This is a genomic window from Gracilimonas sp. (genome assembly GCF_017641085.1).
Classification (GTDB): Bacteria; Bacteroidota; Rhodothermia; order Balneolales; family Balneolaceae; genus Gracilimonas.
This window is the reverse complement of sequence record NZ_JAEPPI010000003.1, coordinates 856,922-908,621: the sequence shown is the minus strand read 5'-3', so window position 1 is coordinate 908,621 and position 51,700 is coordinate 856,922. Positions and strand designations below refer to the sequence as shown.

Genomic DNA, 51,700 nt, shown 5'->3' with positions numbered 1-51,700 from the left:
TAACCGGCCTTAGAAAAAAGAGCGTAAAGAAAGGGACGAAATGAAGCGTTAAGAAATAAATCACTCCGCTGAGCACCAAAGAAGCCATCTCGAAGAGTAATGGAGCTTTGATTTATTTTAGCGTAATGCAGTCACTTTTAGCTCTTTTTTCGCCCGCCTTGATCTTTTGGTTCGTTTTGGATCAAGCCAAAATGAACATGAGACCAGCGGGTTATTAAATAAGGGAAATAATAAATTGAAGAACCCTTCACGCGTAAATCAACCATTCGATGCCGTAAACGACTCGCTTACTTACCGGAATACACCCAACCCCCCCCTCTTTACACAGGCAACCAAACCTTCCGGTACACAAGCGAAGGGGTTCAGCCCTTCGCACTTACACCAACTAATAAAACAACCTTTTTTGAAAAGAACCCGCAGTAATACTTTCTTAACATTCGGGAATGAATTTAGCGCTAACTTTCTTTGCAATAGTTCGTGTAAGTAGCTCAAAATTTCAGACGACTCAAACTTCATGTATCGCACACTCTTACTGGCATTTATTTTTATCATCGGGGGATTTACATCTGTTAACGCTCAGCAAGCCGCTTCTTTAAATGGATACATCACTGATTCTGAAACCGGGGAAACGCTCATCAGTGCAAATATAGGCTTCCAGGAAATCAACAAAGGTACGGCTTCCAATACATTAGGGTATTATTCGCTGCCCAATATTCAGCCTGGCACCTACACCCTTTTTTGCAGTTACATAGGGTACAAACCATATCGACAACAAATTACGCTTGAACCGGGGGAGAACCTGAGATTGGATGTTGAGCTGGTTCCCGAAAGTGTGGAACTGGATGAAATAGTGGTACGCTCCAGCCGGGAGGAAGAAGAACAGAAGAACATCGGAACTGTGCAGGTTGATGCCCAGCTGATTCAGGAGCTTCCGTCTGTTTTCGAAGCCGACGTATTTCGCTCCATCCAGCTGCTGCCCGGCGTTAAAGCCGCCTCAGATTTTTCAAGCGGTTTATATATCCGTGGGGGAAGTCCGGATCAAACCCTGATCCTTTTAGACCGGACCACTGTGTACAACCCCAGTCACTTTTTTGGCTTCTTCTCTACCTTCAATCCCGATGCCATTAAAGACGTGCGATTATATAAAGGCGGATACCCGGCTGAATATGGCGGCCGATTGGGTTCGGTCCTGACAATCTACAACAAAGACGGAAACCGGAATGAAATGGACGGTACCGCAACCGTTGGATTACTGGCTTCCCGGGCTTCGATTGAAGGGCCGTACAGCAAAGGGTCCTGGATGTTTTCAGCACGGCGCTCTACCCTTGAGCCCCTGCTGGCCGGTCTTCGCCAAACTACGGATAACGTACCCAGTCAATTCTATTTCTACGATTTTAACGGAAAAGTGAATTTCGATGCCACCCAAAACGATAAATTATCCCTCGCCTTTTATGCCGGACAGGATCAGGTAACTTTCCCTTTTGCGGAAGATGCTGAGTTTGACCTGAATTATGGAAATCAGACATTAAGCGGCAATTGGACACACATCTTCTCAGAAAAACTGTTCTCTAACTTTGTTCTTACCGGCTCCCGGTACTTCAATTTCCCGGGGTTTGATTTTGCCGGGACAAAGTTCACCCGCTCCAATAACATCTATGATTTTTCCCTGAAAGCCGATCTTGAATATTTGCCCGGCAACAACCACACTATCGAAACCGGGATTTGGTCCGGAATCTTCACCTTCAAACTGCAGGATACTTTTGATGGCCAGGACACCTTTGGGAGCCGCATTCAGAATCAATATGCGTCTTTTTATATACAGGATGAATGGCGACCCAACGACCAATGGATTTTCACCCCGGGGGTACGTATGAACTATTTTTCAGATGGAGATTACGTGCGTATTGAACCCCGTTTCTCCATGGAATACAGGCCCGGAAGCCGGGTACGCCTTCAGGCTGCCTATGGTCGGTACAATCAGTTCCTCACCCTTGTAACCAACGAAGCCTTTTCCGGCTTTGATGTGTGGCTGACTTCCGCCGAAGGCGTCTCCCCTGCTTACGGAGATCAGTTCGTACTCGGAGCTAAAACCATTCCTTTTGAAGGGTATGGACTTGATGTTGAAGTCTATTACCGAACCATGGAAGACCTGTTCGAGCTTGATCCCTTTCTTCCCGACGTTGCCGGACTTTTATATGAAGATTTATTTCGTGTGGGAGACGGAAGTGCATACGGAGTAGAAGTGTTTTTTGAAAAAAGAGCCGGGGATTTCACCGGGTTTATCGGTTATACACTGGGCTACACCTGGAGGCGATACCCGGGTTACAATTCTGAGATTACCGAACAGGGGCAAACCGCTCGTTTCTACCCTCCAAAATACGATCGCCGGCATGATATCAACCTCGTTGGAAATTATCAGTTCAATGAACGCTGGAAAGTTACCGCTTCATTTAACTTTGCCACCGGGCAATCTTACACCAAGGTACTGGGCCGATATGTACAGCTCGACTTACCATGGACCTTTGACGACCGTAACACCTTTACCGTTGGGCGGGTTAATGCCTCCAGGCTCCCAAGTTATCACCGAATGGATGTATCGTTCTCACGAAAAGGCAAGTTCTTTGACCTGGGCGATTCAGAGCTACAGCTGCAACTCATCAACGTGTATTCCCGCCGTAATGTATGGTTCTACAGCTTCGACTTTGATGAAAACCCGGTGGAGCGTAATCCTGTTTACCTGCTGCCCATTCTGCCTTCAATTTCCTACACCGTCAACTTTTAGTAACATGAAGAAACTAACGCTATTAATATTTTTTGCTTCGGCTCTTATCACTTCGTGTAATGTCTATCCGCAAGATGACTATGAGGAATTATATGTGGTTGAATCATACCTGGTTGCCAATCGTCAGTTACCACAGGTTCGGCTTTCTACCACCATTCCGGCTGATGAAGTATACGATTTTGAGGAAGCCGCAGTAAATGATGCAATTATAGAAGTTCGCCTGCTGGCAAACGGACCCGAAAGCTCCGTAGAGCAATCATTTACCTACTCAAATGCTGAAACCGGTATCTATCAACCCGACCAAAATCATGCGGTCATTCCGGAACGAACGTATCAGTTGCACATTTCTTTCCCCGGTTCCAACGATGTTATCACTGCCCATACCATCATTCCGGGAAGCTTTGAGATTTTAGGTGGTGTTGCAGAGTCTGTGGTCTATCAATCTACCAAACAGCTTGAAATTACACTGAGTGAAAGCTCATATCCCGGCCGGCAGAACATTTTTGTATTTAATGCCATCAGCTTTGAACCTGATGCTGAAGACCTCACTCCCTTTTATGCAGACGTGTTTCGGGACAGTGATGACCCTGAAGAAGACCTAACGCTGCTGTCTAATAACAGTTCCGGCATCATCAACGAGGGTAATTTTGAGGTCAACCCGGATGGCTCGGTTACAGTTAAGTATCCCTGGATCGGTATCGCATTTTATGGGGTGAATGATATTGTGGCTAACACCTTAGACGATAACGTATATGACTTCGTGCGATCCCAACAAGTACAGCTGGGCGGTTCCACCCTTTCTCCCGGTGAAATCCAAAATGTCATTTATCATGTAGATGGTGGTATTGGCGTGTTCGGTTCCCTTGCTTCAGATACGGTAACCACGAATGTGGAGCGAAATCCCAATCTGTAACAATAAAAAGCATACCTGCACGGTATTATCTTAGATGTGATCGACTCTGTGATAATGAATATCAATATGCTATATTTTATTCAGTTCACTGCGCTCTAAAATTCAATTCGTTACAGATCAGTTTATGCGCTTAACCTTTCTCTATGTTTTATTACCGTTCCTGGCTTTTACAGGAAATCCCGTTATCTATGCCCAAAGCTCCGGGGAGTTCGAAATTGCCCGGGCTAAATATCGCGGAGGCGGAGACTGGTATAATGACCCTTCTGCTTTGGAGAATCTTATCTCCTTCACCAAGAGTAATGTCCCAATCCAGATAGCAGATTCCTACACGGATGTATCTCTCGGAAGCGCCGACCTCCATTCCTACCCTTTTGTTTTCCTGACCGGCCACGGAAACATTGCTCTCACTTCAACGGAAGCCCGAAACGTGCGCGAGTACCTGCAGAATGGTGGTTTTTTGTACATAGATGACGATTACGGACTGGATGAGTACATCCGTCCGGCCATGAAAGAAGTCTTTCCGGATGAAGAGTTTATCGAGATTCCCTTCAATCATCCTATCTACGATCAGATTTATACTTTTGAGAATGGACTGCCCAAAATCCACGAACACGATGGTAAACCGCCACAGGGATTTGGGATATTTCATGAAGGGCGGCTTGTGGTGTTTTTCAGTTATGAATCTAATCTCAGTGATGGCTGGGCGGATGCTGATGTACACAATACCCCGCAATCACTCCGACAAAAAGCTTTGCAAATGGGCACAAATATTTTAGTATATGCCCTAACATCTAACTAACATACTTCTATCATGAAAACGCTTGTTCCATATTTATTTTTTCGGGGAAACTGCGAAGAGGCCATGAATTACTACAAAGAGTGCCTGGATGGTGAGATCACCGCTTTGCAGCGCTTTGGAGATACTGAAATGCCGGTGGATGACGAGCACAAACAAAAGATCATGCACGGCGAACTGAAAGCGGACGGTATCCATATGATGTTTTCGGACGGCGCACCTCATAAGGATATAACAGAAGGTGATAACGTGCAGCTGAACATAAATATAGATTCTGAAGAAGAGCAGGATAGGCTGTTTGAACTGCTTTCAGAAGGTGGTGAAGTGACTATGCCGTTGGAAACAACCTTTTGGGGCGCCCGCTATGGTATGCTCAAAGACAAATTCGGAATCCGCTGGATGCTAAATTGTGAGTTGGGTTAGTGAAGAGTGATAGGGTGATAAAGTGATGAGGTGATGTGGCTGATTCAGTTAATCGAGGTAAAGTCAAAAAAATAATGGCCAACCCACCCAATCACCCAATCACCCAATCACCCAATCACTTATTCACCCTATCACCCAATCACCCAATCACTCCTCCCCCTTCATCTTGTACTGAAACACCTTGTCGTTAACCTGGTGGTCTATATCAGAATCCGGATCGGGGTATAAGTCATCAGGATCGGTTGTTTCCCGGCGGGTAAGTTTTGATTTAATATCTTTCTGACGCTCCATCAGTTCCAGCTTTTCCTCGCCCTTAGCGGCTGCAATTTTATCAGCCAGCTCATTTTGTTTATGCCGGTAAAAGTTTATCTGTGACGCTCTGATAGAGCTTTTAGCCGTTTTATAAGGATTCTTATCCTTTTCATACTTCAGTCCCACTTTTTCCTCGTGGCGATCACTGGCCGTGTGCTGCTCCAATAGAACATCTCCAACCAAACGCGGAAAAGGGTCGTCCATGCCGGAATACACATTCACAGAAATCTCTTTTTCCTCTTTATATCGCTCGATGATATCCTCATAAAACATCCGCAGTTCATCATCCTCAAAGAGTTTGGAATTGGTGAACGAACAAATGTATTCCACCATACTGCGACCATAGGTAATCATCAGACGAATGAGCTCTTTCTCAAAGTGAGGTTTTTTCCTGGAGCGAGGTTGAGGCCTTTCCGAAACTGCTGCGCCGGATGGATGCGGAGGTTCATCCATTGGCCCACCTTCCATTCCCGGATCCTGGGTTGCACGATCCTCCTGAAAACGCTGCCGGGCTTCTTCCCTTCGCTGCGAGCGTTTTTCTTCCCAGCGCCTGTCGTTCATAACCCGCTCCAGCTGCTCATATAAATCGCTTTCCTTCACCTTCTGGAACTTTTGCATCTTCTGATGCAGGTACTGTACATAAACCTGTCGCTGAATGGAGTCTTTGATGTTGGCAATCGACTCCAGGATCTCGGTGATCACCTTGGGTATTTCAGTAGGCTTTTCGAGCCGGCCTTCTTCACCGGCCTTCAGTAGCAGAAAATCCACAAAATCGCCGGCTTCCTCTTTCTTCAGTTCTTCAAATGATTCCTTGCCGAACTGCTTCACAAAAGAATCAGGGTCCTGATCTTCAGGCAGCTCCAGCAGTTGCACTTCCATCCCCTCGGCCAGCGCGATATTGATACCCCGCTTCATCGCCGTTTGCCCCGCATCATCGGAGTCATAGATCATGACAATGCGTTCACCATAGCGATGCAAAATCTTCATTTGTCCGGCTGTGAGCGACGTCCCACTGCTGGCCACCACATTCTTGATGCCCTGTTCATGAAGAGTGATTACATCCGTGTAGCCTTCCACCAGAATCACTTCCTTGTTCTTTCGAATCTCATTCCTCGCAAAATTGACTCCGTAAACAACCTCGCTCTTGTTATAGACTTTGGTTTGGGATGAGTTGATGTATTTCGCCGTCTTTTCATTACCCAAAACACGTCCCGCAAAGGCAATTACTTTTCCGGTAGGATTGAAAATGGGAAACATCAGTCTTCCCCGAAAAGTATCGTAAAAGCCACTGCCGCGGTTACTTGGCTTGATAAGGTCTGCCTCAACTAAGTAATTTTCATCAATGCCGGCATTCTTTGCAGCCTTCCATAGCTCCTCTCCTCCCGATGGAGAAAAACCCAGTCCGAACTTTTTATACACTTCCCGGTTATATCCCCGGTTCTCGAGGTACTTGATAGCCTTTTCAGCTTCCGGGTTTTCAATCAGGTTTCGGTAATAAAATACACCCGCGAATTTGAGTGCATGGTAAATACCTTCCCGAAGCTGGGTATTCTCGCTCGGCTCTTCATTATCCTCTTCCGGGATGAAGACTCCGTACCGCTCGGCGAGTTGACGAACGGCCTCATTGAAGCCCACCCCTTCCTGATCCATCACAAACTTAAATACATCCCCTGATTCACCACAACCAAAGCATTTAAAAATCTCAAGACGGGGAGTAACGTTAAAGGAAGGTGTTTTTTCATCATGATAAGGACAGAGCCCCACAAATCCACTGCCCGACCGCTTCAGCTTTACGTAGTCTGAAACCACCTCCACGATATCTGCGGCTGCCCGTACTTCTTCTTTTTTCTCGTCACTTATCATAGTCAATGATGAGCATTTTCAAGCTGTAAATAAAGTGAAAATGTGTATTCATAAAGAAAATTTATTCCCGTGGAATTTAAGTGAACCGAAATTCAGTTTAGAAGTGGTAACAGCACAGTCTTCGCGAAGTTTTTCCCAGAAAAGCTAAAAAATAAAGCGTTGGCGTAGTCTGTTACTAACACGTACATTTAGAGCGTAATTAGGTCAAAAATCATCTACACTTCTTTTATGAAAAGCAGATTTTCCACGGCTTTTTTTATCGTGATCGGTTTTCTTCTGATAGATACTACAGCAGGGAATACCCAAAGTCTGTCCGAGTTTCTTTTTGGGCAAACCGTTCAAAACTTCCCCGAAAAAACGATCGATAAATCTTCAGAAGAGTATCTCGACTCCCTGATTGTACATACCACTTTGAAAGAAAAAATCGGGCAGCTCTTTTTTATTCCGGCCGAAGGCGAGTTCACCAACCGGGAAGACCGTAATTACAAACTGCTGGAAGAGATGGTGCAAAAACATCATGTGGGTGGCATCATTTTTATGCGTGGGGATATTTACGGGCAGGCCATCATGACCAATAAATTACAGCGGATGGCCAAATTCCCCCTTTGGGTATCGCAAGACATGGAATTCGGAGCCGCGATGCGGGTGTCGGGTACAACCCGGTTCACCCCTGCCATGGGCGTTGCTGCCACCGGCGACAAGCGCAATGCCTTTATGATGGGAAAGATAACCGCTATTGAAGCCAAGGCATTGGGTGTTCACCAGATTTATGCTCCTGTTCTGGATGTAAACAACAATCCGGATAACCCGGTCATCAATGTGCGCTCTTTTTCAGGAGATCCTCAGATTGTATCTGAATTCGGTACTGCGTTTATGCAAGGCGTGCAAAGTGAGCGCTTGGTTGCCACCGCCAAACATTTTCCCGGCCATGGAGATACCGATGTTGATTCGCACAGCGACCTTCCCGTTGTCAATTATGACTACAACCGGCTTGATTCCCTGGAATTGATCCCCTTCCGCGCCGCTATTGATGGTGGTATCGGAAGCGTGATGAGTGCTCATATCGCCTTTCCGAACATGAACCCAACTGAATTCCTCCCTGCCACTCTCGATTCGGTAATCCTGGGAAGTTTGCTCATGGATTCTCTTAAGTTTGACGGCATGGTGGTGACCGATGGACTGGAAATGAAAGGCATCAGTTCCAAATTTTCACCCGGGCGGGCTGTAGTACAGGCTTTGAATGCCGGTGCCGACATTATGCTCATCAGCCCGGATGTTTATACTGCCATCAACGAAGTGCAGCAAGCCGTTGAGGATGGGGAAATTACCGAAGAGCGAATTAACAAATCGTTTGCCAAGCTGATGCTCTGGAAGCAGCAATACGGACTATTTGATTCGGAGAACCAGGCAGACATCAATGAGCTGGATACCAAGATAAACACGGCTTTTCATGAAGCTGAAGCCCGCCGCATAGCCCGGGAGTCTATCACGCTGCTGAAAAATGAGAATAATATCTTGCCTCTGCTCCCGTCTGAATATCCGGAGATCATGGTGGTTTCGGTTGCCGATGACCGGTCCGGCCGAACGGGATCTGACTTTGTGAAAGAACTCCGCGATTATCACCCCGATGTTACTTTCCATATCTATGATGAAAGAACGAGTGAGCAGGATAAAAGAAGGATATTGAATAAAGCCGGTGAGGTGGACCTGATCATCATCGGTTCATTTCTGCACCTTCGGAACGGACAAACCGTTCACCTGAATTCCGAGCAGCAGTATTTCCTGAATAACCTGGTGAAGAGCCGGAAACCCACCGTGCTGGTTTCATTCGGGAACCCGTATGTACTTTCAGATTTAAAGGATACCGATGCTCATGTATTGGGCTGGTACCATTCATCCCAACAGGTTCACGGTGTGGTTCCTGCCCTGTTTGGAGCCAGTAAAATCAGTGCCAGGCTCCCCATCGAAATACCCGGGCTTTACCCGTTAGGGGCCGGACTGGAAATGGAGCATACCACCCTGCGATTTGGGGAACCGGAAGAAGTAAACCTGGATCATGAAAAGCTGTTTGAAGTGGACCGAATTATTAGCGAAGCCATTCGGGATTCTGTTTTTCCTGGAGCAGTAGTCGGTATCGTAAAAGATGGCGTACTGGCTTACAACCGCGGATATGGGTACCAGGATTACGAGAAAACAGAGGCCGTAAGAGATACGGATGTATTTGATTTGGCATCCATCACAAAAGTAATGGCCACCACAACCGCTATTATGAAACTGGTTGATGAAGGTGAACTTACCCTCGATGACCCTGTTGCCAACTACATTGAAAAATTCAAAACAGACAAGAAGAAAGACATTACCATCCGCGACCTCCTGCTTCATCAAAGCGGACTCCCGGCTTTCCGCGTGTATGTGGATTCACTTACGGAAAGAAATCAAATTGTGGAGGCAATTAAGAATGAGCCTTTGATTTACGAAACCGGCTCTGATTATGTGTACAGTGATTTAGGGATGATTCTTCTGGGTGAAATTGTTCATGAAGTGAGCGGCAGCCGGCTGGACCGGTTCATGAGAAATGAATTTTACTTCCCTATGAATATGTACAGCACCTTTTTTAACCCGGCTTCAACCAGTCGCTGGCTGGTACCCAGAATATCCCCCACTGAAATTGATACCGTTTTCGACCGGGGAAAAGTACGAGGCCGGGTGCATGACGAACGCGCCTACTTTATGGATGGTGTGGCCGGGCATGCCGGGTTGTTTTCATCTTCCATCGATATGGCCAAATACAGCACCATGCTGCTGAATGAAGGAGTTTATTCCGGCAAAAGATATCTGAAAGCTGAAACTATCCGTGAGTTTACCTCCAAACAATCGGAGCACAGTGGTCGCGGTTTAGGTTTTGACCGAAAAAGTCCGGGCGGTTTTTCAACTGCGGGGATGCTTGCCGGTGAGGATACTTTTGGTCACTTAGGCTTTACAGGCACCAGCCTTTGGATTGACAGAGAGAAGAATATGGCCGTTATTCTGTTAACCAATCGAACATTTCCGTACCGGTCGTATGGAAAGCGAATCAGTGAAATCAGGGCTAAAGTTGCAGATGCAGCCTTTTCCGCAATAACCAATTAGTATGAGCTGGAAACCACTTTACGAACAATCTTATGTACCCTACTCTTCGAACAAACACGCGTGTGTGGTAGAAAGTAAATCCGGGAAATGTTACGCCGGGGTGAGGATTGAAAATATTTCATACCCACTCACTATTCCGGCAGCCCAGGCTGCTTGTGCCATCTGCCTGAGTGAAGGTGAAATTCCCGCTAAAATTTACACGCAAGATCCTGCATCCGAACAGCTGGATTACTGGGCCAAAGAGTTTGAGCTGGAAGTCATAGAAACCAACAACCCTCCACAGGATAAACTGGAAGATCTCTTCCATCCTTCAGAAAAAGAATTTGAAGTACTGCCCAGATTAAAAACACTGCTGGACAAAGCCGTTACTCCCAACTCCGACTTCCCGGTTTCTGCCATTCTATTTACAGAAGATGGATATTTCGAAGGCGTAAACGTGGAAGTAAGTGCATGGACGCACGGCATCTGCGCAGAGAGAGTAGCAATATCAAAAGCTTTTGCTGCAGGACATACCGAGTTTACCCGTCTGGAAGTGCACACCCGAAAGGGAGAAATCAGCAGTCCATGCGGAGCCTGCCGCCAGGTAATCTCAGAGCTGCTTCCCTATCATGACATTGTGCTTCATCATTCTGATGGAACACAGTCGGAGCACCTTTCCCTCGACCTTCTACCCTTTAGCTTCAAGTCTTCTGCTCTCAAGAAATAACGGCAGTCCGTAAATGGAAATCAGATGAAATAGGTTAGTCATCAACAGAATGAATGGCTAATTTCAAGCTTTTATAATCAACCGTATATATGCCCATAAACTTTATCGCTGTACTTGACCACGAACATCTGGAGAATTCTGTTTTCCTGACCGCCTTTGCCAAGTCGCTGGCAAAGCTTGGTGACCGCAAGGGGCTCGTAGTTCATGGTGACAGCCCCTACACCGACCGGCTCATACAAACAGGCATGATGAGAGAGGACGCCCGGCTCAGAGCCATTAAGGACCTCAACAAACGGCTGGTGGGATTATTTGCAGACCAGGGAATTCCCACTATAGGTATTCATGGATTTCAAAAGGGATTGATCACCAAACGGGAAGATGCAATCAGCCTGAACAAAAAAGCATTAGACGCTCATCATGCAGCTCCTAATTTATTAATTTCAAGTCTTGTGGAGCAAAACGGAGCTCCTCAGCATGTTCCATTACCTGAATTCAGCCGGTCTTTATCCATTGAACTGGATAATGCAGATATCCTTTTGTTCTCAAAAAACGAGAAAGATGAAATCCTGATTTCAGAATCCAAAGAAAAGCTCTCATGGGGCAATTTACCGGCCGGATTTGCAGAAACCACCATTCCCGATGAGTTTAGAAATTTTGATCATCCCTTAAAACTGACTACCGCTACTGATTTTGCCAACTGGCCATCGCTGAAAAAAGTGACAAAAATCGAGTGACCCGAAAAAAAGTTTAAAATTTATGCTAAAAAAGCACTTTTTAATTTGACTCAATATCCCCGATTGAATAGCTTCAACGCACTTTCTGAAAACAGAAAATTTTAACTAATAAATAATTTAACGGAGCTACTAATGAGTAGAGTTGAAGAAATCAAAAACCTCGTAGAAGAAACCACAGTAGAAATGGAAAAATTCTACGACAAGGGCAACAAAGCAGCGGGTACACGTGCGCGTAAAGGCCTTCAGGAATTAAAAAAATTAGCTCAGGAGATCCGTCTTGAGATTCAGGACATCAAAAACAAAGACTGATTTTTACAGCTCTAAGTTTTTACAAAAGCCGCTTAATCAAGCGGCTTTTTTTATATCCGAACATTCTGTATCTACCTCCTGATCATTAAAAATAAACGCCTAAAATGCGATCTCTGTCTTTCCTTCTGCTTTTTTGTTTCCTCATTTCCTGTTCCTCCCCCCAACATCCTGAAACCCTCCCCGAACTGGAAAATCTCATCAACACCAGAGTTTCTGAACTTGAAGGTACCTTCGGGATATCCTTTAAAAGTCTTCAGGATCCTGATTTGGTGATTAGCATCAATGAAGATGAACGCTTTCACGCCGCAAGCACTATGAAAACACCGGTTATCATGGAGCTGTACCGGCAGGCTGAGCAAGGAAGATTCTCGGTTCAGGATTCAATAACCGTACAAAATGAATTTGTCAGCATTGTTGACAGTTCCACTTTCAAAATGTCTGTTTCGGAAGACAGCGAGCAGGATTTGTACTCCCTTTTGGGCAAAAAAACCTCCCTTTACCACCTCGCATACGAAATGATTACCCGAAGCAGTAACCTTGCCACCAACATTTTAATCGATTTTCTGGATGCCAAAAAGGTGACCACCACCATGCGTGAAATCGGGGCCGATAGTATTGAAGTGCTTCGAGGGGTTGAAGATATCAAAGCCTATGAGGCTGGCTTGAGCAACACGACCACCCCAAAAGATCTTCGAATTATGTATGAGGAGCTCGCTAAGGGAGACTTACTGACGGAAGAATCTAAACAAGAGATACTTTCCATACTGAAGCAGCAAAAGTATAACGACATGTTCCCCGTAAAGCTTCCTGAAGATACGCCGATAGCGCATAAAACCGGATGGATTACCAATGTTCATCACGATTCCGGAATAATCTACATGCCGGATGGAGATGCATTCGTTCTCGTTTTCCTCTCAAAAAATGCCCCTAATCGTGAGGCCGTCCTCGAAGCCTCCGCTGATATTGCCCGTTACTGCTACGATTTTATGAGCAATCGTTGAGTATGAGTTCGATTAATAATGAGTCGAAAAGTAACCTACTTATGCTTTGCTTGAGTTCTTCAACAGAATAATTCTATTTAGCAAGCTTTGAGTTCGGTCTGACGGCTTAAAGTCCGTCTAACCGTTGTGATTTAGATTATCAGGCTCATTCGAGCCATCCATCAGACGGGCAACCCGTCAGAAGGATCTCATAACCTGGTGAGTTTACGGTTTGAGGCTTTCCTTATCTCGATATCAGGTTAATTAAGATTTCTACTTCGAAACATTCTTTGGGTTAAGCTTGTTGAATGAATGAATGTGAACAACTAATCTGGATATGTATAACGACTTAGCCGACGCGGTAGAATCACTTAAAGAAAAAGGATTTGATTATACCTTTGAACTTGGTAATGACTGCATTACCTGTAAAGAACTGGATGTAGAGTACTCCACGGATGATCTCACTATCTTAGAAACCCACAAATTTGATCAGGGAACCGACCCCGGCAGCGAGTCTACCGTTTATGCTATCGAAGCTGACAGCGGCGTTAAGGGTACGCTTATCATGTCGTACGGTAAATATGTGGACCCGGAGAAAGCCGAACTTATCGACCGGCTCCTCGAATCTCATGAAGCCTGATTACATCCCGCTGTACTTTTCGGGGATGGGGTTGAACTCTGATTCGTGCGCCCAATAAATGGTAACCACCCACCAGCGATCTCCATCATCAAAAAGCTGAATGCTGTTTATACCTTTGTTGAAAGGTTCGGCGTCCGATTTACTGCGCTTAGATCCGTAGGTGCTAAACAGGTGCACCACTCTTCCATAATGGTGTTCTTCCCGATGGATTTCGTATTCATAAAATCCATTCTCCACAAAATAAGGATCCGTGTTTTCGATGAATTCCCCGGGGGTCATTATCTGGTACACGTTTTTTCCCTGCTGATTTCTTCCGGTGGGAATAAGTCTGGCTTCCGGAATCACTAAATTCCTGAAACGCTCCCAGTCTCTGGGTTCCCCCTTCTCCCCGGAAATAGATGCGTACAGAGCTTCCATGAGGTTGTCGATGCTTTCCACATCTTTGGCGCGCTGCTCTTCACTAACCTGGGCAACAGCAAATTGCGCTCCAAAAAGTATTATAAGTAGGATGGTATATAGTTTTTTCATGATGTTTTTTTAAGTGTTCAGGCGTCAGCTTTCAGATCTTAGAATCTGACCGCTATTATGATTCTACACAATTTGACTGACGGCTGGTATCAACAATAAAGAATATTTTCCAGTCCCCATCTTTCTTCACAAGCTGAAATGAATTCACCCCGCAGTGCGAGAACTTGTCTCCTATATAAAATTCGAAAGGCGTCCATACGGTAGCAAGGTTGCCATCAATATTAATATCGTAGCTGCCAATGCGTTCGTCCCATACCTGTTCTTTTGGGGAACCGATAGCATTTAGGAATGAGGCGAGATTACCGGTATTAACCATCACTTCTCCTTGCTGATTAGTCGCCACCCTTTTCATAATAGCATCTTTGGTGAAAGCATCGGCCACCATGGCGCTGTCACTTGCTCTCATTCCATCAAAAAGTTGTTCAATGGTCGCTTGTACATCTTTCACATCCCGGGTTTGGGCATTCACTGAATCAGGGACAGTAAACAGAAGGGCTGCAGCTATTAAAAGTAAAAAGTGCTTCATCGTAAATCGGTTTGGTTAAGGGTTGAACCGAATTACGGAATAAATTCTGACAAGTTTGTATAAAAATGTAATACCCGGATTGAGCGAAAACAAAAAAGCCTTGATCTCACGACCAAGGCTTTCTCTTCTAAATATAGAATTTAAAACTTGCTTACAGCAGCATGGAGAGCGGATTCTCCAACAGATTCTTCACGGTATTGAGAAACTCAGCTGCTTTAGCTCCATCCACAATGCGGTGATCACTGGAAAGGGTAACTTTCATACGCTTACCGGGAACTACTTCTCCGTTTTCAACCACAGGCACGTCGCGGATAGCACCCACAGCTAAAATACAAGCATTTGGCGGATTGATGATTGCGGTGAATTCCTCAATCCCAAACATGCCCAAATTACTGATGGTGAAGGTGCTGCCTTCCATTTGCTCGGGCTGCAGCTTACGATCGCGTGCCAGTCCGGCCAGTTCTTTGGTTTCTGATGAAATTTGTGCCAGACCTTTTTGATCGGTATGACGGATAACCGGAGTCATCAATCCTTCATCGATGGCTACGGCAACGGCTACATGAACGTCTCCGTGCTCTTTGATTACATCGCCATGCCATGAGCTGTTTACCGCCTGATGACGTGTAAGAGCAATTGAGCAAGCTTTAACCACAATATCATTGAAGCTGATTTTAACTTCATTTGCTTCATTCATGGATGAACGAGCAGCCATTGCTGCCTTCATATCAATGTCGATAGTCTCGTAGAAATGCGGGTTGCTGAACTTGCTTTCGGACAAGCGTCGGGCAATGGTTTTTCTCATTTGAGATACCTTGACTTCGCGGCTTTCCAGGCTCTTGAATGATGGAGCGGATGCAGCAGCAGGCTGTGCAGATTCTTTGTAGTTCTCAATATCGGCCTTGATAATTCTGCCACCGGGACCGGAACCATCCACTCTGCCTAAATCAATTCCCCGGTCTTCAGCCATATTGCGGGCCAAAGGAGAGGCCTTAATTCTTCCATTATCGGAAGTTGAGTCCGTTGACGGTTCAGATTTAGGTGAAGTCAAACCGGATGAACTTTCTGAAGTAGTTTCTTCTTTCTCGGAAGAGGCTGTTTCTTTTACTTCTTCTTTTGAAGATGAAGAATCACTACCTGCACCGTCAAGGATGTCTGAAATGTCTTCTCCTTCCTCACCCAGAACAGCCATCAATCCGCCCAGCGGAACGGCATCGCCTTCACCAACCAGAATTTTGAGAACGGTACCTTCATCAAAGGCTTCCACTTCCATGGTGGCTTTGTCAGTTTCTACTTCAGCAATAATATCGCCGGCCTGTACTTTATCTCCTTCGCTTACATTCCACGAGGCGATCACCCCTTCTTCCATGGTATCGCTGAGCTTCGGCATTTCAATCTTAATCGCCATAATTCTTCTAATCTAAACTGTTGAGTGAGTTGTAATTCGTATTTAAGCTTAATTCAATGTAATGGGTGTAAAAGTAAAAAGGCAAAAGGGAAAGGTGAAAAGTAAGTTTGTACCCACTTTTCACCTTTCACTTTTCACTTTTGCCTAATTCCTGTAAGTAACCTGATTCACTGCCTCAATAACCTGCTTAGCATCCGGCAGCCAGGCATCAAACAAAGGCTTGGAGAACGGAGCATTCACGTCCGGCAGGGTAACGCGCTGAACCGGAGCGTCTAAATAATCAAATGCCTCGCGCTGAATCAAGAAGCCGATTTCTGCTGCAAATCCGGCAAACGGATGGGCTTCATCCACAACCACACATCGGTTGGTTTTTTTAATGGATTCAATAATCAAAGGCAAATCAAGAGGCTTAACCGTACGCGGATCAATGATTTCTACTTCCAATCCGTCTTTCTCAAGCTGTGCAGCTGCCTGTTTGGCTACGTGATACATCTTTCCGTGAGCAACAACCGTCACATCGCTTCCTTCTCGCTTAATTTTTCCTTTTCCAATGGGAATGGTGAAGTCGTCTTCATCAGAAACTTCTCCTTTCATGCCGTACATCTGCTCTGATTCCATGAACAATACCGGATTGTCATCACGGATCGCAGATTTAAGCAGCCCCTTGGCATCACCAGGCTCGGAGGTATAAATAACTTTCAATCCAGGAAAGTGGGCATACATTGAATCGTAAGCCACAGAGTGTGTTGCACCTAACTGGCCGGCAGAGGCGTTGGGTCCACGGAATACAATCGGCATGGAAATCTGTCCACCCGTCATATACCCAGCTTTGGAGGCATGGTTAATGATCTGATCGGCAGCAAGCACTGCGAAGTTAAAGGTCATGAACTCCACAATAGGGCGAAGGCCGTTCATTGCCGCGCCCACTCCAATCCCCGCAAAACCAAGCTCTGAGATGGGAGTATCGATAACCCGTTTGTAGCCGTATTTATCTAAAAGTCCTTCGGTAGCCTTGTAGGCTCCGTTGTATTCAGCAACTTCCTCACCCATAATGAAGACTTTCTCTTCACGGGCCATTTCCTCGTCAATTGCCTCTTTTATTGCTTCTCTAAATTGTAATTCAGCCATTACTTTATGTAGTCAGTTTTTAAAATTATTTGTGGAAATAAGGATCGTCTTCAGCAAACATGTCATCGTAGAGTTCAGACTCTTCCGGGAAATCAGCATTGTCCGCAAAATCAACGGCTTCCAATACCTCGTCTTCCACTTTGTCCTCTATTTCCTGAATCTCATCATCACTCAGAATTTTTTCATCCTTCAGGTACGTCTTCAAACGCTCGATGGGATCCACCTTTTGATATTCTTCCAGCTCTTCCTTGGTTCGGTACTTCTGTGGATCCGACATGGAATGTCCGCGATAGCGATACGTTCGAATTTCAAGGAAATAAGGCTCTGATGTCTCACGTACTTCTTCAGCCACCTCTTTCATGGCTTCGTACACAGAAAATACATCCATGCCATTTACCACTTTCGCCTTCATTCCGTAGGCTTTGGCCCGGTCCACAATTTCAGTAACTGTATGACGGCGGGCCGCTGTACCCATGGAGTACCCGTTATTCTCTACCGCAAAAATGGCCGGCAGCTTCCACAGATTGGCAATATTAAAAGTCTCGTGCAGTGCCCCTTGATCTACAGCACCGTCTCCAAAAAAGGTCGCAGAAATACGCCCATTCTGATTGTACTTGTTGGCGAACGCAAGTCCCCCACCAATTGGGATATGACCACCTACAATTCCGTAACCACCCCAAAAGTGATTTTCTGTTTTGGCAAAGTGCATGGATCCGCCTTTACCTTTGGAGCATCCTGCCGCTTTACCGAATAGTTCTGCCATGCCTTCTTTAGGAGTGATTCCCCGGCACAGTCCCCATCCGTGATCACGGTAAGCCGTTATAATATCGTCGTCATCATTCAGGGCATACACCGTTCCGGTAGAGATGGCTTCCTGGCCTATATAAAGGTGAAGAAATCCACCAAATTTCCCTTTCTGATACTGCTGCATGGCACGCTCTTCAAATCGTCGCTGAAGATACATTTGCTCATACATGGCCTTGAGGTTGTCTTCGCTCAAGCCAAGGGATTTGTGTTTCTTTTTAGTTGGGGATGGAAGGTCTACGCCTTTTTGGACGGCACCATCTTTTTCATCTCCAATCCCCCGGGGGGCAAAATTTACTTCGTCTGTTTTCTTCTTAGCCATAATTAGTTTTAGTGATAACAGGATTCTTCAAAAGGTTGGAAATATATCCAATTTTTATGAAGATTTCGTGATTTGATTCTGCTTGATTAATTACATCCTGATTGAACACGGATAACACTGATGTTTGGGATAATCACTGATTTGTAACTTGCACCTTAAAAATAGTTCAAGCGTCCGCTTGTACTTTGTGAACAACATCAATACTTAAATTCAACACCACACAAGCGCCTCATTTGTGCGATAATCATGAACATACACCCGTGATGATCCGTCCAATCCAACTCATCCGTGTTCCATTTCTTTGCACATAATACAGATAACCAATCAGGAAATGGATTCAGTGATTATTTCATTCACTTTTTCCAAAGCTTCGCTCAATTTTTCAGGCTGGCGGCCTCCGGCTGTTGCCAGGTTAGGCTGTCCACCACCCCCTCCGCCTACAAGCCTTCCAAGCTGACCCACAATTGCGCCTGCTTTCAAACCTTTTTCCTTAATGAGGTCTTCTGAAAGTGCCACCATCAGGTACACCTTCCCTTCTTCTTCATCTTTGGATCCCAATACAATTGCGGTGTTTTTCTTTGTTTTCTGAAGACCATCGTACCCAAGCTGCTTTAGGACGTCCATATCGGCGCCGGCAATTTCACCTTTCACGAGTTTAATATCTGAATCCAGGGAACCGGCATTTTGAATCAGCTCGTCCAGCTTGGCACCGGTATTCTGGAGCTGCACTTGTTCGAGCTCTTTCTCCAGTGATTTCTTTTCTTCGATCAGCTTCATTACATCAGCTGCCAGATCCTGTGTTTGACCGATCGCTCCTTTCACCTGCTTAAGCAGTCGTTTTTCATCGCGGAGTAGCTTATCTGCCCGCGTTCCGCAAACAGCCTCAATTCGACGGATGCCGGCAGCTACAGAAGTTTCCTGTGTAAATCGGAAATAGCCGATTTCTCCGGTAGCCCCAACATGAGTTCCACCGCAAAGTTCAACGGAATAATTTTCATCAAAGGTGATCACCCGAACGGTTTCTCCATACTTCTCCCCGAACAACATCATCGCACCGCGATCTTTAGCCTCTTCAATCGGCACATTTCGTTCTTCCTGGAGCGGGATGTTTTCCTGAATTTTCTCATTCACCAGCTGTTCCACTTCATCCAGCTGTTCATCCGTCATCGCCTCAAAATGGGAGAAGTCGAAACGAAGGTGATTCTCATCCACCAACGATCCCTTCTGAGCCACATGATCACCCAGAATTCCGCGCAGCGCAGCATGAACCAAATGGGTTGCTGAGTGATGTTTTTGAATTTCAATCCGGCGGTCCAAATCTATGCTTGCTTTCCAGCTTCCGCTCAGGTCTTCAGGAAGTTTATCTACATAGTGTATAAATTGTCCGTTCGACTTCTGCACATCCAGCACCTTGATGTACTCATCGCCATTGGTGATGAGCCCTGTATCAGCAACCTGACCACCGCTTTCAGCATAAAAAGGAGTTCTGTTCAACTGAATCGCAAACCGGTCTCCCTCCTTGCGATAGGCAATAATATTCACTTCCGCTTCCGCATCGTCATATCCCACAAACTCAAATTCATCGGTTTCTTCAACCACGTTCCATGATTTCGAGTCGGATTGATCCACCGAAAACTTTCCGGCAGCACGAGCACGTTCTTTCTGCTCTTTCATATGCTTGTTGAAACCTTCCACATCCACTTCAACGCCTTGTTCGCGGGCCATCAGTTCTGTAAGGTCGATTGGGAAACCATAAGTGTCGTGCAGCTTGAAAGCATCCTCACCGGAAAGCTTGTCCTTCCCTTCCACCATTTCGTTGAACAGCTCGATGCCTTGTCCCAATGTTTTCAGAAAGCTCTTTTCTTCCGATCGAATCACATTAACGATGTATTCTTTTTGAGCCGGAATTTCCGGGAACACATCCTTGAATTGCTCCGCCAATACATCTACTAATTTGTAGAAAAACGGTTCTTTGAAATCCAATACATCCCAGCCGTAACGGATTGCACGGCGCAGAATCCGGCGGATGACATACCCCCGGCCATCATTACCCGGAGAAGCACCATCAGCTATCGAGAAAGTAACCGCCCGGATATGATCAGCTATCACACGCATGGCAATGTCTTTCTCTACATCGTTGCCGTATTTCAGTCCGGCCATGTCTGCAATTTCATTAATTATCGGGGTGAATACATCAGTGTCGTAGTTGGATGTCTTGCCCTGCAAAACGGCACAAATTCGCTCAAAGCCCATTCCGGTATCCACATGCCGGGCGGGGAGTTTTTCAAGAGAGGCATCCGGCTTCCGGTTAAACTGAATGAATACCAAATTCCAGATCTCCATCACTCTTGGGTCGTCCATATTCACCAAATCACGGCCGGGCTTGTTCTTTCGTTCCTCATCTGAACGAAGATCGATATGAACTTCCGAGCACGGGCCACAGGGACCTGTTTCCCCCATCTCCCAGAAATTATCTTTCTTTCCACACTTCAGGATGTGATCGTGATCTATGCTTGTCTCACTTTTCCAAAGCTCGATGGCTTCATCATCCACAGGGAGTCCGTCTTCTTCATCACCGCCAAATACGGTAGCGTATAAACGATCGGGTTCCAGTCCCCACTCATCCACCAACAGCTCCCAGGCCCAGGCAATAGCTTCTTTCTTGAAATAATCGCCAAACGACCAGTTCCCCAGCATCTCAAAAAGCGTGTGGTGATAGGTATCGTGACCTACTTCTTCCAGGTCATTGTGCTTTCCGCTCACACGAATGCATTTCTGGGTGTCGGCTGCGCGATTCCAGGTTTTCCCTTCATGCTTAAGGACTTCCTCTTCCCCAAGAAAAATGGCTTTAAACTGGTTCATCCCCGCATTAGTGAACAACAGGGTTGGGTCGTTTTTAGGTACAACAGGAGCACTATCAACAATAGCGTGATCTTTTTCAGCAAAGAAATCAAAAAATTCCTGACGAATCTGGGCAGAAGTCTTGTGCGACATTAATTTTGATGTGTGAGTGTTGGTTTTTACAGAGCCTTGAAGATAGGAAAAATATGATTTGAACTCATGTGTGGTTTGAGATTCGTTATTCGTTATTCGTTATTCGTTATTCGTTATTCGTTATTCGTTATTCGGTCTTTCGGTTCATGGGTGATCAAAACTTCTGCATTGAATGTACTTTATTCAATGTTCCTCTCCGGTTCTGCACATCTTTCGGTATTTACCGTTAGATTCAGGAAAAGCTAATATCATCTGCCGATTATGAAAACAATCCTGAATTACTTCTTCCGCGGAATGCTGGTCATATTACCCGTCAGTGCAACTGCCTATTTGGTTTACGCAACCCTGGTCTGGATTAATGACATTTTCAATAACCTGTTCTACAGCTGGTTTGATCTGGAGATACCCGGCTTAGGAATTGTTACCGGCTTCATAGCCATCACCCTTATTGGATTTGCGCTCACGCAGACGTTTGTGAAGCCCATCCTTCACCTGTTCGAAAAACTGCTCACAAAAACACCCTTCGTCAACATTGTATATAATTCACTGAAGGATCTCACGGAAGCTTTTGTAGGAGATAAAAAGAAGTTTACCAAGCCGGTGAGTGTGGAATTCAGTGAACCGGTTGGCATGAAGCGATTTGGGTTCATCACCGAAGAATCCCTGAAGCACTTCGGCCTGGAAGATGAAGTGGCTGTCTATTGTCCTCACTCCTATAATTTCTCAGGTAATCTATATATCGTCCCTAAGGATAAAGTTACCCCAATTAAAACCGACCCAACCAACTTTATGCGGTTTATCGTATCGGGTGGGGTGACTAAAATTCATTCTTAATCGACCGGCCTTGTCAGTTTCAGAATGGCTACAACCAAATTTATGCCTGTAATTAATACACTTCTTCGAAAGTGCGGTCGCCGGGTTTAACATTACGCTTCATTTCGTCCCAGTCCCAATCGGCAGGATCCATATCGGCATAGTCGCCTTTTAATACGAGGTAATCTTTAAAGCCTTTCTTGGCCAGCATCTTGTAGATTCCGGCTTCCATGCCCTTGATTCCACAAATATAAATCAATGTGTTTTGCTGGCTTAGGATGGGATCCAGAATCTTTTCCTCATCTTCGATGGCTGTTTGTACATAATACTTCGAGCCATCCGGACGGCGGTCTTCCCGCGATATCTTAGCGATATAGTGAAAATTATCGTTCTCCTTTTCCGTCTCCATAAAGTAATCGGGGTAAATCAGGTCGGTTCGATAAGCTGCACCGAAAACAAGGGCAATTTGATTCTCCATCCCCGCTTCCAACATTTCCATAATCATCCCTCTGAATGGAGCGATGCCGGTTCCTGTAGCAAAAAACACGTAGTTGAAATCCTCCGGATTCTCAGGCAGTAGAAACCGTTTTCCGGATGGACCGGTTGCTTTTACTTTATCTCCGGGCTTTAAGTCGGCCAGGTAATTGGAGCAAATACCGGTGTACAGTTTTCCATCCAGCTCTTCAATAGTTCGCTTTACCGTAGTGGAAACCAGGTTAGATTTACCACCCTCTCCTTTTGTAGGAGAAGAAACCGAATATAGACGAAGCTTATGCGGACGCCCTTTCTCATTTTCTCCCGGTGGCAGAATGCCAATCGACTGACCGATCCGAACTCGCCCCTCCAGTTCCGTTCCTGACACGTCGAAGGTGATATGCCTTACAAAATTCGGGCTGCTCTCTTTGGTACATACATAGTTCTCAACTACGGTAATCTCGGTGGGATCTTTAGGTGAGTAAATGTTTAATTCAACTTCAGGTAGTACGATTTCCGGCATATTTCTGATTTCAGTAAGAGTAAGTAAGGTTCATTATGGATTAAACAAAAAAATCCCGCACCGGTTAAGTGCGGGAATCTTAAAATAGGACTTTTTTAGATTAGAAATAAAACGTGAGTCCTGCTGAAATCACATTACCGCTGAATTCTTTATTAGACAAATCATCGCTTCCATCTAAGAACAGATAACGGTAATCAACATTCAAAGCTGCCGATTCGGAAAGTGCTACATCAGCACCAAAGCCCAAATGATATCCTATTTTCACTTCAGCATCATCACCCGGGTTTACAAAGCCACCGTCATAATCATAGAAGGTGTAGTAAGCACCCAGTCCGGCTAATCCATAAGGAGCCAAGTTCTCTGCCAATGGGGCAAATACTAATAAAGAACCGGTTACCGGTACCTGGCGAACGGTTAGCTCGCTTCCGCCTGTGGTTGTATAGCTTTGCTCTCCTCTGTACTCCAGAGAAAATTCAGCACCTACATATTTCCCTTTTGTTCGGGACTGAAGGCCGATAAACATAGTTCCGTCTTCAGCATCAGGGGCTTTATAAAAACCAATCTTTGGTCCAATACCGGAAGAGTTTTCGATCAGGTACTGCTGAGCCGTAGCCTGTGTTAGCAGTGTTGAAATTATTATTAAAGAAAAAAGTGATAGTAATTTTTTCATTACAAGTTGTTTAGTTGTTTCTATTCACTACCTGTAAAGAAAATTAAGAAGAAAATGTTCCCTTAAAACCTTCTTACTTATTGATTACTAATGCGATAGCGGATCAGTTCATCAACGGTGGGTCGTGCTCCCCGCTCTTCTGTCAACCTCTCAGCGAGTGTGTGGGTGACCCCGATGTTTCTCATCCGGATCAGGTTTTCCTGGGTAAGTTCTTCCATCGTATAACCTAAATCCATCATATTGCTGGTAAAGAACGCTGTTACATCGGCTCGGCGCAGATCAATCAAGTCCTGAACCGTGAGTTCATAGCCCAGCTCGGCCATCATACGGGTGAAGGTGCTGCTTACATCTGCGTCCTGAAGCTCCACCAACTGCTCCAGTGTTACATCAGGGTATCCGGCATCTCTGATTTGCGAGGTGTAGGTAGCTGTAACTCCTTCTGCCCTCAGGGCGATGAGTTCTTCATGCGTAAGAGTTCCGTAGCCCATCTCTTCCATCCAGGCTCCCATTCTATTCAGCAAATCTTCATTTGGCTGATTGAATTCCTGAACGATGTTATCCAGTGGATTTAAATCTATGCCTGAAGAATTAAACTGCGAGCCGGCATAAAAAGTAAGTGTGGCTATAAATGCGAAAAGCAGTATATAATTGGCAATTTTTGAGCTTGACTTGCTACCGGATGAAGAGGAGATTTCATCAATATCGAATTGCCCGTCTTGTTCCAGATCTTCTAAATCGTTTCGAAGGTTTTTGAATTTTGTACTCATAGTATTTGCCCATCTTTATTTCGGACTAACCTACGATAAAATCCCCGAAAAGATGCACAAAAAGTTATCAGGGAACCAGCTCTAAAGACCGGGTCAATTCACCAATCGTAAAGGGCTTGGAGATAAGATCCACACATTCGGTTGCTTTGGCGCGCTCGTAATTTACCTTATCGGAGTTTCCGGTCAGGTAGATCACTTCCGTGGTGATGTGCTCTTTGATTTGAGTGACAGCCTCAATGCCATCCATTTCTCCTTTAAGGCGAATGTCCATCAACACAATATCCGGTTGATGCTCTTTGGCTAACTCAATGGCTTCATCTCCGGAGGCAGCCTTGCCCACCAACGTATGGCCAAGTTTCTTGATCATGTTCTCAACGACCAATGAGATAATCATGTCGTCTTCTACAATAAGTATTTTCTTATTTGCCGATTCAGTCAATGTTTCGTCCTTTATGCTTTTTGTATAGTCATTGCTCATAAAGTTAAGAGTAATGAGATTAACAAATGTTACTAATCTTAATAATCAGGTACCGTAAAGAAAATAATATCCTTCGTGATACCAGATTTCTGAACTAACGGGCTCTCATATCTACCAGGAATCCTTCTTCTATATCCACATACGCTATCCAGCCGTTAAAGGCTGAATTTCCGCTGTATGACACAGGGATTGCCCAGCATGTACGAATTTCCAGTTGTTGTTCACTCTCATTTTCTATCGGCAGGTACACCCGCTCGGGCTTCCCGCTGATATCATCTTCCTGCACTGTATAAATTACTTCCTCTCCGGTAAAACGACGCATATCAATCTGCCATCCTACCATTCCGGATTGTACTTCCTCGTATCCAAAGTTCACAAAATCAGGGCTTTCAAAATCGGAATACCAATTCCCCCAAATTCTGCTTACTCCCTCTGCATCTGCAACAACCGTGATATCGGTTCCAACTACTTTATTTGAATCTATCCTCTGCTCAGCAAAAGTGATTTTCAACTCTATCGGTACATTGTTAAGACCGGGGCCTTCACAGATGGTACATCCATTTATCGGCAATAATTCTGTAATCATAAGTTTTGAAGTATCATTTACCCCGGTATAGGTGCTATTATTTAGCAAAGCTGCTTTTGCCGCCGTAATAAGGGAGTCTGTTTGATTAATTTCAACCCGCACAACGTCCCGGTTTGCGCAGGGACTTTCTCCATTTTTAAAAAATATTTCACTATATCCGGTGAACCCATACTTGTTGAGTGTTGAACAAATGTGGCCGTCATTAGCGGCTTGATACTCCTGATTCATCTTATCAAGTTCAGATAACTCAATAGCCGGAAAGGTGGTGGGATAGTCGGAAGCTTCTTCATCCACGGTGAGCAAATTGCAGGACACCATGCTCATAAAAAGAACAGTGAATAAAACTGATGATATTGTTTTTTGCACGTAAAAAGCCTGTCTGTTGATAATTAAAATTACCAAAATTAGATACTTGAAACAACATATTAGCCGGGCTGAAAATTAATTTATTCCAACTTTAAAGCCTTTATATTTTGGTATGAGTAAAGAAAGAAACGTCTGTATTATTGGTTGCGGAGTAAGCGGATTAAGCGTTGCTAAACTTCTTCAACAACACAATTGGAAGGTCACAATACTATCGGAATCTGATCCAAGAATAGCCCGGAACGACCCTACCTTCAGCAGCCTGTTTCCGGCTGCTTCGGTGATTCCCCGCAGTGTCAATTCCGCTGAAATTGATTCCATATTCAAAGAAAGCCTCTCCCATTTTGATGCACTATATGAACGGCAATTCCCCGGGTTGAAAGTTCACGAACACTTCGAGCTTTTTGCTTTCGTGAAAGACTGCCCCGGCTACGCCCAATACATGGAAGGCTTCTCTCCTCTTGAAGAATTTCGGGATTCTTTTCACCCCACACATTCCAGAATTGCCATTCAGGCGGGTTGGAAATTCAACTGCTATTTCTGCGATTGGTCACTGTACTACCCGGCCCTTTTGAATTCGGTACTTAAGGCCGGAGCCGAGCTTCAAATTCAATCACTGGAAAAAGAAGATTTAAAGGGTCTTCCTTTCGATATCGTTATAAACTGTTCCGGACTTGGGTCTGTAGAACTCTTTAATGACCCCAATGGACTTCTATATCGCGGGCATCTTCTTCAAATTTTAGACGCTCCCATTTTGAAGAGTCCCAATGGAGATATCGTTTCTTATAATTTTTCACAGGGAACAGAAATCTACCATACGGAATCAGGGAATGCGCAGGATGTTTATTTCTATCCCAGAAGCGATGGTTGGATTTTGGGGGGGAGTCGACAGGAAGGACGGTTGGACAAACATGGAAAATGGACCGGAGAACAAACCATCTCCCCAAATAAGAAAATTGACGGCATTGTAATTCCCGAACAGATGTACACTCTTCATAAAGATATTCTGCAGGAAAGCTTTGGGATGGAAATCGACCGATTCACCAAAAGAAAGGTGAAGATTGGCTACCGGTATCTTCGTAAAAATGAAGATGGATTACGACTTGAAGCCGAACAAATGCACAACAGGCTTTTCATCCATAACTACGGGCACGGAGGCGCCGGGGTAACCCTAAGCTGGGGGTGTGCAGAAAAAGTTCTGCAATTGCTTCAGAAGAATGTCAGCTGATACTTTTGGTTTTATAATTCAGCCAATGTCCTCGTATCAACAGCAAGCTGCCCACCAATGTAACCCCTGCTTCACCGTAATCTCCAAGCTGGTGATTAAAAAACCAGGCTACAAATATGATGGCAAGCCCCACGAATAAATAACCGGAGATAGATTTAAGGTTCTTACGGTTTTTGACAGACAAAATGACCGCCGGGGCTATTGCCAGAAAAAACACCAGGTGCGTGTATTCGTGAAAGTTATCCAGGGTAGGCCACAGTGGAATCAGCGAAACAAAAACCGGCACCAGCAAACAATGGATGGCACATAAACCGGACAAACCTATGCCCAACCGATCCCAGAACCCTTTTGATAAATTTATGATTTTCTTCTGCATGAAATACTTTTCCTGAGTCACATTAGGCACAACCGGAGCAATATCCGGAAACCATTCCATTGAAATTTTCGGCCATGTAACCCTCGGGCAGCTTAATCTGAATTTCCCGGGTCAGGCATTCTACCTTCCCACAGTTCTTGCACCGAAAATGGAAATGATCGTGGCTGTGATCGTTCTTTTCACAGTTTTCACATAAAGCGAAATACTGTTTCCCGTTTTCCCCGATTACACGATGTACCAATCCGTCCTCATAAAACCGGTTTAATACCCGGTATATCGTAGCCCTGTCCACTTCGATGCTCAGGGCTTCTTCGATCATCTGATGACTCATGGCCGAATCGGCTGCCTTCAGTGTTGATAAGATTTCCGTACTTGATTGTGTTTTTCTTCTCGGCATATTTCTTTATTGCGACTAAGTTGCAATAATACGACTTATTCCACTTCCAGGCAACACAACAGTTTGTGTCTCTTCCGGTTATTTGAATATGACCGAGCAATCATTCATACTTTCATGGTGATAAATGAAGTAAAAGAATGTCTGTGCTTCTTCCTATCATCCCCTTGATGTGATACCATTCAAATTCAATGTTAGCTAATAACAATTCCTCCAAGCTATGAAGACCTTCCTATTTTCTGCTTTTTTACTCGCATTCATTATCCTGAATGCCTGCACTACTCAAAACCAATCCGATCAGCTTCTTCTATCCGGCCTCCATGTTATTGATATAGAAACCGGTGATATCGCTGAAAATCATTCCATACTTATTGAAGGAAACGCCATTAAGGATATTTTTGAAGATGGAAGTAAAAATACTGAGGGCGCGAGATCGGTCTCCATGCAAGGTAATTTTGCCATTCCGGGCTTGTGGGATATGCACATTCATTTACGCGGTGGGCAGGATCTTATCGGTTCAAACAAAGAAATGCTGCCTCTTTATATGGCCAACGGAGTTACAACTGTTCGGTATGCCGGTGGTGACTTAACCTCCTCTATTTTTGAATGGCGATCTGAAATTAAGGCTGACACGCTGACCGGACCCTATATCTATACATCGGGGCCAAAAATTGACGGGCCCGATCCAACCTGGGAAGGCTCCATTGAAGTGCAGAGTAGTGAGGATATCACCCAAGCTCTCGACTCTCTTCAATCCATGGGTGTCGATTACATAAAGATCTATGAGAGCACGTTAAGTGGCGAGGCTTACCTGGAAATTATTCGTCACGCTGAGGAACGCGGGCTTACCGTTACGGGCCATATGCCTATGAGCATTTTTATTGATGATACCATTACGGCCGGCTTGGATGGAATTGAACATCTCTATTATGTTTTAAAGGGCACTTCTGACCGGGAAGGAGAAATCACCAGTAAGGTGTATAATGGTCAGCTTGGGTTTTGGGATGCCGTAGCTGAATTGAAAGACAGTTATAACGAAGATACCGCCCGTGTTTTTTATCAGACATTAGCCGATGAAAATGTATATGTGGTACCTACTCTTCATATTGATGATGTTCTGAGCTTTCTTCAAGAAGAAGATCACTCGGGGGATGAGTACTTGCAATATATTCCTGATGACATCCGCCAAACATATCAGCGCCGGGTTCGCTCGGCACAGCGAAGAGATGCTGAAGCCATACAGTTTGAGAAAGAGCTGAATGACCTTTTCAAAAAAGTAACCCGCGATATGCAACAAGCAGGTGTGAAGTTATTGGCAGGCTCGGATGCGGGAGCTTATAATTCGTATGTATATCCGGGAATATCGCTCCACCGTGAATTGGAAGCTTTTGTGAAATCAGGAATGACTCCGTTGCAGGCCCTTCAGGCCTCTTCATATAATGGTGCTCATTTCTTTGGTGATTACGGACGGGTTGGAAGTATCGATGCCGGTAAAAAAGCAGATTTGGTTATTCTGAATGCCAATCCATTATCCGATATACGCAACACTACGAATATTCACGCTGTTGTTTCCAATGGAGAGCTTTTGACGTCCGAATCTTTGAACGAGTTGCCCCAAACTCAAGACTAACCATCACCCCATTACTAATACTGATTGGGGCTCACGAACCGCTTAACATCCTCTTTGCGTTTTTTGCGGTGTTTGGTATCTCTACCGGAGACTCGTTCTCTCCACATTTTAAAGCTGGAGCGTTTCATTTCGGAGCGCATCAGCTCAATAGTTTCATCTTCGGTAAGGCCAAACTGAAATTCGATAGCATCAAAGGGAGTTCGGTCTTCCCATGCCATTTCTATAATTCTGCTTTTGTCGGATTGAGTTAGGTTACTGAAGTCTGCCATGGTTTATGCTTTTGTCAGCAATACAATTTAGACGGTCATTTCAATCCATACTGAAGCAAAATATATCCTTAGTTGAGAAATCGGCTTCATGGTTTCCAATATCAATTGCTGTTCCATACTTTTGAGCTCAACGTTTTGCGATTAACCGTGTAACCCTTACTCCTTTTTTAAGATGATCAGACCATACATTTTAGCTGAGACCAACTGGAAGAACCTGAAAGATGCCAACTTCGAGCTCGCCATCCTTCCCTGGGGCGCAACCGAGGCACATAATTACCATCTACCCTACGCTACCGATGTCATTGAAGCAGATCATATCGCTGCAGAATCGGCCCGGCTGGCATGGGAGCAAGATGCCAAAGTCATCGTTCTGCCAACTATCCCTTTCGGGGTGAACACCGGACAATCCGATATTTACCTTGATATGAACCTAAACCCAAGTACCCAGGTTACCATTCTTAAAGATGTGATCACGGTATTAAACCGTCAGGGAATTCATAAACTATTGATCCTCAACAGCCATGGAGGAAATAACTTCAAACCGATAGTAAGGGAACTTGGGCTGGAATTTCCCGACATGTTTCTTTGCGTGGCCGATTGGTTTAAATCGCTCGACAAAAAGCAGTTTTTTGATGAAGATGGAGATCATGCCGATGAACTTGAAACCAGTTTACTCTTACATCTCAGACCCGAATTGGTTTTATCACTCGATGAAGCAGGTCCGGGCAGTGAACGAAAGAGCAAAATAAAAGCACTGACAGAAGACTGGGCATGGGCTGAACGGCCATGGTCTCAGGTAACCGACGATACCGGAATAGGTAATCCAAAAAAAGCTTCTGCCGAAAAGGGCGAAAAGTATTTCAAAGCGGTTACCCAAAAAATGGCCGGGTTCATGATTGAGCTCGCCCGGGCAGATAAAGACGATTTATATGAATAAAATTACCGCCGGTCTCCGAAAATTCGCAACAAGAAAATAAACATGTTAATGAAGTCGAGGTACAAGGCAAGGGCTCCCATAATAGCGCCTTTACTTCCCTCCTCGGATTCTACATCCACTTCCAGGCTCATCTTTTTCATCTTCTGTGTGTCGTAGGCAGTCAATCCCACAAAAACCAGCACACCGATGTAGGTTATGCCCCAGTAGAGCATCTCACTATGAACGAATATATTCACAACGGTGGCAATGATAATCCCAATCAGCCCCATAAAGGCAATATTACCAATGCTGGAGAGGTCCTTTTTGGTGAAATACCCGTAGGCGCTCGTCACCCCGAATGTACCAGCTGTTATAAAAAACGTTGAAGCAATAGAAGCCGAGGTATAAACCAGAAATAAAATAGAGAATGTGAGCCCGTTTAGCGCGGAGTATAACAAGAAAAGCCCGATAGCCATGCTTGCATTCATACTATTGATTCTTCCTGACAACCAAACTACCAGACCCAGTTCAGCTATAATAATGCCGAAAAACAAAATCTGGTTTTGTGCCATGGTTTCCACAAAGCCGGAATCGACTACCCTCAAGGCCACAAATCCGGTTATGGCAAGGGCAAGGGCCATCCAGCCATAAACTTTATTAATGAAACTGGATTGTATTGATTTTACCTGTTCTGCTGTTAGATGCTGTGTATTCATTGCTGCTTTTAATAAAGAATTAGTTCAGTTACTATTCACCTGTGATAACAAGTTCACAAAACCTTCAAAAATAAATTTTATTGTGCGGGTGAAAATACTAAAACTTCTTGCCGTTTGTGTACTCTGTGTACTAATAATTACAGGTTTAGTTTTTTTATTTAAATGGATTATCTAACAAAAAAAACTGAGGTTACTATGAAAAAGAATATGGGTTCTGCTGATAAAATTATACGCTTTGTTTTAGCGATTATATTTGTTGCTCTTTACTTCACCGGAACGGTTACCGGCACATGGGGCATCGTATTATTGGTACTAGCCGGAGTATTTGTGCTTACAAGCCTGGTAAGCTTCTGCCCTTTGTATGCACCATTTGGGCTAAAAACATGTAAGACATCGGTGGAGTAAAACAACTACATCACATGAACTGATCCAAATCAGCATAAAAAAGGGCGCATTTGTGCGCCCTTTCTGATATATCTATGTATACATGAATTAGGTTATCAGGTACCGAACCAGTAGCTCAGTTTCACGAGAAATACATTGGTTGGTTTGGCACTGAACAGGCCATCCAGATCTCTGCCGAGATCGAAATTACCCATTCTAACAAAATCATCCCGCTGTTGCTGCCACACAAGAAACAGAGTTGATCCCGGGGCATATTCCCATCGGAATACCGCGTTACCTTGTACTGAGCGGAAGTTAAAATCCGGATCACGGAAATTAAAAGCCGGCGAACCTCCTGCTCCATCGGGATCTACGGAGTACTCGTCTCCTGCCTTGCTGATGGTTCCCTTATCTTCACCATAGCGGTCAAAATTATAGGTTCGCGGTTCAGCAAATTCCTTAAAGTGCGTGTATTCACCGCTGGCTATAAACGGACGCACATAAGTCTGTAAACTCATGGTAGGCGAGAAGGTCCAGTTTACCCTTACACTGGTCATAAAACTTCGCTGCTTTATATCCGCAAATACATACCGGTTGCCATAGGTGGAGGTAGCGTTGACATCTTGAACTTTGGTCACGTACTGATCCGTATCCCGCTGATAACCAAACTCCGGGGAAACCGATATTTGAATAAATGTGGTAGGCAGAAAGGTAACCCCCATCCAAATATTATTATCAAATTCACCGGAAACATCCTGTCGCTGAAAAGTGCCAAAATGAAACGACACATCTTTATTTTGATTGGTACTCAGGTTCAGATTAAAATTCCAGTCTCTCGGCCGCTCCATTACAGGGCCACCACGGGTGGTGCGATCCATTAACTGATCACCGGATACATTTGCGTTGTAGTTGAACGTCCAGAGGTTATCAAAGCGCATGAAGCCGCCGGTTCCATACCAGTTGTTAATCATATCTCCATCATAATTCCAGGCATTCCCCTTAAACAACCATGTCTCAAAGTACTGCAACAACTTAGGATCAGTTTCCCGGAACACCACCCCTCCATTGATAGACCTGTAATCGGCTCGGTTTTGGAAGCCGATGTCGTTTGTCTCATATCCGGGAGAAACATCCGAATAGGTTAAAGAGGTCATCCAGTTATCATCTCCTCCTCTTTTCTGGATACTAATTTCTGTCGCAAAACCGGACAAGCTTGTATTATTTGGATTTACCGAAAGCTGATCCGAATCTACGCGGTCATAATGCCTGACCGGTGAAGTTTGGGCTCGCTGAATAGCTTCTTTTGAACCGTTTATCACACTATAGGAAAAAGCACCGCTGGTAATCCAGTTGCGGTCGTTGAAACTATGTTCAAAATCCACACCACCCAGATAGGCGGATGAGCGTAGGAAGTCCTCGAAGTAGGTTCCATCAATACTGCGGTTTACAGCGCTGGCAAAACCTCCGAAATAGGTGTTGCCTGAGTTAAAATCTTTCTTGGTTCGTGCCACCATATAGTTGGTGGCCGGTTCAACAGCAAAAGAGCTTTCATTTCCGGAAGGCGCCGTATATAGGGCTTCCTCTTCTAAAGTATAAGCGTCAAGAAAACCAATAGACCATCCGTTTTGGGTTTTTCCACTCACTTTGGCGGCCGCTGCAATGGTTGTAAAATCAGGACGATCTACATACTCAGCATTAACCCCGGCCCTGTTAGAACTGCCCTGTGGAGCCCGCCCTATTCTCCTGGAATAAAAGGTAACGGGATTTCCAAAGCGGCTGAATGTCTTGGTATTGCCAAATTGAAAGATATCATTCCCTTCAAGGAAAAAAGGCCTGCGTTCGGAGAAGAAGTTTTCATTGGCCGTTAAGTTGATAACGGCCGGATCGGCCTCCACCTGTCCGAAATCCGGGTTAATAGTAGCTGTGAGTGTAAGATCGGAAGTAAGTCCGTATTTGATGTCGCCACCAATTCCCGCACCTAATTCATTTCTGCTGTAGTAGGGATTATCAGTATTTAAGGAAGGAACCCGGGTTAAATCGGCCGAAACGTAAGGAGTAACCTCCAGCCTGCGCGGCTCCTTCAGGTTTTGAATGCCATTAAGTCTTCCAAACTTTGAAACAATACCGGTTTCGTTCTGTGAGGTAGGTGCCCAGAAGGATATTTCGCCATTACGGGCAATCCTTCTCTGAAAATTAACCCCCCACGATTGCTCTTCATCGTTAGAGCTGAAGCGCAACTGTGAAAGGGGAATTTTCATCTCTGCTGACCAGCCGTTTTTTAAAATCTTTGTTTCTGCCTGCCAAACAGCATCCCAAAGCTGATCCTCATCAGTATCATCATAAAGCAGGATATCTTTTTGTACACCCCGTGGATTTATTGCAAAGGTAAAAGCCGTTCTTTTGTCGTTGTAGCTGTCAAAGAGTACATAAACCCAGTCGCTGGCCTCATCACCATCACGCCGAAAAAGTGGGGCATTAATGGAATCCGGAGCCGAGTCGTAGGCCATAATTCCTACAAATATATATTCATCGGTATATAGCAGCTGAACCTCTGTATTTTCAGAAGCCGCACTGCCATCGTCCGGCGCGCGCTGCGTGAATTGAGTTGCAATCGGGACGTTCTTCCAAATAGACTCACTTAAAAGTCCGTCTAACACAATTTCATTTTCACCATCAATCCTGATGGCCTGCATGGCAGGATTATCTACCGTTCCTCTTCTTACATCATCTGTTTTAATGGCAATGGTGTCTGTTTGTTTTTGATAGGAAGTCTGTGCAAACAAGTTGACACAAAGACATACCATTGCCATAGTAGTATATACGCGCTTCATAGTTTTGGGGATTTTTAAAGAGGAGTCCTATCCCTGCAAGCCTCTTGGCTTAAATGGCTTACAGCTCCAGTTATGGTTTCAACCTTTAGACGATTTGATTCTAAAAAGGTTGCTGTAAAAAATTATTTTTTACGAATTGAAATATCTCCATGCAATGTTTTGAACAGAAATTCGGGTCCGCCTCCATTCACTTTCCCAAATATCCATTTGTTCACGGCCACACGGTACTCTCCGTCTTTGGTATTCACTTCCGGTTTGGAAGAAGTCCGGTCGATCTCCATATCGAAATTGGTGTACACATCGCCCCACTCCGTTTTCATTTTTGCGGTGAATTTGGCATCCGCCGGAAAGGATACTTCGATATCTCCATTCACCCCGGTAAAAGACATGGGTGCGTTTGCGGTAATCTCATTGAAATCAATTTCAATGTCGCCGTTTACGCTATTAACCAACACCGTACCAGAGATGTCACTTAGCTCTACATCACCATTCACGGCACTAATTTCCAACTCACCCGAAAGCCCGGATACCGTTACATCACCCTGTACCGTATTCAGCTTAAGAGAGAAGTTTCTTGGAACGTAGATGATCATTTCCAGATCATCATTTGGCATTGGGCCGGTGTTTACCCGTACCTCGTTATTATCTTCGGTTACTTCAATACCTACCCCTCCGCCTGAAATTCGGCGCATGCCGTTTCTCATAGCATCTCTTTCGTCATCGGCATGATCACTGTCATAATTCACAATTACATTATTCTTGTCGTGCGCTCTGATCTCAACTTCATCGGAGAAGTTTGCCGCCACAATCAGTTTTCCGGGTTCACCGGGATTCGATAGCGGTATTTCCAGGTTATTCTGAGCAAGGGCCGGGATGGAAATAAGGCCAACAGTAAGGATGAAAAGCAATTTTTTAAATGATCTATACATGATTTTTCTCTTTATGATTTTCTTTGTTTGATATAAGCGTTTCCATTTAAAAGACGGAACCGCAGTTCAGGACCGCCTTCGCCAATTTGAATAGGAGATGTTTGCTCGATGCTGTACCGGGTTGTCCCATCCTGACTTTTATTTACCCGGTTAGGCAAGTATTCAATATTGTTGAAGTCGGTATATAGTTCACCGTGTAAACTTTTGAAGGTTACAACAGCAGACAAATTTTTTGGTGCGTACACTTCGATGGTACCATTCACCGTATGAAATTCAGAATCTTGTTCGGGGGCCTCCGCAAATTCAACCCGGATATTACCGTTCACGGTGTTGGCATCCACTTTGCCGGCCGCATCATTCACAAAAACACTTCCGTTTACATTATTCGCTTTTACCCCCGTAGTCATACCGGAAACTACAACCTCCCCGCCGTTGATGGTTGAAATCTCTGACATGAGATAGTGCGGAATTTTAAGCTGAAGATTAAATTCAAAATTCAGCCGGTCATCATCTCCATACCTGTTTTTCTTTCTTCTTTGATAATTGTAATGGAGTTTGTCCCCTTCGATCTTTACCTCCATTCCGGGTTGATGTACAAATATGAAAATACTGTTGTCCCCATCAAGCCGGTCCAGGTAAATCTCATCGGGATTAAAATCACCGATTAACCTCGGCTTACTTGTGACTATTTTTGTTCCTGTGATAATGATTTCATCTCCATCATACCCTTCAGCATTTAAATCCCCGTTAATATTCTTCATATGAAAGAAGGTCTCTGCATTAAACTCTGAGGCCGGTATTTTGATTTCGATATCTTCCTGTGCCCGTTGGGATGAAACCGATGTCTGGGCTTCAGCTGAAGTGCTCACCAAAAATATCCCAAGTAACAATAATGTCTTCATAATCTCTCTCACATTAGCGCAGCTATACTGCTTTCCAGTTTTTGTTGAACCGTAAAATCAAGGTCACGTTCTTCGATCAGGCGTCTGAATTCAGGGGCAGAATTTCTCAGCTCCAGCTCCAGCATAGCATCGGCCAGCTCTACAATCACAATGGGTGATTGTTGTTTGGCTATGGCTTTCACCAATCCTTGCCGTACCCGTTCATTACCACCCCATCGCTTTAAAGCTTCAATAGCCTGAACCCGAACATTTACGCTAGGGTCGTTATTCAGTGTAAACAGCAATGCATGAATAGCCTCTGAATCAACAGAAGTCATTTCACTGCTGATGGTAACCGCTTTAAGCCGGTCGGCAGCTGAAGCCCCTTCCAGCATATTCACCATCATCATTTCGCGCATATCCTGCACCTGCTGGCTAAGCTGATCAATTTCGGAGTCACTGCTATTTAGTTGTGAACCGATGAAACCACCGATAACCAGCAACACTAACCCATACGCTAGTCGTGGCATGGTAAGCTCTGCGATAAATTGCTGAATCTGATTCTGCGCTATCTTCAACCAGGGCTCTTTAACGGATTGCTTTTCCTTCTCCAACATTGTGTAGAACTTCGAACTCATTTCCTTTCCGGGAGCCGGGGCAGATATAGAACCCAGGTCTTCGTGCAGTTTCTCGAGCTCACGAAACTCCATAAAGTCGATAGTGCCGTTGGCAATCAGCTCTTCCACCTGTGTCTTGCCGGCATCATCCAGATTCCCGGCCAGGTAGTCGGCTATTAATTGTTCGTGTTGTTCATTCATGGCTGCATTCCTCATTTAAGGTATTTACCAAATCTTTTAATTCTTTCATGGCCCTAAACATTTTTACTTTAATCGCCCCTTCGGTAGTATCCAGAATATCGGCGATTTCTTTGTACTTCAAGCCTTCAAAACGGCTCAATACAATAATCTCCCTTTTATCTTCATCAAGACGGCTCAGTGCAATTTCAAGCAGTTCCTTTTTCTCTTTTTTATTGACCACTACCTTCGTTTCTTCCTGCTCCACTTCCAGTCGTTCTTCATCAATTTCTACCGGAATTCCTTCCCGCTGCTGCTTTCTGTAATGATCGATGTGAGCGTTCCGGGCAATACTGAACATCCAGGTGGTGAACTTACCGTCGCCGGTATAAGTGTCCCGGTATTTTAACATGCGCTCAAAAACAGACTGAACCAGGTCTTCACAAAGCTCTGCTTCTTTACACATCCGGTAGAAAAAACTGAATAACGGTCGATTATATCGCTCAAACAACAGCCCCAACTTATCCAGGTCACCGTTCTTTACTTTCATCATCAATGCCTTATCCGAAGTTGAATCCACCGTGTAAATTTCCCGAGCTTTATGTTTTCAACCTTATACACTGATGATAATAGAAAAGGTTACATATTTATTTTCGTTAATCGGAAATCGTTATTCGTTCTTGGTCGCCCTCTCGATTGGAAGTTTGGATATAGATTCAGCAAATAACGAAAATTTTATCATTTAAAATTCATAATTCTAAAGCCGAGTTCTTATTTTCAGCGTCTTAATTTTGAAACGAATATCATCAATGAGCGATACTTCTATTTTTAGTTTTTTAGCGAAGCAACTGAATTTTTCACCTAAGCAAATCAGTACCGTAGCCAAGTTTTTAGATGAGGGAGCTACGGTCCCTTTTCTGGCCCGATACCGTAAGGAAGCCACCGATGGACTGGATGAGGAACAAATCCGCGCTATCCGGGATGGCTTAGAGACCCAGCGAACACTCGAAGCCCGTAAAGAAACGGTTCTTAAATCCATCAAAGAGCAGGATAAACTTACTCCTGAGCTGGAAGAGCAGATCAAAGCTTGCACCGACATTACCACGCTGGAAGACATCTACCTTCCCTATAAACAAAAGCGTAAAACCCGGGGTGATAAAGCCAAGGAAAAAGGATTAGAGCCATTGGCTCAGCTTATCTGGGATCAGAAAATTGAGAAAGGTGATCCGGTTGAATACGCCAGGGAATACATCGATAAAGAAAAAGAAGTAGAGACAGTTGAAGATGCCTTCGGCGGAGCTACCGACATCGTAGCGGAATGGATCAACGAAAGCCTGGAAGTGCGGGAAATGCTGCGAAAGGTATTCGCTGAGCATGCCAATATCGTTACTAAGAAAAACCCGGCGATCAAAGACCGAACGAATTACGAAGATTATTACGAGTTCTCCTACCGTGCCAGCAAAATGAAGCCTTACCAAATTCTGGCCATCAACCGCGGCGAAAAGGAAAACGTCCTGTTCGTAAATGTGGAACTTTGGGAAGAACGAACGCTCGAGAATATTGACGACCTGGTGATCAACAACGACCTGAGTATTTTCACGGAATACCTGCAGGATGCTGTAGAAGATGCTTACAAACGCCTGTTGTTCCCATCACTGGAACGGGAACTAAGAAGTGAGCTTACCGACAAAGCCGATGAACATGCTATCGAAACCTTTGCAACCAACCTTGGCAACCTGCTTATGCAGCCCCCGCTCGACAAAAAAGTAGTAATGGGCATTGACCCCGCTTTCCGAAGCGGTTGTAAAGTCGCTGTAGTGGATGAGCATGGAAAATACATGGAAGGAACCACCACCTACCCAACTCCTCCACAGAAAAAAGTAGCAGAAGCAGAAGCTGTTTTCGAAAAGCTGATTGATAAGTACGGGGTGAGCCTGATCGCCATCGGTAATGGAACTGCCAGTCGCGAGACCGAGCAGATTGTGGCCGACTTCCTCCAAAAACGAAAAGAGAAACACCCTGATGAAGAACTTCACTACCTGATTGTGAATGAAGCGGGAGCATCGGTCTATTCGGCCTCTAAAGTTGCCCGGGAGGAATTCCCAGAGCTGGATGCTGCACAACGTGGAAACATCTCCATTGCCCGACGGGTTCAGGATCCATTGGCGGAGTTGGTAAAAATTGATCCAAAATCGATTGGGGTCGGTTTATACCAGCATGATGTGAATCAGAATCAGCTGGCCGGCAAACTGGACGATGTGGTTGAAAGTTGCGTGAATGAAGTTGGGGTGAACCTGAACACGGCATCTGCTCCTTTGCTGTCTCACATCTCCGGATTAAGCAAACGGGTGGCTACCAACATCGTGAAACATCGGGAGGAAAAGGGGATTTTTATGGACCGCGAGCAAATTCGTGGTATTGACGGTGTAGGTGATTTCCGCTTCCAGCAGGCGGCCGGATTCATGCGGATTCCCGAGTCCACGAATCCGTTGGACAACACCGCCATTCACCCCGAAAGTTATGAGGCTGCTGAGAAGCTTTGTAATCTGTTTGGCATCAATCTCGAAAACCTTTCTTCAGAGAAGGATAAGATTGCATCCAAATTCAAAAATGTGAACCTCGGAGAAACAGCTGAGCAAATCGGCGTTGGGGTTCCTACCCTGGAGCTGATTATAGAAAACTTGCAGAAACCGGGACGTGACCCTCGTGAAAACCTTCAAAAGCCGTTACTTCGCACCGATGTGATGAAGATGGAAGACCTTAAAGCAGGTCAGAAACTGGAAGGTACCGTTCGGAACGTAGTTGATTTCGGAGCGTTTGTAGATATCGGAGTTAAACAAGACGGACTGCTTCACATCTCTAACATGGCCGAAAACAAGAAGATTGAAGACCCTCATGATGTGGTAAGTGTTGGAGATATTCTGAGTCTTGAAATCATTACTTTGGACCTGGAACGAGGTCGGATTGGGCTAAAACTCGTTAATGGTTAAATCGTTATTCGTGAATTGTTTCCCAACGAATAACCATTAACTGTTAACGAATAACGAAACTAAAAACATGGACAAAGCACAGCAGCTCGAAAAACAATACCACTTCCAGGTGTACAACCGCCTGCCCGTTACCCTCTCTCATGGAAAAGGAGCATTACTTTGGGATACCGAGGGAAACGAATACCTCGATGCTTTTGGCGGATTGGCTGTGAATAACCTCGGGCATGCTCACCCCAAAATAGTTGCTGCCATTAAAGAACAGGCCGACAAGCTGCTGCATGCCTCCAATTTCTTTTACAATGAGCCTCAGAGTCTGCTGGCTGAAAAACTGGCAACATTGTCCGGTTTAGACCGGGTTTTCTTTTGTAACAGTGGTGTGGAAGCCATGGAAGCCTGTGTAAAAATGGCTCGAAAGTGGGGTAAGAAAAACGGAAAGTCCGGGAATGTCGTTACTCTCAGTGAAGGGTTTCACGGGCGGTCGGTGACTACCATCGCGATGGGAATGCCCAGCTATCGGGAGGGATTTGACCCCATGCCCACCGGATTTGATCAGGTTCCATTTAATGATTTTGAAGCCCTGAAAGCTACAGTAGATGAAGATACCATTGCCATAGGATTTGAAACCATACAAGGCTCCGGCGGGGTGAATGTAATTGACGGTGAATTCCTGAAAAAAACCCGGCAGCTTTGCGATGAACTTAACATCCTTATGATTATAGATGAGGTACAATGTGGGATCGGTCGCTCCGGGAAGTTTTACGCCTACCAGCATTTTGATGTAATGCCTGATATTGTTGCTACCGCAAAGGCATTGGCGGGTGGAATTCCCATTGGAGCCGTTTTGGCAAAAGAAGAAGTGGCTTCAGCACTGGGATTCGGTGATCATGGCACTACATTTGGCGGAAATCCTTTTGCCTGCCATGTTGCCAATGCAGCACTGGACGCCATTGAAGAAGAAGGACTCACCGAACAAGCAGCAGAGAAAGGCGCATTTATGATGAAGCTGCTCAAAGAGAAGCTATCCGGGTATCCTTCTGTTAAAGATATACGCGGACTCGGGCTTATGTTAGGGGTGGAACTCGACCGCCCCGCCCGGCCTGTTATAGATAAAATGTTTGAGCATAACGTACTTGGCAATGCTGCTCATGGAACCGTTGTAAGGTTCCTTCCGCCTCTGGTCATCACCAAAGAACAAATTGAGCGTATTGTGGATGAGCTGGTTTGGGCTTTGGAAGAAACAGCTTAGTTGAATAAGGAAAAAACTGTTTCTACAGAACATGTTCAAATAAATCCGGGTAATTCGAAAATCATGTGAATCAGGGTTCAAAAACAGTGATTCTTACCCCGGCAGACTAATCTTCCCTAAATGAACTTTTTCTTCCGTAACCCCCGGAATAGAAAATCCTTCTCCGGCCACTAACTCATTGCCAAAAAAGGCCATCATGGCAGCTTCTTTGGCATCGACTGAAATTCCCAGGTCTTCTATATCCTTGAATGTTGCATTGGGGTTTCGCTCTTTCAGATCATTCATCAACGTTTTGTTGTGAATGCCTCCTCCACTTACAAAACACTCAAACTCCTGATCACCGACTATCTCATCAAAGGCCCGGCTGATACTTTGCGATGTGACCGCCGTTAGCGTAGCCACAAGGTCTTCCTTCGCAAGTTCAATGCCATGCCCTTCCATCAGGTTTTCGGTGAATTCCAGCCTGAAATCTTCCTGACCGGTTGTTTTTGGAAATGCTTTTCTAAAATAAGGTTCAAGCAAAATATACCTAACCAGTTCGGAATGAACAGTTCCGGATGCAGCCACTTTACCTCCTTTGTCAAAAGGCTGATCAAAATATTTTTGCATGGCCTCATTGATGAGTGTGTTGGCCGGGCCGGTATCGCTGGTCAAAATTGGGTCCCCGCTTTTATGGGAAGGCAACCAGGTAAAATTGGCGATCCCTCCCAGGTTCAGCAAAAGCCGGTGCTTCTCCGGATGACGAAAAAGCACTTCATCAAATATACCAGCCAGCGGCGCACCTTCTCCCCCAACAGCGGTGTGTTTCTGTCGAAAATCGGAAATAGTGATAATTCCTGACTTATGAGCAATATGATCTCCATCTACAATCTGAAGGGTGGCATGTTCTTCGCCCTCACTTTGGGCAGGGGCATGATATATGGTTTGGCCGTGGCTGGCAATCAAGTCAACATCTCCAGGGTCAATATCCCAGTCATTCAGTGAATCCAAAATGCAGGAAGCATATCGTCCGGCAAGTTCGGTATGCAGAATGGTTAATTCCCGGGCAGGTACCTGTTCCTTTGATTGAATAGCACGAATTCGATCTCGCAAAGGAGTTGAATATTCCTTTGTTGTGAACTTTATCACTTCAATCTTTGAATTACTTCCCGATCCGTACACCTTACACAAGCATATATCCAGTCCGTCCAGAGAAGTGCCGGACATCAACCCTACAATGAGCCGTTCCGGTTTCCGGGAAATTTCCCACAGTTTTGCCAAATAATTATTCATAGATTTAGGCTGAATTTATAAGCAAGAACCTACGGAAAATGAGCGAACCTACCGAAGACGAAATTAAAGCTTTTATTGAGGATGTAGAATTCCTTATTCAAACCCTGAGAGACAGTTTTGAGTCGACCGATGCACAATTTTTCATCGACGAACACAACGATATTCTATATGTGAAGCTGGAAGGATTGAATGACTACGAAGAGCATGAAATTGAAGAAATTGCAGCTCCGGTTTTAAGTGAACTGGACCTGGATTTTGAAGAAATTATTATACTTCCATTGTAATCAGAACGGCTGAAAAAGCGCTTTTTTCTTAATTTTTTGATACCTTCTAAAACAGTTTATTTGCGACAATCCCAATAGCATTATCCTATGAAATCAAGCAATTCCGGATATACCATGAGCTGCATTATGTGCGGCCGTGAAAATGACGAGAGAGAAACCAGCACCTACTGCACGCATTGCGGAGGCGTTCTGGATATTGAGTACAACAAATCCGAAAAGCACATTCAGTATCCGCTGAAAGAGATTTTACCGGATCCTCTCAAGAACCATTATACATCGCTGAAGAAGCTCGATCGTCTTTCCGAGAGATATGATGCTGAACTGTACGCCAAGCTTGAATTTGAACATCCCACCGGATGCTTTAAGGACCGGGGAAGTTATATAGAAGTGCAAAAAGCCCTGGAGCTGGGTGCTGATGCTATTTGCCTGGCCTCTACCGGAAATATGGCTGCATCAGTGGCTGCCTATGCCTGTTATTTCAAAATTCCTTGTTTCGTGTTTGTGCCGGAAAAAACGCCTGAAGTAAAACTGGCCCAGGCTACCATTTATGACGCGACTATCATCAAGATTAAAGGTGATTTTATGGCATGTGAGAAACTGTGTCGTGAGTTTGCCAAATCCGGAAATTACTACCTTGCCGGGGACTATGTTTTCCGTCAGGAAGGACAAAAATCATTCTCCTATGAGCTGTACGAGCAGGGTGATACTGAATTTGATTACATCTTTGTACCCATTGGCGCCGGAACCAATTTTGCTGCCATCTACAAAGGCTACAAAGAGATGAAGGCAGCCGGGATGATTGAAAAAATCCCAAGCTTTATTGCAGTTCAACCCGAACAAAGTTCACCGGTGGTGGAAGGGATTTTTAAGAAGGATAAAATCGTCAAAGAACAGGTAAATACCATGGCGGATGCCGTGGCCGTGGCCGACCCGCTGGACTTCTACAAGGTATTCCGCGGAATTGAGGAAACGGACGGACTTGCCTTTACCGCAACCGAGAATGAATTGCTCGAATCGATGCAAGAAATGACCGTTGAGGAAGGTTATTTCACCGAACCGGCTTGTGCCATTCCGCTTGCCACCTTCAAAAACAACCTGGATCAATTTAAAGGAAAGAAATGCCTGTTCGTGCTCACGGGTACCGGGCTCAAGAGTTCACATATCGTGGCCAAATACTCTCTCTCCTCTCCGGTACTCCCACCAAACCTCGAACGCATTCAGCAATATATTGAGTCCGGATTTATTGACATGCAAAAGAACAGCTGGGGTCAATCACGTAACACAGGCTTTGAGAACGTCAATATGGACGAGGGACATACCAAGCTGTATGATGAGTATGTGAATAACATCAACCGAAAAGGGAAAACCCTTAAAGAGGAAGAGATTAAGGTACTTCGCTCATTGGTTTATAATGAGGATGCGGATCTCGAGTACCCGGTTGAAGTAGTGGATTACAAGCTTACCATGCGTAAACACGGACTGGTAAGTGCAGCCGTGAAGTTGAAAATTGAAGACAAAGACGAGATCATTTCCCTTGATCAGGGTGTGGGACCCATTGATGCCATTCTAACCGCTATCAAATCCGAAACGGATGGGTTTCTTCCGCTTGAAGTCATAAATCACGAAGTGGAAATCCTGAGTCCGGATACCGACTCTCTGGTAATTGTAACCCTGACCCTTGAGAAAGAAGGACATCGCTTTACTTCTAAGGGAGCATCCCCAGATACCCTGGAAGCCGTAATTCAGGCGTTTGTGAAAGGATTGGCAATTGCGAATAAAGCTCTGGCAGTCTGAAAAGTGTTAAAGTGTTTACGTTTCTATCCATGATCGTAAACACTTTAACACGTTATCACATGACTACCGAAGGGCTTCTTCTAATTCCAGGGAAGCGTTACTTCCTTCATCTCTGTACTTCACGATAATCGGGCAAGCCATGCTGAGGCCATTTTCTTTAGCCCAATCGTTACTCACCGGACGTGTTCCCGGAATAACCACTGCATTTTCAGGAATAGCTGAACCACGCTCCAGAACTTTCTCATTCACCGTATCATAAACAGGAACGGCTTTGGAAAGCGTAACACCGGGTGCAATAACGGCTCCTTTCTTCACAAGAATTCCTTCCACTATCACTGAACCAGCCCCGATAAAACAATCATCTTCGATGATCACCGGATTCATCCCGACAGGCTCTAATACTCCACCTATCTGTACTCCGGCTGAAATGTGTACATTCTTCCCAATCTGGGCACAAGAACCCACGAGAGCATGGCTATCAACCATTGAACCTTCATCCACATAAGCACCAACATTGATATAAGCAGGCGGCATAATGATTACACCGGATGAAACGTAGGCCCCTCTGCGAACGGATGAACCACCCGGAACCAAACGCACACCGTCCTCAGGACCAAAATACCGGGGAGGCAGGTTGTGTTTATCTACAAACCCCTCATAAATGCCTTCATAGGAAGTATTTTCACCGTCTTTAAAAGAGGCCAAAATGGCTTCTTTCACTTCAACATTTGCCTCCCAGCCATTTTCGGTTTTGTTGGCTGCTCTTACAGTTCCTTCTTCCAGTTGATCTAAAATATCTTCGTAACTCATTCTATAGTTTTGATTATTGAATTCATTGATTGCGACATTCCAAGCAGTCTTTAAGATCTTCGCTAACCAAACCTTTGAAGATTCTTTGCTTGGCTCAGAATGACTAAATACTAATTTTATTCCTCAGCAAGCCAGGCTGCTATGTCCTCATCCGCTTGCGTCAGGTTGGCTTCCACTTCTTCAGAAATATCACCCAGCGACAATGGCAACCTAACGGTATCAGTAGCTATCCAGTTCTTTTTGCCAAGCAGAACTTTTACGGGAACGGGATTCGGGGCTTTGAATAAGGCGTCCGTGGCATTTTTCCATAAAGGGAATAATCCTTCGGTTTCTACTTTCAGGCAAAGTTCCACATATTTGTGAGTAGCTTTCGGCCATACATTTGAAGCTACGGAAACCAAGCCTACACCGCCTTCTTTACTAAAAGCCGGCGTCATGCCATCATCACCGCTGTAGAATTTAACATCGGGTGCTTCGCGGCGGAAAGCCTTGAACTCTTCTACACTTCCGCTGGCCTCTTTCACTCCCATCAGGTGATCAAATTCTTTACTGAGGCGGGCGGGAACACTCGGATGCATTTTTACCCCCGTTCGGGAAGGTACATTGTAAAGCATACAGGGAACATCCGTCTCAGCCATCAATTCACTGAACCACTCAAACTGACCTTCAGCTCCCGGTTTTGCATAAAGAGGTGTTACCAATAGTAATGCATCAGGTTTTATTTCATTGCAAAAGTGGATGAAATCGACCTGAGCAGGAAGGTTAAAGCCACCAACTCCAATCATAAACGGAACATCCAGATTCAGATCCTTGGTGAACTCGACAACCTCTCTTTTTTCTTCTTCATTCAGGTTCAGCCCTTCTCCGGTACTGCCCAAAATCAAAACGCCATTGCCGGCCTCCTCCTGTTTTCTGAGAAGCTGTTCAAAGCTGTCATAGTCCACACTCCCGTCTGTGTTCATCGGGGTGACAATAGCCGTCCACAGTGGAAAATTTTCCATTATTTTTGTTCCTCCATTACTTGATCAAATAACTGCCCAAAGGTACGAATTCCTGCTTCCATCTTCGAATGGTTTACCAGTTGCTTTGCGGCCCAAATCGCCCCTTCTGCAAATAAAGCACGGTCTAAGGCCTTATGTTTTAGGGTGATTTCTTCTGTTTCTGTTTTCAGGGTCAGTTCATGAATTCCTTTCACATCACCTTCACGGGCTGAGGTTACTTCCGCTTCCTTATCCAACCACTCCTTCCAGGACAGTGCCGTTCCGCTGGGGGCATCTTTTTTATGAACGTGATGCACTTCGTGAATATGAAATTCCGGGTCTTTCAAAATGTTTGATCCCGCCGAAATAGCCTCGATGCTTTTGCGGATTACATTCATTCCCAGGCTAAAATTGGAAGCCATAATCCATTTCGCATTCTTGGCTTTTACCTGCTCCTCCAAATCGTTTGGCCACTCACAACCGGTACTTCCCCATGCGGCCGGAATGCCGGCCTCAATCACTGTGTCCATTACATCAGGCACCGCGTCGCCCGGTACAAAGATGATAACCGCATCAGCTGCTTGAAGTTTCTCTACGGTGGGGGGATTCGATGAGTCAAAAGCTTCGGATAGTTCATCTCCTAAAAGCTCCACCACTTTTCCACCGGTCTTTCCTGTTCCAATAACTGCAATTTTCATAAATCTGATTCTTATTCAGTGATAAATTTCGCGTGCAACATCCGCACGATATCTTCAGCTTGTTTCTGCTCAACCAAAAAACAAAGATTATTCGGGCTGGCCCCATGACAAATTAACCGGACGTTATACTCTTCCAGGGCAGTAAATAACGGCCCACCGATTCCCGAAGTCTTCTGGAGATCATTCCCTATCAAAGCAATCAATGCAAGCTCCTCTTCCACGATGACTTCTGCAAACCGGCCGAGTTCTTCCAGCACATCCTCATTTAACTCTACCTTGTTGGCCGCATTTACAGCCGTATCCAGGGTGAGCGCTACGCTTACCTCACTTGTACTCACCAGGTCAACTGATATTTTATGCTCTGCCAGTACATTAAACAAATGTGCCAGAAATCCATGCTGGTGAAGCATCTCCAGACTGTTTACCGTCAGTAAGGTCTGATCTTTACGCAGGGAAATTGCCCGAATAGGCGGCTTTTTCTCCGCATCTTTTACGATGTATGTACCGGAATTTTCGGGATCAGAACTGGAAGCTACCCGTACGTTTACCCCTGCTCTCATTGCCGGTTTTAAGGTTGCCGGGTGCAGCACTTTCCCGCCAAAAACCGAAAGCTCAGCCGCCTCATCAAACGTGATCTCATTAATCGGAAAGGCGTCGGGTACAATACGAGGATCGGTAGTAAACACCCCGGCTACATCCGTCCAGATCTCAAGGGTGTCGGCACCTATGGTCTCAGCAAACAAAGAGGCTGAAAAATCACTCCCGCCCCGGCCCAGCGTGGTGGTATTTCCAAATACATCCGAACCAATAAAGCCCTGAGTCAGATAGGTTTTCCCTTTCTGAATATGTTTATCAGCCTTCTTTTTAATGGATGCGAGAATGGGCTCTGCATTCCCAAAGGTGGAATCGGTTTTCATCACATTCCGGGCATCCAGCCACTCGGCATCCACTCCGTATTCTCTTAGTACTTCAACAAAAATCCGGGTGGACATCAACTCTCCGAATGCGTATAAGGCATCTTTCCAGCGCTTATCACGTCCTACAAAATCAAGATGTTCGCGCAGCCCGGAAAACTCGGTATAAAATGCATCTCTGAGCTTCTCTTCCTCTTTACATTGCTCAATAATGGCAAGATGGCGCTTCTCTATATTGCCAAGAAGTTCTTCCCTCTGGGTAGAATCTAGCTGGCTTGCTGAAAGGGCTACTAAGTCGTTGGTGGTGCCGGAAGTCGCACTAATCACGATGAGCCGGCGGTCCGGATCAGACGCAACGATTTTGGCACTGCGTTGCATGGCATCGAACGTGCCTACACTGGTGCCTCCGAATTTGGATACAATCATTAATTCTAAAAAGTTTATTGATGAATGAGTGAGCGCAGAAAATAAAGACTCTATCGGCCAATCCCCTATAGAAAAGCTCTATTTAACCATTTTTTTACGGTTTTTAAGGGATGAATGAGTACATGCCTCATTCCCAAGAATTTTGTATCCTCACTCGACATTAAATTCAGAACAAAATTTACTTCATGGATTCAGCACTAATCACCAGCGATGCGGTTACCTTTGGACTTTTGATGGCTATACTGGCCGGAATTTTCATTACCTCTCACAGTGATAATCCCAAATGGCAGAAATTCTACAAGTTTGTGCCTTCGCTGCTCTTGTGCTACTTCATCCCTTCGCTGCTGACTACCTTTGGGGTAGTTTCTGAAGCCGATTCCAATCTCTATTATGTAGCTTCCCGATATCTACTGCCGGCAAGTTTGGTACTGCTCACCCTGAGCATAGATCTCAAAGGAATTATGAACCTGGGACCAAAAGCAGTCATTATGTTTTTGGCAGGAACCGGAAGTATTATGATTGGCGGCCCCATTGCCTTGCTTATTGTGGGAACCATCAGTCCTGAAATTGTTGGCGGAACCGGACCGGATGCCGTTTGGCGTGGACTTGCAACCGTGGCCGGAAGCTGGATTGGCGGTGGTGCCAACCAAACCGCCATGCTGGAAGTGTTTGAGCCAAGTACCGATCTTTTCGGCGCTATGGTAACTGTGGATATTATCGTAGCCAACATCTGGATGGCTTTCCTGCTCTACGGTGCGGGTATCTCCGAGCAGGTGGATAAGTGGTTTAAAGCCGACTCGTCTGCTATTGATGAACTAAAACACAACATCGCTGAATATCAGGCCAACATTGCCCGGGTTCCAACCCTGGTGGATTTCACTAAAATAATTGCCGTGGCTTTCGTGATCGTAGCTCTTGGTCACCTTGCCGGTGACACCATCGCTCCTTGGATCGATGAAAATGCGCCGGCTCTGGCTGATTTAAGCCTCAACTCTTCCTTCTTTTGGATTGTAGTAGTAGCTACTACCGGCGGACTTATCCTGTCGTTCACCAAAGTTCGAAATCTTGAAGGGGCCGGAGCTTCTAAACTGGGAAGTCTTTTTCTGTACATCCTGGTAATGACAATAGGTATGAAAATGAACATTGCATCCATGCTGGATGCACCCGGTTTCTTTGTAATCGGTGCCGTGTGGATCCTGATTCATGTGGCCGTATTGTTGACGGTTGGAAAGCTTATTAAAGCACCTTTCTTCTTTGTTGCCGTTGGAAGTCAGGCTAACGTAGGGGGAGCAGCATCTGCTCCTATTGTAGCTTCGGCCTTCCATTCAGCGTTAGCCCCGGTTGGTGTATTACTCGCCGTTCTGGGTTATGCTTTAGGTACTTATGGAGCTTACTTGTGCGCCATTATGATGCAGGCTATTGCGGGAATGTAATTTAGGAATTTCAGGACTGAACCTGGATTAGAAGTCCTTCTCCTTAATAAGGAGAATACAAAAGAGGTCCGTTATTGTTGATATACGCTGAAACGATCCTTGCCCAGAGCATGTAAATTTTGATATACCACCGCACAAATGTACTATTGGCAGGCTTGTTAGATGTACGAACTTCCGATCTCTCCAAACCTCTCCTTCGCAAGGAGAGGCTTTCACATCTCACCATGAAAAACCATTATCTTTACTATTCAAAATATAGTTCAGGCGTCCTTCTCCTTACGAAGGAGAAGACAGAAGAGGTCCGTTATTGTTGATATAGGCTGAAACGATCCTGACCCAGAGCATGTAAATTTAATACACCACCGCACAAGTGGACACTTGCGCTATTGCGGGCTAATGCAGTTGTATGAGGTAGAGATTTTGGAAGGCTAATTCCAGGTTTTCTAATCCGTAATAATCCGCTTCATCCGTGTTTGGTTTGGTAGTTTGAACAAGAAAGAATTCCTTTCAAAATTCAAGATAAGCTTTACTCTTCTTCGTATCTTTAGAGCTAATATTAATCCGACTAAATATCCTGTTTCTTGAAGAGAGCACTTAAGTTCCTGTTCACCTTTCTGGCTGCGGCCGCCTTTGTATTTGCTTTGGTCATAGGCCTTAATTATTCTGGCTTTGAAACCCTTTTTGAAAACGAAGAAGGAATGGCTGAAGGCAGCCAGTATATCGAGAATACCTACTCCCTTGCCGGTTTGGCAGAGTTTATAGGCGAGCATCCGGAGTGGGTTTCCATTACTTCATACAATGTTAACGACCCCGATTCCGGGATTTTTTATCAGGAAGATATTCCCCGCGCCCTTGGTGCCACCTCGAACCTGTTCCTGCTAATGGAATATGAACGGCAGGTTGCTGAAGGACTTCTGGATCCTGATGAAACCATAAGCCTGAAAGAAATTGAGAAATTTGCCCTGCCCGAGATCAGTGAGAACAATCACAATAAGCTAATTGAAGAATTTGAAAGCGGTACGGCCCCACTTGATGATGTGGTTCTGGCCATGCTCCAAAACAGCGACCTGGTTTCAGCCGATTATCTTTGGTTCCGGCTCGGGGAAGAAAACATCAGGAGTCTGATTGACACAGTAGGAATGCCTGAAACAGCACTGCCTCTTCCCTTCAGTGGTATGTATATGCGCATCAATCCGGCTCTGAATGATACAGCCGCGCTAAGCAGTATGAGTTTTACTGAATTTGCTGAACAATCCATTTCCGAAGCTACAAAACTACGGGATGATCAAGAATATAATCAGCAGGTCAAAAATCAGTTTTATGATGATCGGCTTTCCCTCACCTTTATGCAGGAACGGGATGCTCTGACTTACTTTCCGCAAGCCACCACCAGTCAACTGGCTGATTTGATGTCCAGCCTCATAGAGAATCGGGTTATTTCTGAAGAAGTATCTGAAGCCATTAAAGAGAAACTACGCTGGCCAATGGGTTCTGAACCAATTTCCCGAAGTTTTGAAGACTATGGCGCTATTTACGA

The 51,700-nt window shown here is 45.0% G+C and carries 47 protein-coding genes (1 of these 47 only partly in view); 21 read left to right on the top strand and 26 right to left on the bottom strand.

Annotated features, from left to right (window positions below; all coding sequences use genetic code 11):
- Window positions 1-514 precede the first annotated feature (514 nt).
- From JJ941_RS14980 to JJ941_RS14965, 4 genes are all read left to right on the top strand, one after another.
- Window positions 515-2,782, top strand: coding sequence for a TonB-dependent receptor (locus JJ941_RS14980; protein ID WP_290966980.1), 2,268 nt, complete (start codon window positions 515-517; stop codon window positions 2,780-2,782).
- A 4-nt stretch (window positions 2,783-2,786) separates the two neighbouring features.
- The gene (locus tag JJ941_RS14975; RefSeq protein WP_290966977.1) at window positions 2,787-3,695 is read left to right on the top strand and encodes a DUF4249 family protein; all 909 of its coding nucleotides are present in this window, start codon (window positions 2,787-2,789) and stop codon (window positions 3,693-3,695) included.
- Window positions 3,696-3,819: 124 nt separating this feature from the next.
- A complete protein-coding gene (locus tag JJ941_RS14970; RefSeq protein WP_290966974.1) occupies window positions 3,820-4,494 on the top strand; it encodes a DUF4159 domain-containing protein in 675 nt (224 codons plus the stop codon).
- A gap of 12 nt (window positions 4,495-4,506) precedes the next feature.
- Window positions 4,507-4,914: a VOC family protein gene (locus JJ941_RS14965; RefSeq protein ID WP_290966971.1), complete on the top strand. Its 408-nt coding sequence runs from the start codon at window positions 4,507-4,509 to the stop codon at window positions 4,912-4,914.
- Window positions 4,915-5,061: 147 nt separating this feature from the next.
- Here JJ941_RS14965 and dnaG read toward each other — a convergent pair whose 3' ends face one another.
- Window positions 5,062-7,089 carry a DNA primase gene (gene dnaG, locus JJ941_RS14960; RefSeq protein ID WP_290966968.1) on the bottom strand — a complete coding sequence of 676 codons (2,028 nt, stop codon included), beginning with the start codon at window positions 7,087-7,089 and terminating at the stop codon, window positions 5,062-5,064.
- 228 nt (window positions 7,090-7,317) lie between these two features.
- Here dnaG and JJ941_RS14955 point away from each other — a divergent pair, with 228 nt between their 5' ends.
- From JJ941_RS14955 to JJ941_RS14930, 6 genes are all read left to right on the top strand, one after another.
- Entirely contained in the window at window positions 7,318-10,218 is a 2,901-nt protein-coding gene (locus JJ941_RS14955) for a glycoside hydrolase family 3 N-terminal domain-containing protein (RefSeq protein WP_290966966.1), read from the top strand.
- A gap of 1 nt (window position 10,219) precedes the next feature.
- The gene (locus JJ941_RS14950) at window positions 10,220-10,924 is read left to right on the top strand and encodes a cytidine deaminase (protein WP_290966963.1); all 705 of its coding nucleotides are present in this window, start codon (window positions 10,220-10,222) and stop codon (window positions 10,922-10,924) included.
- Between the two features lie 89 nt (window positions 10,925-11,013).
- Window positions 11,014-11,658, top strand: coding sequence for a hypothetical protein (locus JJ941_RS14945; RefSeq protein ID WP_290966960.1), 645 nt, complete (start codon window positions 11,014-11,016; stop codon window positions 11,656-11,658).
- Between the two features lie 132 nt (window positions 11,659-11,790).
- A complete protein-coding gene (locus JJ941_RS14940) occupies window positions 11,791-11,967 on the top strand; it encodes a histone H1 (RefSeq protein ID WP_255134905.1) in 177 nt (58 codons plus the stop codon).
- A gap of 104 nt (window positions 11,968-12,071) precedes the next feature.
- Window positions 12,072-12,968 (top strand): serine hydrolase, encoded by an 897-nt coding sequence (locus JJ941_RS14935; RefSeq protein ID WP_290966955.1) that lies wholly within the window; start codon window positions 12,072-12,074, stop codon window positions 12,966-12,968.
- 316 nt (window positions 12,969-13,284) lie between these two features.
- Entirely contained in the window at window positions 13,285-13,587 is a 303-nt protein-coding gene (locus JJ941_RS14930) for a hypothetical protein (RefSeq protein WP_290966952.1), read from the top strand.
- Here JJ941_RS14930 and JJ941_RS14925 read toward each other — a convergent pair whose 3' ends face one another.
- From JJ941_RS14925 to alaS, 6 genes are all read right to left on the bottom strand, one after another.
- Window positions 13,588-14,115, bottom strand: coding sequence for a hypothetical protein (locus JJ941_RS14925; protein ID WP_290966949.1), 528 nt, complete (start codon window positions 14,113-14,115; stop codon window positions 13,588-13,590).
- Between the two features lie 55 nt (window positions 14,116-14,170).
- Window positions 14,171-14,641, bottom strand: coding sequence for a nuclear transport factor 2 family protein (locus JJ941_RS14920; RefSeq protein WP_290966946.1), 471 nt, complete (start codon window positions 14,639-14,641; stop codon window positions 14,171-14,173).
- Window positions 14,642-14,792: 151 nt separating this feature from the next.
- The gene (locus JJ941_RS14915) at window positions 14,793-16,046 is read right to left on the bottom strand and encodes a pyruvate dehydrogenase complex dihydrolipoamide acetyltransferase (protein WP_290966944.1); all 1,254 of its coding nucleotides are present in this window, start codon (window positions 16,044-16,046) and stop codon (window positions 14,793-14,795) included.
- A 144-nt stretch (window positions 16,047-16,190) separates the two neighbouring features.
- Window positions 16,191-17,174, bottom strand: a complete 984-nt coding sequence (locus tag JJ941_RS14910) for a pyruvate dehydrogenase complex E1 component subunit beta (protein WP_290966942.1) — start codon at window positions 17,172-17,174, stop codon at window positions 16,191-16,193.
- A gap of 25 nt (window positions 17,175-17,199) precedes the next feature.
- Window positions 17,200-18,300, bottom strand: coding sequence for a pyruvate dehydrogenase (acetyl-transferring) E1 component subunit alpha (gene pdhA / locus JJ941_RS14905; RefSeq protein ID WP_255134912.1), 1,101 nt, complete (start codon window positions 18,298-18,300; stop codon window positions 17,200-17,202).
- A gap of 324 nt (window positions 18,301-18,624) precedes the next feature.
- A complete protein-coding gene (gene alaS / locus JJ941_RS14900) occupies window positions 18,625-21,294 on the bottom strand; it encodes an alanine--tRNA ligase (RefSeq protein WP_290966939.1) in 2,670 nt (889 codons plus the stop codon).
- A 261-nt stretch (window positions 21,295-21,555) separates the two neighbouring features.
- Between alaS and JJ941_RS14895 the strand changes: the two genes are divergently transcribed.
- Window positions 21,556-22,128: a DUF502 domain-containing protein gene (locus JJ941_RS14895; protein ID WP_290966936.1), complete on the top strand. Its 573-nt coding sequence runs from the start codon at window positions 21,556-21,558 to the stop codon at window positions 22,126-22,128.
- Window positions 22,129-22,180: 52 nt separating this feature from the next.
- Here JJ941_RS14895 and JJ941_RS14890 read toward each other — a convergent pair whose 3' ends face one another.
- The 5 genes from JJ941_RS14890 to JJ941_RS14870 form a co-directional block, all read right to left on the bottom strand.
- On the bottom strand, window positions 22,181-23,104 hold the full coding sequence (locus JJ941_RS14890; protein ID WP_290966933.1) for a hypothetical protein: 924 nt from the start codon (window positions 23,102-23,104) through the stop codon (window positions 22,181-22,183).
- Window positions 23,105-23,204: 100 nt separating this feature from the next.
- Window positions 23,205-23,774 (bottom strand): outer membrane beta-barrel protein, encoded by a 570-nt coding sequence (locus JJ941_RS14885; protein ID WP_255134916.1) that lies wholly within the window; start codon window positions 23,772-23,774, stop codon window positions 23,205-23,207.
- A 77-nt stretch (window positions 23,775-23,851) separates the two neighbouring features.
- Entirely contained in the window at window positions 23,852-24,541 is a 690-nt protein-coding gene (locus JJ941_RS14880) for a hypothetical protein (RefSeq protein ID WP_290966929.1), read from the bottom strand.
- Between the two features lie 67 nt (window positions 24,542-24,608).
- Window positions 24,609-25,019: a response regulator gene (locus JJ941_RS14875; RefSeq protein ID WP_290966926.1), complete on the bottom strand. Its 411-nt coding sequence runs from the start codon at window positions 25,017-25,019 to the stop codon at window positions 24,609-24,611.
- A 94-nt stretch (window positions 25,020-25,113) separates the two neighbouring features.
- Complete coding sequence (locus JJ941_RS14870; protein WP_290966924.1) at window positions 25,114-25,971, bottom strand: hypothetical protein; 858 nt, start codon at window positions 25,969-25,971, stop codon at window positions 25,114-25,116.
- A gap of 112 nt (window positions 25,972-26,083) precedes the next feature.
- Between JJ941_RS14870 and JJ941_RS14865 the strand changes: the two genes are divergently transcribed.
- Complete coding sequence (locus tag JJ941_RS14865) at window positions 26,084-27,196, top strand: FAD-dependent oxidoreductase (protein ID WP_290966922.1); 1,113 nt, start codon at window positions 26,084-26,086, stop codon at window positions 27,194-27,196.
- Here JJ941_RS14865 and JJ941_RS14860 read toward each other — a convergent pair.
- Together JJ941_RS14860 and JJ941_RS14855 are read right to left on the bottom strand one after the other, a co-directional pair.
- On the bottom strand, window positions 27,189-27,632 hold the full coding sequence (locus tag JJ941_RS14860) for a MerC domain-containing protein (RefSeq protein ID WP_290966919.1): 444 nt from the start codon (window positions 27,630-27,632) through the stop codon (window positions 27,189-27,191). The genes JJ941_RS14865 and JJ941_RS14860 overlap by 8 nt on opposite strands.
- The gene (locus JJ941_RS14855) at window positions 27,595-27,969 is read right to left on the bottom strand and encodes a transcriptional repressor (protein ID WP_290966917.1); all 375 of its coding nucleotides are present in this window, start codon (window positions 27,967-27,969) and stop codon (window positions 27,595-27,597) included. Before JJ941_RS14855 ends, JJ941_RS14860 begins: the two co-directional genes overlap by 38 nt.
- Window positions 27,970-28,186: 217 nt before the next feature.
- On the opposite strand from JJ941_RS14855, the gene JJ941_RS14850 reads away from it, so the two are divergent.
- Window positions 28,187-29,596, top strand: a complete 1,410-nt coding sequence (locus JJ941_RS14850; RefSeq protein WP_290966913.1) for an amidohydrolase family protein — start codon at window positions 28,187-28,189, stop codon at window positions 29,594-29,596.
- Between the two features lie 14 nt (window positions 29,597-29,610).
- On the opposite strand, the gene JJ941_RS14845 is transcribed toward JJ941_RS14850, so the two are convergent.
- Window positions 29,611-29,865, bottom strand: coding sequence for a TIGR03643 family protein (locus JJ941_RS14845; RefSeq protein WP_290966908.1), 255 nt, complete (start codon window positions 29,863-29,865; stop codon window positions 29,611-29,613).
- Window positions 29,866-30,040: 175 nt separating this feature from the next.
- Here JJ941_RS14845 and JJ941_RS14840 point away from each other — a divergent pair, with 175 nt between their 5' ends.
- Window positions 30,041-30,802: a creatininase family protein gene (locus JJ941_RS14840; RefSeq protein ID WP_366069387.1), complete on the top strand. Its 762-nt coding sequence runs from the start codon at window positions 30,041-30,043 to the stop codon at window positions 30,800-30,802.
- Between the two features lie 2 nt (window positions 30,803-30,804).
- On the opposite strand, the gene JJ941_RS14835 is transcribed toward JJ941_RS14840, so the two are convergent.
- Window positions 30,805-31,497, bottom strand: a complete 693-nt coding sequence (locus JJ941_RS14835) for a Bax inhibitor-1/YccA family protein (protein ID WP_290966902.1) — start codon at window positions 31,495-31,497, stop codon at window positions 30,805-30,807.
- Window positions 31,498-31,692: 195 nt separating this feature from the next.
- Between JJ941_RS14835 and JJ941_RS14830 the strand changes: the two genes are divergently transcribed.
- Entirely contained in the window at window positions 31,693-31,902 is a 210-nt protein-coding gene (locus JJ941_RS14830; protein WP_290966899.1) for a DUF2892 domain-containing protein, read from the top strand.
- A gap of 95 nt (window positions 31,903-31,997) precedes the next feature.
- Here the strand turns inward: JJ941_RS14830 and JJ941_RS14825 are convergent, their stop codons facing one another.
- The 5 genes from JJ941_RS14825 to JJ941_RS14805 all read right to left on the bottom strand — a co-directional run bounded on the left by JJ941_RS14825 (window position 31,998) and on the right by JJ941_RS14805 (window position 37,869).
- A complete protein-coding gene (locus JJ941_RS14825) occupies window positions 31,998-34,712 on the bottom strand; it encodes a DUF5916 domain-containing protein (RefSeq protein WP_290966896.1) in 2,715 nt (904 codons plus the stop codon).
- A 122-nt stretch (window positions 34,713-34,834) separates the two neighbouring features.
- Entirely contained in the window at window positions 34,835-35,641 is an 807-nt protein-coding gene (locus tag JJ941_RS14820; RefSeq protein ID WP_290966893.1) for a DUF4097 family beta strand repeat-containing protein, read from the bottom strand.
- Window positions 35,642-35,652: 11 nt separating this feature from the next.
- Complete coding sequence (locus JJ941_RS14815; RefSeq protein ID WP_290966891.1) at window positions 35,653-36,543, bottom strand: hypothetical protein; 891 nt, start codon at window positions 36,541-36,543, stop codon at window positions 35,653-35,655.
- Between the two features lie 8 nt (window positions 36,544-36,551).
- Window positions 36,552-37,340 (bottom strand): hypothetical protein, encoded by a 789-nt coding sequence (locus tag JJ941_RS14810; protein WP_290966889.1) that lies wholly within the window; start codon window positions 37,338-37,340, stop codon window positions 36,552-36,554.
- A complete protein-coding gene (locus JJ941_RS14805) occupies window positions 37,333-37,869 on the bottom strand; it encodes an RNA polymerase sigma factor (RefSeq protein ID WP_290966887.1) in 537 nt (178 codons plus the stop codon). Before JJ941_RS14805 ends, JJ941_RS14810 begins: the two co-directional genes overlap by 8 nt.
- Window positions 37,870-38,107: 238 nt before the next feature.
- Here JJ941_RS14805 and JJ941_RS14800 point away from each other — a divergent pair, with 238 nt between their 5' ends.
- On the top strand, window positions 38,108-40,306 hold the full coding sequence (locus JJ941_RS14800) for a Tex family protein (RefSeq protein WP_290966885.1): 2,199 nt from the start codon (window positions 38,108-38,110) through the stop codon (window positions 40,304-40,306).
- A gap of 67 nt (window positions 40,307-40,373) precedes the next feature.
- The gene (locus JJ941_RS14795; protein ID WP_290966882.1) at window positions 40,374-41,552 is read left to right on the top strand and encodes an aspartate aminotransferase family protein; all 1,179 of its coding nucleotides are present in this window, start codon (window positions 40,374-40,376) and stop codon (window positions 41,550-41,552) included.
- A 93-nt stretch (window positions 41,553-41,645) separates the two neighbouring features.
- On the opposite strand, the gene JJ941_RS14790 is transcribed toward JJ941_RS14795, so the two are convergent.
- Window positions 41,646-42,824, bottom strand: coding sequence for an anhydro-N-acetylmuramic acid kinase (locus JJ941_RS14790; protein ID WP_290966880.1), 1,179 nt, complete (start codon window positions 42,822-42,824; stop codon window positions 41,646-41,648).
- Between the two features lie 38 nt (window positions 42,825-42,862).
- Between JJ941_RS14790 and JJ941_RS14785 the strand changes: the two genes are divergently transcribed.
- A complete protein-coding gene (locus JJ941_RS14785) occupies window positions 42,863-43,108 on the top strand; it encodes a hypothetical protein (RefSeq protein WP_290966878.1) in 246 nt (81 codons plus the stop codon).
- A gap of 87 nt (window positions 43,109-43,195) precedes the next feature.
- Window positions 43,196-44,902: a threonine synthase gene (gene thrC / locus JJ941_RS14780; RefSeq protein WP_290966875.1), complete on the top strand. Its 1,707-nt coding sequence runs from the start codon at window positions 43,196-43,198 to the stop codon at window positions 44,900-44,902.
- Between the two features lie 63 nt (window positions 44,903-44,965).
- Here the strand turns inward: thrC and JJ941_RS14775 are convergent, their stop codons facing one another.
- The 4 genes from JJ941_RS14775 to lysC are packed head-to-tail and all read right to left on the bottom strand — an operon-like array spanning window position 44,966 to window position 48,730.
- A complete protein-coding gene (locus tag JJ941_RS14775) occupies window positions 44,966-45,769 on the bottom strand; it encodes a 2,3,4,5-tetrahydropyridine-2,6-dicarboxylate N-succinyltransferase (protein WP_290967006.1) in 804 nt (267 codons plus the stop codon).
- A 59-nt stretch (window positions 45,770-45,828) separates the two neighbouring features.
- Window positions 45,829-46,713: a 4-hydroxy-tetrahydrodipicolinate synthase gene (gene dapA / locus JJ941_RS14770; protein WP_290966872.1), complete on the bottom strand. Its 885-nt coding sequence runs from the start codon at window positions 46,711-46,713 to the stop codon at window positions 45,829-45,831.
- Entirely contained in the window at window positions 46,713-47,390 is a 678-nt protein-coding gene (locus JJ941_RS14765) for a dihydrodipicolinate reductase C-terminal domain-containing protein (RefSeq protein WP_290966869.1), read from the bottom strand. Before JJ941_RS14765 ends, dapA begins: the two co-directional genes overlap by 1 nt.
- Window positions 47,391-47,401: 11 nt before the next feature.
- Window positions 47,402-48,730 (bottom strand): lysine-sensitive aspartokinase 3, encoded by a 1,329-nt coding sequence (gene lysC / locus JJ941_RS14760; RefSeq protein ID WP_290966866.1) that lies wholly within the window; start codon window positions 48,728-48,730, stop codon window positions 47,402-47,404.
- Between the two features lie 185 nt (window positions 48,731-48,915).
- On the opposite strand from lysC, the gene JJ941_RS14755 reads away from it, so the two are divergent.
- Complete coding sequence (locus JJ941_RS14755) at window positions 48,916-50,163, top strand: DUF819 family protein (RefSeq protein WP_290966864.1); 1,248 nt, start codon at window positions 48,916-48,918, stop codon at window positions 50,161-50,163.
- A 581-nt stretch (window positions 50,164-50,744) separates the two neighbouring features.
- Window positions 50,745-51,700 carry the 5' portion of a serine hydrolase gene (locus JJ941_RS14750; RefSeq protein WP_290966862.1) on the top strand. Its footprint extends 214 nt past the window's final position, so only the first 956 of its 1,170 coding nucleotides appear in the window; it begins with the start codon at window positions 50,745-50,747; the stop codon falls past the right edge of the window.

Excerpts from the sequence above, each read along its gene's own strand:
- JJ941_RS14980 (WP_290966980.1), top strand. The coding sequence starts at position 515 with ATGTATCGCACACTCTTACTGGCATTTATTTTTATCATCGGGGGATTT.
- JJ941_RS14975 (WP_290966977.1), top strand. The coding sequence starts at position 2,787 with ATGAAGAAACTAACGCTATTAATATTTTTTGCTTCGGCTCTTATCACT.
- JJ941_RS14970 (WP_290966974.1), top strand. The coding sequence starts at position 3,820 with ATGCGCTTAACCTTTCTCTATGTTTTATTACCGTTCCTGGCTTTTACA.
- JJ941_RS14965 (WP_290966971.1), top strand. The coding sequence starts at position 4,507 with ATGAAAACGCTTGTTCCATATTTATTTTTTCGGGGAAACTGCGAAGAG.
- dnaG (WP_290966968.1), bottom strand. The coding sequence starts at position 7,089 with ATGATAAGTGACGAGAAAAAAGAAGAAGTACGGGCAGCCGCAGATATC.
- JJ941_RS14955 (WP_290966966.1), top strand. The coding sequence starts at position 7,318 with ATGAAAAGCAGATTTTCCACGGCTTTTTTTATCGTGATCGGTTTTCTT.
- JJ941_RS14950 (WP_290966963.1), top strand. The coding sequence starts at position 10,220 with ATGAGCTGGAAACCACTTTACGAACAATCTTATGTACCCTACTCTTCG.
- JJ941_RS14945 (WP_290966960.1), top strand. The coding sequence starts at position 11,014 with ATGCCCATAAACTTTATCGCTGTACTTGACCACGAACATCTGGAGAAT.
- JJ941_RS14940 (WP_255134905.1), top strand. The coding sequence starts at position 11,791 with ATGAGTAGAGTTGAAGAAATCAAAAACCTCGTAGAAGAAACCACAGTA.
- JJ941_RS14935 (WP_290966955.1), top strand. The coding sequence starts at position 12,072 with ATGCGATCTCTGTCTTTCCTTCTGCTTTTTTGTTTCCTCATTTCCTGT.
- JJ941_RS14930 (WP_290966952.1), top strand. The coding sequence starts at position 13,285 with ATGTATAACGACTTAGCCGACGCGGTAGAATCACTTAAAGAAAAAGGA.
- JJ941_RS14925 (WP_290966949.1), bottom strand. The coding sequence starts at position 14,115 with ATGAAAAAACTATATACCATCCTACTTATAATACTTTTTGGAGCGCAA.
- JJ941_RS14920 (WP_290966946.1), bottom strand. The coding sequence starts at position 14,641 with ATGAAGCACTTTTTACTTTTAATAGCTGCAGCCCTTCTGTTTACTGTC.
- JJ941_RS14915 (WP_290966944.1), bottom strand. The coding sequence starts at position 16,046 with ATGGCGATTAAGATTGAAATGCCGAAGCTCAGCGATACCATGGAAGAA.
- JJ941_RS14910 (WP_290966942.1), bottom strand. The coding sequence starts at position 17,174 with ATGGCTGAATTACAATTTAGAGAAGCAATAAAAGAGGCAATTGACGAG.
- pdhA (WP_255134912.1), bottom strand. The coding sequence starts at position 18,300 with ATGGCTAAGAAGAAAACAGACGAAGTAAATTTTGCCCCCCGGGGGATT.
- alaS (WP_290966939.1), bottom strand. The coding sequence starts at position 21,294 with ATGTCGCACAAGACTTCTGCCCAGATTCGTCAGGAATTTTTTGATTTC.
- JJ941_RS14895 (WP_290966936.1), top strand. The coding sequence starts at position 21,556 with ATGAAAACAATCCTGAATTACTTCTTCCGCGGAATGCTGGTCATATTA.
- JJ941_RS14890 (WP_290966933.1), bottom strand. The coding sequence starts at position 23,104 with ATGCCGGAAATCGTACTACCTGAAGTTGAATTAAACATTTACTCACCT.
- JJ941_RS14885 (WP_255134916.1), bottom strand. The coding sequence starts at position 23,774 with ATGAAAAAATTACTATCACTTTTTTCTTTAATAATAATTTCAACACTG.
- JJ941_RS14880 (WP_290966929.1), bottom strand. The coding sequence starts at position 24,541 with ATGAGTACAAAATTCAAAAACCTTCGAAACGATTTAGAAGATCTGGAA.
- JJ941_RS14875 (WP_290966926.1), bottom strand. The coding sequence starts at position 25,019 with ATGAGCAATGACTATACAAAAAGCATAAAGGACGAAACATTGACTGAA.
- JJ941_RS14865 (WP_290966922.1), top strand. The coding sequence starts at position 26,084 with ATGAGTAAAGAAAGAAACGTCTGTATTATTGGTTGCGGAGTAAGCGGA.
- JJ941_RS14860 (WP_290966919.1), bottom strand. The coding sequence starts at position 27,632 with ATGGAATGGTTTCCGGATATTGCTCCGGTTGTGCCTAATGTGACTCAG.
- JJ941_RS14855 (WP_290966917.1), bottom strand. The coding sequence starts at position 27,969 with ATGCCGAGAAGAAAAACACAATCAAGTACGGAAATCTTATCAACACTG.
- JJ941_RS14850 (WP_290966913.1), top strand. The coding sequence starts at position 28,187 with ATGAAGACCTTCCTATTTTCTGCTTTTTTACTCGCATTCATTATCCTG.
- JJ941_RS14845 (WP_290966908.1), bottom strand. The coding sequence starts at position 29,865 with ATGGCAGACTTCAGTAACCTAACTCAATCCGACAAAAGCAGAATTATA.
- JJ941_RS14835 (WP_290966902.1), bottom strand. The coding sequence starts at position 31,497 with ATGAATACACAGCATCTAACAGCAGAACAGGTAAAATCAATACAATCC.
- JJ941_RS14830 (WP_290966899.1), top strand. The coding sequence starts at position 31,693 with ATGAAAAAGAATATGGGTTCTGCTGATAAAATTATACGCTTTGTTTTA.
- JJ941_RS14825 (WP_290966896.1), bottom strand. The coding sequence starts at position 34,712 with ATGAAGCGCGTATATACTACTATGGCAATGGTATGTCTTTGTGTCAAC.
- JJ941_RS14820 (WP_290966893.1), bottom strand. The coding sequence starts at position 35,641 with ATGTATAGATCATTTAAAAAATTGCTTTTCATCCTTACTGTTGGCCTT.
- JJ941_RS14815 (WP_290966891.1), bottom strand. The coding sequence starts at position 36,543 with ATGAAGACATTATTGTTACTTGGGATATTTTTGGTGAGCACTTCAGCT.
- JJ941_RS14810 (WP_290966889.1), bottom strand. The coding sequence starts at position 37,340 with ATGAATGAACAACACGAACAATTAATAGCCGACTACCTGGCCGGGAAT.
- JJ941_RS14805 (WP_290966887.1), bottom strand. The coding sequence starts at position 37,869 with ATGATGAAAGTAAAGAACGGTGACCTGGATAAGTTGGGGCTGTTGTTT.
- JJ941_RS14795 (WP_290966882.1), top strand. The coding sequence starts at position 40,374 with ATGGACAAAGCACAGCAGCTCGAAAAACAATACCACTTCCAGGTGTAC.
- JJ941_RS14790 (WP_290966880.1), bottom strand. The coding sequence starts at position 42,824 with ATGAATAATTATTTGGCAAAACTGTGGGAAATTTCCCGGAAACCGGAA.
- JJ941_RS14785 (WP_290966878.1), top strand. The coding sequence starts at position 42,863 with ATGAGCGAACCTACCGAAGACGAAATTAAAGCTTTTATTGAGGATGTA.
- thrC (WP_290966875.1), top strand. The coding sequence starts at position 43,196 with ATGAAATCAAGCAATTCCGGATATACCATGAGCTGCATTATGTGCGGC.
- dapA (WP_290966872.1), bottom strand. The coding sequence starts at position 46,713 with ATGGAAAATTTTCCACTGTGGACGGCTATTGTCACCCCGATGAACACA.
- JJ941_RS14765 (WP_290966869.1), bottom strand. The coding sequence starts at position 47,390 with ATGAAAATTGCAGTTATTGGAACAGGAAAGACCGGTGGAAAAGTGGTG.
- lysC (WP_290966866.1), bottom strand. The coding sequence starts at position 48,730 with ATGATTGTATCCAAATTCGGAGGCACCAGTGTAGGCACGTTCGATGCC.
- JJ941_RS14755 (WP_290966864.1), top strand. The coding sequence starts at position 48,916 with ATGGATTCAGCACTAATCACCAGCGATGCGGTTACCTTTGGACTTTTG.